Annotated in this window: 54 protein-coding genes, 5 tRNA genes and 1 pseudogene (2 of these 60 running past the window's edge); 24 read left to right on the top strand and 36 right to left on the bottom strand. The window is 60.3% G+C overall.

Annotation, left to right across the window (positions count from 1 at the left end):
* Nucleotides 1–1,883, bottom strand: the 5' portion of a protein-coding gene (gene ptsP, locus ASD70_RS02095) for a phosphoenolpyruvate--protein phosphotransferase (protein ID WP_046070873.1). The gene continues 976 nt to the left of window position 1, outside the view; 1,883 of the gene's 2,859 nt are visible here — the first part of the coding sequence; its start codon is at nucleotides 1,881–1,883; its stop codon lies off the left edge, out of view.
* Nucleotides 1,884–2,176: 293 nt separating this feature from the next.
* Between ptsP and cra the strand changes: the two genes are divergently transcribed.
* Both cra and ASD70_RS02105 read left to right on the top strand, forming a co-directional pair.
* Nucleotides 2,177–3,172, top strand: a complete 996-nt coding sequence (cra, locus tag ASD70_RS02100) for a catabolite repressor/activator (protein ID WP_056845531.1) — start codon at nucleotides 2,177–2,179, stop codon at nucleotides 3,170–3,172.
* 2 nt (nucleotides 3,173–3,174) lie between these two features.
* Nucleotides 3,175–3,951, top strand: coding sequence for a TatD family hydrolase (locus ASD70_RS02105; RefSeq protein ID WP_056845532.1), 777 nt, complete (start codon nucleotides 3,175–3,177; stop codon nucleotides 3,949–3,951).
* Here the strand turns inward: ASD70_RS02105 and ASD70_RS02110 are convergent.
* From ASD70_RS02110 to ASD70_RS02130, 6 genes and pseudogenes are all read right to left on the bottom strand, one after another.
* Complete coding sequence (locus ASD70_RS02110; RefSeq protein ID WP_046070870.1) at nucleotides 3,898–4,326, bottom strand: hypothetical protein; 429 nt, start codon at nucleotides 4,324–4,326, stop codon at nucleotides 3,898–3,900. The two genes, ASD70_RS02105 and ASD70_RS02110, sit on opposite strands and share 54 nt — an antisense overlap.
* A 125-nt stretch (nucleotides 4,327–4,451) precedes the next feature.
* On the bottom strand, nucleotides 4,452–5,381 hold the full coding sequence (locus ASD70_RS29875; RefSeq protein ID WP_419178870.1) for a methyl-accepting chemotaxis protein: 930 nt from the start codon (nucleotides 5,379–5,381) through the stop codon (nucleotides 4,452–4,454).
* Nucleotides 5,358–6,449 (bottom strand): annotated as a pseudogene (locus ASD70_RS29880) (methyl-accepting chemotaxis protein); the annotation flags it as partial. The pseudogene ASD70_RS29880 and the gene ASD70_RS29875, both read right to left, overlap by 24 nt.
* A 394-nt stretch (nucleotides 6,450–6,843) precedes the next feature.
* Nucleotides 6,844–7,680, bottom strand: a complete 837-nt coding sequence (gene ampE / locus ASD70_RS02120; RefSeq protein ID WP_046070868.1) for a regulatory signaling modulator protein AmpE — start codon at nucleotides 7,678–7,680, stop codon at nucleotides 6,844–6,846.
* A complete protein-coding gene (gene ampD / locus ASD70_RS02125; RefSeq protein ID WP_046070867.1) occupies nucleotides 7,677–8,240 on the bottom strand; it encodes a 1,6-anhydro-N-acetylmuramyl-L-alanine amidase AmpD in 564 nt (187 codons plus the stop codon). The genes ampE and ampD overlap by 4 nt, the downstream gene beginning before the upstream one ends.
* A gap of 61 nt (nucleotides 8,241–8,301) precedes the next feature.
* Nucleotides 8,302–10,455: a DUF1631 domain-containing protein gene (locus tag ASD70_RS02130; RefSeq protein ID WP_056845534.1), complete on the bottom strand. Its 2,154-nt coding sequence runs from the start codon at nucleotides 10,453–10,455 to the stop codon at nucleotides 8,302–8,304.
* A gap of 245 nt (nucleotides 10,456–10,700) precedes the next feature.
* Between ASD70_RS02130 and nadC the strand changes: the two genes are divergently transcribed.
* Entirely contained in the window at nucleotides 10,701–11,549 is an 849-nt protein-coding gene (nadC, locus tag ASD70_RS02135) for a carboxylating nicotinate-nucleotide diphosphorylase (RefSeq protein ID WP_046070865.1), read from the top strand.
* Nucleotides 11,550–11,667: 118 nt separating this feature from the next.
* Here the strand turns inward: nadC and ASD70_RS02140 are convergent, their stop codons facing one another.
* From ASD70_RS02140 to ASD70_RS02150, 3 genes are all read right to left on the bottom strand, one after another.
* Nucleotides 11,668–11,973: a DUF6388 family protein gene (locus ASD70_RS02140; protein WP_046070864.1), complete on the bottom strand. Its 306-nt coding sequence runs from the start codon at nucleotides 11,971–11,973 to the stop codon at nucleotides 11,668–11,670.
* A gap of 147 nt (nucleotides 11,974–12,120) precedes the next feature.
* Nucleotides 12,121–12,196: transfer RNA gene (locus tag ASD70_RS02145), tRNA-Thr, on the bottom strand.
* Nucleotides 12,197–12,259: 63 nt separating this feature from the next.
* Nucleotides 12,260–12,673: a pilin gene (locus ASD70_RS02150; protein WP_056845535.1), complete on the bottom strand. Its 414-nt coding sequence runs from the start codon at nucleotides 12,671–12,673 to the stop codon at nucleotides 12,260–12,262.
* A 201-nt stretch (nucleotides 12,674–12,874) separates the two neighbouring features.
* On the opposite strand from ASD70_RS02150, the gene ASD70_RS02155 reads away from it, so the two are divergent.
* From ASD70_RS02155 to yacG, 4 genes are read left to right on the top strand one after another with little or no spacing between them, the layout of a single operon-like run.
* A complete protein-coding gene (locus ASD70_RS02155) occupies nucleotides 12,875–14,083 on the top strand; it encodes a type II secretion system F family protein (RefSeq protein ID WP_056845536.1) in 1,209 nt (402 codons plus the stop codon).
* Nucleotides 14,080–14,946 (top strand): prepilin peptidase, encoded by an 867-nt coding sequence (locus ASD70_RS02160; protein ID WP_056845537.1) that lies wholly within the window; start codon nucleotides 14,080–14,082, stop codon nucleotides 14,944–14,946. The genes ASD70_RS02155 and ASD70_RS02160 overlap by 4 nt, the downstream gene beginning before the upstream one ends.
* On the top strand, nucleotides 14,943–15,566 hold the full coding sequence (coaE, locus tag ASD70_RS02165) for a dephospho-CoA kinase (RefSeq protein ID WP_056845538.1): 624 nt from the start codon (nucleotides 14,943–14,945) through the stop codon (nucleotides 15,564–15,566). Before ASD70_RS02160 ends, coaE begins: the two co-directional genes overlap by 4 nt.
* On the top strand, nucleotides 15,563–15,763 hold the full coding sequence (yacG, locus tag ASD70_RS02170) for a DNA gyrase inhibitor YacG (RefSeq protein ID WP_043049311.1): 201 nt from the start codon (nucleotides 15,563–15,565) through the stop codon (nucleotides 15,761–15,763). Before coaE ends, yacG begins: the two co-directional genes overlap by 4 nt.
* Here the strand turns inward: yacG and ASD70_RS02175 are convergent.
* Entirely contained in the window at nucleotides 15,760–15,975 is a 216-nt protein-coding gene (locus tag ASD70_RS02175) for a hypothetical protein (protein ID WP_003171680.1), read from the bottom strand. The genes yacG and ASD70_RS02175 overlap by 4 nt on opposite strands.
* A gap of 64 nt (nucleotides 15,976–16,039) precedes the next feature.
* Nucleotides 16,040–16,729: an energy-coupling factor ABC transporter permease gene (locus tag ASD70_RS02180; RefSeq protein ID WP_046070859.1), complete on the bottom strand. Its 690-nt coding sequence runs from the start codon at nucleotides 16,727–16,729 to the stop codon at nucleotides 16,040–16,042.
* A 128-nt stretch (nucleotides 16,730–16,857) separates the two neighbouring features.
* Here ASD70_RS02180 and ASD70_RS02185 point away from each other — a divergent pair, with 128 nt between their 5' ends.
* The 3 genes from ASD70_RS02185 (at nucleotide 16,858) to ASD70_RS02195 (ending at nucleotide 19,108) form a co-directional block, all read left to right on the top strand.
* Entirely contained in the window at nucleotides 16,858–17,487 is a 630-nt protein-coding gene (locus tag ASD70_RS02185) for a DUF1780 domain-containing protein (protein WP_043049309.1), read from the top strand.
* Nucleotides 17,488–17,575: 88 nt separating this feature from the next.
* On the top strand, nucleotides 17,576–17,749 hold the full coding sequence (locus ASD70_RS02190) for a DUF3094 family protein (RefSeq protein ID WP_046070858.1): 174 nt from the start codon (nucleotides 17,576–17,578) through the stop codon (nucleotides 17,747–17,749).
* A 60-nt stretch (nucleotides 17,750–17,809) separates the two neighbouring features.
* Nucleotides 17,810–19,108 (top strand): NAD(P)/FAD-dependent oxidoreductase, encoded by a 1,299-nt coding sequence (locus tag ASD70_RS02195; protein WP_046070857.1) that lies wholly within the window; start codon nucleotides 17,810–17,812, stop codon nucleotides 19,106–19,108.
* A 176-nt stretch (nucleotides 19,109–19,284) separates the two neighbouring features.
* On the opposite strand, the gene ASD70_RS02200 is transcribed toward ASD70_RS02195, so the two are convergent.
* The 7 genes from ASD70_RS02200 to rluD form a co-directional block, all read right to left on the bottom strand.
* A tRNA-Pro gene (locus ASD70_RS02200) sits at nucleotides 19,285–19,361 on the bottom strand.
* A 94-nt stretch (nucleotides 19,362–19,455) separates the two neighbouring features.
* Nucleotides 19,456–19,531: transfer RNA gene (locus ASD70_RS02205), tRNA-Lys, on the bottom strand.
* A gap of 5 nt (nucleotides 19,532–19,536) precedes the next feature.
* A tRNA-Pro gene (locus tag ASD70_RS02210) sits at nucleotides 19,537–19,613 on the bottom strand.
* 9 nt (nucleotides 19,614–19,622) lie between these two features.
* A tRNA-Asn gene (locus ASD70_RS02215) sits at nucleotides 19,623–19,698 on the bottom strand.
* 295 nt (nucleotides 19,699–19,993) lie between these two features.
* Nucleotides 19,994–22,558 carry an ATP-dependent chaperone ClpB gene (gene clpB, locus ASD70_RS02220; protein ID WP_043049306.1) on the bottom strand — a complete coding sequence of 855 codons (2,565 nt, stop codon included), beginning with the start codon at nucleotides 22,556–22,558 and terminating at the stop codon, nucleotides 19,994–19,996.
* Between the two features lie 135 nt (nucleotides 22,559–22,693).
* The gene (gene pgeF / locus ASD70_RS02225) at nucleotides 22,694–23,419 is read right to left on the bottom strand and encodes a peptidoglycan editing factor PgeF (RefSeq protein WP_046070856.1); all 726 of its coding nucleotides are present in this window, start codon (nucleotides 23,417–23,419) and stop codon (nucleotides 22,694–22,696) included.
* Complete coding sequence (rluD, locus tag ASD70_RS02230; RefSeq protein WP_043049304.1) at nucleotides 23,416–24,378, bottom strand: 23S rRNA pseudouridine(1911/1915/1917) synthase RluD; 963 nt, start codon at nucleotides 24,376–24,378, stop codon at nucleotides 23,416–23,418. Before rluD ends, pgeF begins: the two co-directional genes overlap by 4 nt.
* Before the next feature lie 149 nt (nucleotides 24,379–24,527).
* Between rluD and ASD70_RS02235 the strand changes: the two genes are divergently transcribed.
* Together ASD70_RS02235 and ASD70_RS02240 are read left to right on the top strand one after the other, a co-directional pair.
* Nucleotides 24,528–25,553 (top strand): outer membrane protein assembly factor BamD, encoded by a 1,026-nt coding sequence (locus tag ASD70_RS02235; protein ID WP_046070855.1) that lies wholly within the window; start codon nucleotides 24,528–24,530, stop codon nucleotides 25,551–25,553.
* A gap of 126 nt (nucleotides 25,554–25,679) precedes the next feature.
* A complete protein-coding gene (locus ASD70_RS02240) occupies nucleotides 25,680–25,913 on the top strand; it encodes a PP0621 family protein (protein WP_056845539.1) in 234 nt (77 codons plus the stop codon).
* Here ASD70_RS02240 and thiO read toward each other — a convergent pair.
* The 5 genes from thiO to pilV form a co-directional block, all read right to left on the bottom strand.
* Nucleotides 25,900–27,009, bottom strand: a complete 1,110-nt coding sequence (gene thiO, locus ASD70_RS02245) for a glycine oxidase ThiO (protein ID WP_056845540.1) — start codon at nucleotides 27,007–27,009, stop codon at nucleotides 25,900–25,902. The genes ASD70_RS02240 and thiO overlap by 14 nt on opposite strands.
* 62 nt (nucleotides 27,010–27,071) lie before the next feature.
* A complete protein-coding gene (locus ASD70_RS02250) occupies nucleotides 27,072–27,473 on the bottom strand; it encodes a type IV pilin protein (protein WP_056845541.1) in 402 nt (133 codons plus the stop codon).
* An 11-nt stretch (nucleotides 27,474–27,484) separates the two neighbouring features.
* A complete protein-coding gene (locus ASD70_RS02255; RefSeq protein WP_056845542.1) occupies nucleotides 27,485–28,015 on the bottom strand; it encodes a pilus assembly PilX family protein in 531 nt (176 codons plus the stop codon).
* Nucleotides 28,016–28,020: 5 nt separating this feature from the next.
* On the bottom strand, nucleotides 28,021–28,728 hold the full coding sequence (locus ASD70_RS02260) for a prepilin-type N-terminal cleavage/methylation domain-containing protein (RefSeq protein WP_046070851.1): 708 nt from the start codon (nucleotides 28,726–28,728) through the stop codon (nucleotides 28,021–28,023).
* Entirely contained in the window at nucleotides 28,725–29,210 is a 486-nt protein-coding gene (gene pilV, locus ASD70_RS02265) for a type IV pilus modification protein PilV (protein WP_056845543.1), read from the bottom strand. Before pilV ends, ASD70_RS02260 begins: the two co-directional genes overlap by 4 nt.
* Before the next feature lie 206 nt (nucleotides 29,211–29,416).
* On the opposite strand from pilV, the gene ASD70_RS02270 reads away from it, so the two are divergent.
* A complete protein-coding gene (locus ASD70_RS02270) occupies nucleotides 29,417–29,998 on the top strand; it encodes a GspH/FimT family pseudopilin (RefSeq protein WP_046070849.1) in 582 nt (193 codons plus the stop codon).
* On the opposite strand, the gene ispH is transcribed toward ASD70_RS02270, so the two are convergent.
* The 6 genes from ispH to murJ form a co-directional block, all read right to left on the bottom strand.
* Complete coding sequence (gene ispH, locus ASD70_RS02275) at nucleotides 29,952–30,899, bottom strand: 4-hydroxy-3-methylbut-2-enyl diphosphate reductase (RefSeq protein ID WP_003188409.1); 948 nt, start codon at nucleotides 30,897–30,899, stop codon at nucleotides 29,952–29,954. The two genes, ASD70_RS02270 and ispH, sit on opposite strands and share 47 nt — an antisense overlap.
* Before the next feature lie 180 nt (nucleotides 30,900–31,079).
* Nucleotides 31,080–31,517 carry an FKBP-type peptidyl-prolyl cis-trans isomerase gene (locus ASD70_RS02280; RefSeq protein ID WP_173664505.1) on the bottom strand — a complete coding sequence of 146 codons (438 nt, stop codon included), beginning with the start codon at nucleotides 31,515–31,517 and terminating at the stop codon, nucleotides 31,080–31,082.
* A 7-nt stretch (nucleotides 31,518–31,524) separates the two neighbouring features.
* Complete coding sequence (gene lspA / locus ASD70_RS02285) at nucleotides 31,525–32,037, bottom strand: signal peptidase II (protein ID WP_046070847.1); 513 nt, start codon at nucleotides 32,035–32,037, stop codon at nucleotides 31,525–31,527.
* Entirely contained in the window at nucleotides 32,030–34,861 is a 2,832-nt protein-coding gene (gene ileS, locus ASD70_RS02290) for an isoleucine--tRNA ligase (protein WP_046070846.1), read from the bottom strand. Before ileS ends, lspA begins: the two co-directional genes overlap by 8 nt.
* Nucleotides 34,862–34,875: 14 nt before the next feature.
* Complete coding sequence (ribF, locus tag ASD70_RS02295) at nucleotides 34,876–35,814, bottom strand: bifunctional riboflavin kinase/FAD synthetase (RefSeq protein WP_046070845.1); 939 nt, start codon at nucleotides 35,812–35,814, stop codon at nucleotides 34,876–34,878.
* A 119-nt stretch (nucleotides 35,815–35,933) separates the two neighbouring features.
* Nucleotides 35,934–37,472 carry a murein biosynthesis integral membrane protein MurJ gene (murJ, locus tag ASD70_RS02300; RefSeq protein ID WP_056845544.1) on the bottom strand — a complete coding sequence of 513 codons (1,539 nt, stop codon included), beginning with the start codon at nucleotides 37,470–37,472 and terminating at the stop codon, nucleotides 35,934–35,936.
* Nucleotides 37,473–37,725: 253 nt separating this feature from the next.
* Between murJ and rpsT the strand changes: the two genes are divergently transcribed.
* Nucleotides 37,726–38,004 (top strand): 30S ribosomal protein S20, encoded by a 279-nt coding sequence (gene rpsT / locus ASD70_RS02305; protein ID WP_003188401.1) that lies wholly within the window; start codon nucleotides 37,726–37,728, stop codon nucleotides 38,002–38,004.
* Nucleotides 38,005–38,267: 263 nt separating this feature from the next.
* Here the strand turns inward: rpsT and ASD70_RS02310 are convergent, their stop codons facing one another.
* A complete protein-coding gene (locus tag ASD70_RS02310) occupies nucleotides 38,268–38,753 on the bottom strand; it encodes an FKBP-type peptidyl-prolyl cis-trans isomerase (RefSeq protein WP_027606858.1) in 486 nt (161 codons plus the stop codon).
* Between ASD70_RS02310 and ASD70_RS28040 the strand changes: the two genes are divergently transcribed.
* The 3 genes from ASD70_RS28040 (at nucleotide 38,722) to ASD70_RS02320 (ending at nucleotide 42,121) form a co-directional block, all read left to right on the top strand.
* The gene (locus ASD70_RS28040; RefSeq protein WP_082561398.1) at nucleotides 38,722–39,042 is read left to right on the top strand and encodes a DUF3565 domain-containing protein; all 321 of its coding nucleotides are present in this window, start codon (nucleotides 38,722–38,724) and stop codon (nucleotides 39,040–39,042) included. The genes ASD70_RS02310 and ASD70_RS28040 overlap by 32 nt on opposite strands.
* Nucleotides 39,043–39,121: 79 nt before the next feature.
* Nucleotides 39,122–41,221, top strand: coding sequence for a phosphate acetyltransferase (pta, locus tag ASD70_RS02315; RefSeq protein WP_046070843.1), 2,100 nt, complete (start codon nucleotides 39,122–39,124; stop codon nucleotides 41,219–41,221).
* The gene (locus ASD70_RS02320) at nucleotides 41,222–42,121 is read left to right on the top strand and encodes an acyltransferase (protein ID WP_046070842.1); all 900 of its coding nucleotides are present in this window, start codon (nucleotides 41,222–41,224) and stop codon (nucleotides 42,119–42,121) included.
* Nucleotides 42,122–42,296: 175 nt separating this feature from the next.
* On the opposite strand, the gene cysN is transcribed toward ASD70_RS02320, so the two are convergent.
* From cysN to ASD70_RS02335, 3 genes are all read right to left on the bottom strand, one after another.
* Entirely contained in the window at nucleotides 42,297–44,195 is a 1,899-nt protein-coding gene (cysN, locus tag ASD70_RS02325) for a sulfate adenylyltransferase subunit CysN (protein ID WP_056845545.1), read from the bottom strand.
* 9 nt (nucleotides 44,196–44,204) lie between these two features.
* Nucleotides 44,205–45,122, bottom strand: a complete 918-nt coding sequence (gene cysD, locus ASD70_RS02330) for a sulfate adenylyltransferase subunit CysD (protein WP_043049276.1) — start codon at nucleotides 45,120–45,122, stop codon at nucleotides 44,205–44,207.
* 180 nt (nucleotides 45,123–45,302) lie between these two features.
* Complete coding sequence (locus tag ASD70_RS02335; RefSeq protein WP_043049274.1) at nucleotides 45,303–46,061, bottom strand: Nif3-like dinuclear metal center hexameric protein; 759 nt, start codon at nucleotides 46,059–46,061, stop codon at nucleotides 45,303–45,305.
* Nucleotides 46,062–46,162: 101 nt separating this feature from the next.
* Here ASD70_RS02335 and algW point away from each other — a divergent pair, with 101 nt between their 5' ends.
* Both algW and ASD70_RS02345 read left to right on the top strand, forming a co-directional pair.
* Entirely contained in the window at nucleotides 46,163–47,323 is a 1,161-nt protein-coding gene (algW, locus tag ASD70_RS02340) for a Do family serine endopeptidase AlgW (protein WP_043049273.1), read from the top strand.
* A 110-nt stretch (nucleotides 47,324–47,433) separates the two neighbouring features.
* On the top strand, nucleotides 47,434–49,527 hold the full coding sequence (locus ASD70_RS02345) for a TonB-dependent siderophore receptor (protein ID WP_056845546.1): 2,094 nt from the start codon (nucleotides 47,434–47,436) through the stop codon (nucleotides 49,525–49,527).
* A 127-nt stretch (nucleotides 49,528–49,654) separates the two neighbouring features.
* Here ASD70_RS02345 and hemH read toward each other — a convergent pair whose 3' ends face one another.
* Nucleotides 49,655–50,680 carry a ferrochelatase gene (gene hemH / locus ASD70_RS02350; RefSeq protein WP_046070838.1) on the bottom strand — a complete coding sequence of 342 codons (1,026 nt, stop codon included), beginning with the start codon at nucleotides 50,678–50,680 and terminating at the stop codon, nucleotides 49,655–49,657.
* A 14-nt stretch (nucleotides 50,681–50,694) separates the two neighbouring features.
* The gene (locus ASD70_RS02355) at nucleotides 50,695–51,594 is read right to left on the bottom strand and encodes a TIGR01777 family oxidoreductase (protein ID WP_056845547.1); all 900 of its coding nucleotides are present in this window, start codon (nucleotides 51,592–51,594) and stop codon (nucleotides 50,695–50,697) included.
* A 213-nt stretch (nucleotides 51,595–51,807) separates the two neighbouring features.
* Between ASD70_RS02355 and ASD70_RS02360 the strand changes: the two genes are divergently transcribed.
* The 5 genes from ASD70_RS02360 to phrB all read left to right on the top strand — a co-directional run.
* Nucleotides 51,808–52,794, top strand: coding sequence for an NAD(P)/FAD-dependent oxidoreductase (locus ASD70_RS02360; RefSeq protein WP_046070836.1), 987 nt, complete (start codon nucleotides 51,808–51,810; stop codon nucleotides 52,792–52,794).
* Complete coding sequence (locus tag ASD70_RS02365) at nucleotides 52,791–53,006, top strand: TIGR02450 family Trp-rich protein (protein WP_046070835.1); 216 nt, start codon at nucleotides 52,791–52,793, stop codon at nucleotides 53,004–53,006. The genes ASD70_RS02360 and ASD70_RS02365 overlap by 4 nt, the downstream gene beginning before the upstream one ends.
* A 111-nt stretch (nucleotides 53,007–53,117) precedes the next feature.
* A complete protein-coding gene (locus tag ASD70_RS02370) occupies nucleotides 53,118–54,077 on the top strand; it encodes a YbgA family protein (protein WP_056845548.1) in 960 nt (319 codons plus the stop codon).
* Nucleotides 54,078–54,080: 3 nt separating this feature from the next.
* Nucleotides 54,081–55,010: a MerR family transcriptional regulator gene (locus ASD70_RS02375; protein ID WP_056845549.1), complete on the top strand. Its 930-nt coding sequence runs from the start codon at nucleotides 54,081–54,083 to the stop codon at nucleotides 55,008–55,010.
* Nucleotides 55,011–55,534 carry the beginning of a deoxyribodipyrimidine photo-lyase gene (phrB, locus tag ASD70_RS02380; protein ID WP_056845550.1) on the top strand. 916 nt of this gene lie beyond the right edge of the window, so 524 of the gene's 1,440 nt are visible here — the first part of the coding sequence; it begins with the start codon at nucleotides 55,011–55,013; its stop codon lies off the right edge, out of view.

The following is a 55,534-nucleotide window of genomic DNA, read 5'->3' on the forward strand; positions in this document are numbered from 1 at the left end:
CGCTGCAGAGTGGCAGCGTCCGGGTCGACATGCAGGCGACCGCGCTGACCGTCGAGCAACAGCGGTGTGCCGGCGTTCAGCAGCAACACTGCAGCGCCTGCGCCGACCAAGGCAGGAATGCCCAAGGCGCGAGCGACGATGGCGCTGTGGGCGGTGGCACCGCCGCGAGCGGTAAGGATACCGGCGACGCGGGCCGGGTCCAGGCGTGCCACGTCTGAAGGGCCGACTTCATCCATCACCAGGATGTAGGGCTCGCTGGGCGCCTGAATGGTTTCGACACCGCACAGTTGCGCCAGCACTCGACGGCCGATATCGCGCAGGTCGGCGGCGCGCTCGGCCAGCAACGCGTCCTGCAACGCTTCCTGCTGCTTGGCGGCGGCCTCGATCACGCTCATCCAGGCGGCTTCGGCGCTTTCGCCCTGCTTGAGGCGGGTGTCGACTTCGTCGGTCAGTTCCGGGTCGTCGAGCATTTCCTGGTGGGTGATGAAAATCTCGCGGATGGCCTTGGCCAGGCTGCGTTCGATCAGGCCCTGGATATCCTGGCGCACCTCGTTCAAGGCCGTGTGCAGGCGCTGGCGCTCAATCGCGGCAGACTCACCGCGCATGGGGTAATCAAACAGCTGTGGAATCTGGATATGGGCCGGGCCGATGGCGATGCCCGGCGCGGCGGCGATGGCCTGGAGCTGGCTACCACTCAGTGGCGCACTGAGTACCGGCTCGACATCGACCTGGGCAGGTTGGGCGCTCACGCTCGGCAATGGCTCGACTTCTTCGCCAAGCCCCTCTTCGATCGCGGCCAACAGCGCGGGCAATGCGTCGCCGGCAATCGTCGGCTCGGCAACGAATTCCAGTACCTGGCCGCGACGCGCACCAAGGCTGAGCAACTTGCTCAGGCTTTTGACCGACACGGCGCCCACCGGGCCATCGATGATACGCACACGGATATCGCCGTCGAAACTCTTCGCCAATTGCGCGAGGATCTTGGCCGGGCGCGCATGCAGGCCATGGGCGTTGGCCAGGGTGATGCGGGCGCTGGGCCAATCCGCAGGCAGTTCGCCGCCCAGCACTTCCAGCACCGCACGGCTGCTGGTGGCACGCCCCAGTTCCTGGCCGCGCCCTTCAATCAACAAGGCACACAGGCGTTCAAGCAGGGCTTGGTGGGCTTCACCGAGGCTCGCCAGGCAGAACAGGCCGTGCAGGGGCTGGCCGAGGTAGCGCATGGGCTTGTCCGGCGTGACAAACGCCAGGCCCGGGCGCTTGACCGTCTGCTCGCTGTGCAACCACCACAAGCCATCGCCCAGGGGCAGCGCGTCAACTTGTTGCAGCACTGCAGCAAAACCATTGCTCACGCAGTCGGCCTGACGCAGCAGGCGTGCGCCGCGCCATACCAGCTCTTCAAAATCATCGGCAGATACGCCCAGGCTGATCATCTGCGCATCCAGCGCCAGCTCCTGGGGGGCGCCTTGCAACAGCTTCAACAAGGCTTCGGCGCTGCCGGCCCGACGCAGTGCCTGGCCCAAGTCGGTTTCACCGAGGGCGCGGGTCAGCAGTTGCAGCAGGCGCAGGTGCTCATCGGATTTAGCCGCGATACCAATCGCCAGGTAGACCACCTGGCCGTCGCCCCAGTCCACCCCTTCGGGGAACTGCAGCAAACGCACACCGGTGGAAAATACCTGGTCGCGGGTTTCTGGCGTGCCGTGGGGAATGGCGATGCCCTGGCCGAGAAAAGTCGAACCCTGGGCCTCACGGGCTTGCAAGCCACTGAGATAACCCTCGGCAACCAGGCCATCGGCCACCAATTTATCAGCGAGCAGGTGCAAGGCAGCAGACTTATCCACAGCCACCTGGCCCATGGATATCTGCTCTACGGTGAGCTCAAGCATGCCGTTCTCCTAGTTAGTGCGATGTGCGCACTAGGTATTGTTTTGAATTGATCAGCGCGAGACGTTCAAAAATAACTGACTGAGTGGTCAATTGGCAGTGGTCACTCAGTGGCGAACATCGTAAAAATACGCCTGCTGAAACGTTTAATCTAGAATTTATGGCAGATTACGCGTTAATTGCGCAAGCTAGAAGGGCCACTCGGCGCTTGCTCTGGGACATTGGTCGTGGGCTGGAATCGGTTACGATTGGACAAAATGTCGGGGCACGCTCTAAAAAACAAGGAAATCCCGGTTTGAAACTCAGTGATATCGCACGTCTGGCCGGTGTGTCCGTGACCACCGCCAGCTATGTCATCAATGGCAAGGCCGAACAGCAACGCATCAGCAATGCAACCGTTGAGCGTGTGCGCGCCGTGGTCCAGGCCCATGGCTTTACGCCCAATCCCCAAGCCGCCGGGCTGCGCAGCCGGCATACGCGCACCTTGGGGTTCATCTTGCCCGACCTGGAAAACCCCAGTTACGCACGCATCGCCAAGCTGCTGGAACAAGGTGCACGGGCGCGGGGCTACCAGTTGTTGATTGCCAGTTCCGATGACGAAGCCGCCAGTGAACGCCAACTGCTGCAACTGTTCCGTGCGCGGCGTTGCGATGCGTTGTTCGTCGCCAGTTGCCTGCCAGCCACGGATGACAGCTATCGCGAGCTGCAAGCCAAGGGGTTGCCGGTGATCGCCATCGACCGGGTCATGGAGCCTGGCCAATTCTGCTCGGTGGTCAGCGATGACCGCCAGGCCTGCCAGCAACTCACCAGCAGCCTGCTGCAACCGCTGCCCAAGCAGATCGCGCTGATCGGCGCACACCCCGAACTGAGCATCAGCCAGGAGCGTACCGCCGGTTTCCGTCAAGCGCTGCAAGGCTTCAACGGCGAAGTGATCATCGAACAGGGCGAAGCTTTCAGCCGTGACTGCGGCCGACAGTTGATGGAACAACTGCTGCAACGCTTGGGGCATTTGCCCGACGCGCTGGTGACCACCTCCTACGTACTGCTGCAAGGCGTGTTCGACGCACTGCATGACTTCCCCCTCAGGTCGCGCCCCCTGCGCCTGGGCACCTTCGGCGATACCCAACTGCTGGATTTCCTGCCACTGCCGGTCAACGCCATGGCCCAGCAACACCAGTTGATCGCCGAGACCGCCCTGCGCCTGGCCCTGGCCGCCATTGAGGAAGAACAGTACCAACCGGGCGTGCACGCCATTGGGCGGACCTTCAAGCAGCGTATTCACGAGGCCTGAGCGTGGAGCTGATCGACACCCACACCCACCTGGACTTCGCGGATTTCGACCACGATCGCCCGCAAGTCCTCGCCTATAGCCGTCAACTCGGCGTACAGCGCATGGTGGTGTTGGGCGTATACAAGAGAAATTGGCAGCGGCTGTGGGATTTGGTGCAGGAGGACGACGGCTTGTTCGCGGCCCTCGGCTTGCACCCGGTGTATCTCGATGAACATCGCCCTGCCGACCTGCTGGAGCTGGGGGACTGGTTGACCCGCCTGCAAGGCCACCGGCAACTATGCGCCGTGGGCGAAATTGGCCTGGATTACTTTCTTGAGCACCTCGACCGCGAGCACCAGCAAAGCCTGTTTGAAGCCCAGTTGAAACTTGCGGCGGATTTCCAACTGCCGGCCTTGCTGCACGTACGCCGCAGCCACGCCGCCGTGATTGCCACCCTCAAGCGCATCCGCCTGCCGCGGGGCGGGATCATCCATGCGTTCGCCGGCAGCGTCGAGGAGGCCCGCGAGTACATCAAGCTCGGTTTCAAGCTTGGTCTGGGCGGCGCCGCCACCTGGCCCCAAGCCCTGCGCATGCACAAGGTACTTGCCCAGTTGCCCCTTGACGCTGTTGTGCTGGAAACCGATTCGCCGGATATGGCCCCGGCCATGTATCCCGACCAGCGCAACAGCCCGCAGCACCTGCCGGACATCTGCGTAGCGCTGGCGCAGCGCATGGCAATCAGCCCTTCATTGCTGGCTGAGACGAGCACACGCAATGCGTGCGAGTTGTTCAACTGGTAGCGGGCTGATGACCTGCAACTTCAAGGTCATCCGCTGTCGATGACGGGCGTAGCGCACCACCAGGAAATGAATCAACACCGTAACCAGCGAAAGGTTGAACTGCGCAATCATGCTGAGCAGCCCCAACCACTCTGCAACCAGGGCCACCACCAAGGTCGCGCACGTCAGCATGATCATGCTCGGGCGCACCAACGCCCACTGGTCGAGAGCGCGAAACCGACGCAACTGTTTGAGGCAACACAGCTGCAAGCCGCAGTGGCAATACGTACAGTCAAAAGGTATATCAACAGCAATGGCATTCAATTGCCAAGGCTTGAGTTCAAACGTCATGTCGCACTGGGCGCAATGCCCCTTGATACCGATTGCAGCGGCCATCGTCGTGTCTCCTCGTGACCGTGACGGATGAAATAAATTCTCACCTAACCACGCCGCGATAAAACACAGTCCGACAAATCAGGATATGCGCCACGCAATCCGAAGCTCAATCCCACAGAAAATTCCTACACTCGAAACGCCCCGATCAATTGCTTCAACTCAATGACCTGCGCCGACAATTGCCTGCTGGCCGCTTCGGTCTGTTGGGCACCTTGCGCCGCATGCTCGCCAGCGCGATTGATTTCGACAATATTCTGGTCGATGTCTTGGGCGACCGCCGTTTGCTGCTCGACGGCAGCGGCAATCTGCTGGTTCTGGTCAACGATCATCCCTACGGCGCCGAGGATATTCTCCAGGGCTTGCTGGACTTTTTCCGACTGCCCCACCGTGCCACTCGCCATTTCATGGCTGCTGCCCATGGCCTTCACCGCCGCGCCGACGCCACTGTGCAAGCGACTGATCATTTGTTCGATTTCTTCGGTGGAGTGCTGGGTGCGTCGGGCCAGGGTGCGCACCTCGTCGGCCACCACGGCAAAACCTCGGCCCTGTTCACCGGCGCGGGCGGCTTCGATGGCCGCGTTGAGCGCCAACAGGTTGGTCTGCTCAGCGATGCTCTTGATCACTTCCAAGACCCTGCTGATGTCCTGGCTGTCGGCGGCCAACTGGTTGATCACCCGCACCGACTCATCAAGCTCCGAAGCCAGGCGTGCGATGCCGCCTTGCTGTGATTGCACCAGCGCCCGCCCACTGACGGTTTCATCATTGACGCTCTGGGCGCTGTTGACTGCCGCCGCCGCGCTACGCGCCACCTCCTGGGCAGTGGCCGACATTTGGTTCATCGCCGTCGCCACTTGTTCGATCTGGCTGCGCTGACCGGATACCGCCTGGTTGCTCTGTGCCGAAACCGCCTGGACCTGGCCGGCCTGCAGCTCGACCTGGCTGACCGTATGCCCGACGCGCTCGATCAAGTCGTGGATCTTGGCCACGGTGCCATTGAACACCTGGCCCAAGTCCCCCAGCTCATCGCGGCTTTGGGCCACGAAGGTGACCGTCATGTCACCTGCCGCCACTTTGTCCATCATTACCCCCAGGCGACGCAAGGTGGTACGGGTGGATACGAAGAAGCCTGCATATAAGTAGAAAATCAGCGCAAATACCGCCGCCAGTGCCGCGATCAGCAGCACCATGTGCAGTCGGTTTTGTGCCAGGCGTTGCTCCAGTTGCTGCCCGATGAACGCCAAGGTGGCTTCATCCAGTTGATATGTCTTGGCCATCAGTTGGCTGACGCTGTCGTAAAACCCCTGCCACGCTGTGTCGAGGGTCTCGGCCATCACCACCCGTTCTTCGAACAATTCGCTGCCTTGCTTGAGGCTGGCCTGGCTGGCTTGCGCCAGGGTGTCGAGGGTCGCATGTGCGGCATGGCTGGCGCCCAGTGCGTCCTGCAGTTTCAAGCCATATTCGCCCTGGAGTTTTTCCAACTGCTGCAGCAATTCGTCAAAGCGTGTGCTGGAAGAAGAGTTGATAAACCCTTGGCCCAGAGAGTACGCGCCCATCGCACGCCCCTCCCCAAGGGCCTGGGTGACTTGCGGGGTGACAGTAGTGACCAGATCGGAGAGCTGGCGAAGATCACTTTGCGCGTCACGGCTCAAGCCGGCTTGGCTGGCAATAATCTGGCTGAGCATCTGGGCCTGGTTAAGTAATTTGCCGATCAGCGCCGTTTTGTTGAGCAACGAACTTTCCTGTTGCTGCGCCTTGAACGCGGCGATCAACTCGTCGCGCTTGCTTTCAAAAACGGTGACGTGCTCGGGCTCGCTCGCCACGGCGCTCAAGCCTTGCAAACGGTCCAGCACACTCTGCTCCAAGGCGCTGATCCTGGCCTCAAGATCAGCGGCCTTGCCGGACTGGCCAAGTGTGGCGTTGATCTGCACCTGGTTGTTGAGGGTTTCCAGGTCGCGACGCAACACCAGGCTGCTGCCAAGCAGGTCAAGGCTCTGGAGTTCGATGCGAGTGCCCTGGAATTCGCGCCAGGAATCACGCACCAGATAGTAGTTGGTTGCCAGCATCGGCAGCAGGAATAGCACACTGATCAGGCTGAACTTCATGCCGAAGCTCAGGCGGTTCATCAGCGCTACGGCGGGATAGAGCAAGCTCTTCACAGGTGACCTCCCCTTCTTTTATTTTTATTGAGGCGCAGGGCGGCGGCAGATAGCCACTATTTGGCGCTCTGTCTGTATAGCTCAATTTGAAAGGGAGTTTTGTAACGTAAGGTTAACGGCGTGTCCGGGGACCCAATGTGGGAGGGGGCTTGCCCCTGATAGCCACGGATATCTACACAACCCTGACATAGCGACCGCCAGTAACCACGATGCGAAGCGAGCCGCTCTTGATCTTGATATGCCTTTGATCTTAGGCGCCCCGTTAAACCACGCTGGCCGGAATTCGACAGGGATTTGGGGGGTAAACCGGCAGGGATGCCGGTTTAGCCGCCATCGGGGGCTAGCCCCCCTCCCACAATGTTTAGGGCAATACAGTCCAGATGGCAAAACCGGCATACCACAGCACCGCCGCACGCAGCAGCAGCTCCCACAGGCGATCCAGGCTGTTGATGCCATCGGCGCCCACCACCGGCGGCGGGATTTCGGCGGCGGCCAGCCCGACTTTTTCCATCAGCTGTGCAGCGCTGATGTCCCAGCTCAGCAGTTCGTGGAGCATCACACGGCTGACCCCGACGAAATTGCCCACCAAGGCAAAACTCGCCGCCAGCAGGCGTACCGGCAACCAGTCAAACGCGTGGCGCAGCTGCGTGGCGCGCTCGGCCACCAAGGGGTTCTGGCTATGTTCGCTGGCTAGGGCTAACAGGCGATAGGCCAAGGCGGCTACCGGACCTAGCAGGAAATACCAGAAGATCACCGCGAAAAAGCTTTGATACGCCTGCCACAGCAAGTAGCCCTGGACGCGCTCCAGCAATTGCTCGCCACTGTCCGCGCCAAGATTCAGATCGCGCTCGGCCACGTGTTCGGCAGCTTGCAGGTCACCGCGTCGCCAGGCGTCACGAAACGGTCCCAGCCCTGCCAACAGATCACCACGGCCCAGGCTATAGATCACCACCAGCAAGTGCACCGGCAATGCCAGCAGGCCATAGGCCACCGGCTCCAGCACCAGCAGCAACAGCGCCAGCAACGCCACGGGCAGCAGCACCATGATCAGCAGGATCAGCCAGGGGCGCTTGCCCATGCGCGGGCTCGCCTCCAGCCTGGCCAGCTCACGCAGCCATCCGCCGTCGCGCTGCAGCCGCAGGCGCAAGGCCGAGAACTTCTCAATCCAGACCGCCAGCACCAACACCAGGAAACTCATTCTTCGTGTCCTCCATCCTGCAGGGCGCTACGAAAGCGCGTCCAATCAAAAGCGGGGCCCGGGTCGGTCTTGCGCCCCGGGGCGATGTCGCTGTGACCACAAATACGTTGTTGGGTAATTTTCGGGTAGGCCGCCAGCAGCTGGCGTGTCAGGTCGATCAGCGACCTGTACTGGGCCTCGGTATACGGCAGTTCGTCCGTACCTTCCAGCTCGATCCCAAGGGCAAAATCGTTGCACACTTCGCGGCCCTCGAAGCTGGAAACACCTGCATGCCAGGCTCGGTCCCGACAGGAAACAAATTGCGTCACAATGCCGTCACGCTCAATCAGAAAATGCGCAGACACACGTAGGTGCGCGATACCCTCAAAGTAGGGATGTTCCGAGACGTCCAGATGATTCTGGAAAAACTCCTGCACCTTGCCAGTCGCGAACTGCGCTGGGGGCAAGCTGATGTTGTGCACCACCAACAGCGAGATTTCGCCTTCAGGGCGCTCGTTGAAGTTGGGCGAAGGGCAGTGGCGGATGCCCTGGCACCAGCCGCTGGCGGGGTCCAACTGCATACAGGCTCCTTGAATGAGACTAAGTGTTACCAGTATGCCGCGTTCCGCCCCGCGGTTGCGATCACTTGCCGCGATTGAGTTGACGCAGGTTACCCACCACCGCAGCCAGCGCACGTTCGAACAGCAAGCCATTATCCAACGTGCGCAGCGCGCCACGCTTGAAGGCCAGGGCTAATTGCCCGGCGGTTTGCTCCAGAACCTTGAGCCCTGCGCGACTAACAAAAACATAGGTATTGGCAGGCGGCATGATCGCCGTCAACTTGCAGCGCAGGATGGGGGCGTCGTTTTGCTGCAGCTCAATCCAGGTGTCTATACGCAACTGCTGGACCTTGAGCAAATCGGAATCATCATCGGGCAGAGGCTCTTGGGGTGGCGGCAAACTCGAGCTGAAGACGAAAGGTTCGCGGACTTCGACCAGCACATCGACGCCCTCGCCCTCTGACGACTGTACATGCATGGCCTGCAACTGCTGGAAAAATTCACGGGTGCTGAACGAATCGAACGCCGCACTGGCCAGGCCGTCACGCAGCGCCTTGAGCAACCCAGGTAATTGCTCGAGCAAACGCCGACCTGCTTCGGTGTCTCCCTGCAGGCCAACGCTCCAGATCAGCTCATCCATGGTGCGCAGCGCCGTTTGCCATGGCAGGGGTTGTTCGCCGTGCTTGAGCGTGGTCAACAACAGCACCTGGCTCCAGGCCTGCTGCAGGAACCGCAGCAAAAACTGCGGCAAGGTTTTACCCATAATCCGTCGATTGATCGCTTGCGCCACACGCCGGCGAGCAGCCTCGGTACGCAGGCGCTCTTGCTCGGCTTCATGGGTGTGCCGCTCCAGCAACTCACTACGCCTGCGCTCATCGGCGGTAAACGCGCTGAACTGCGCCAGCAGCTGGGAAAAAATTGCCGTGTCTTCGACAAATTCATTCAGTAACCGCTGTACGACCTGCTCGATACGCAGGTAGAGGTAATCGTGCGGGTTGTTCCCCGGCGGGCTCCATCCTATGACGGCGCTCGCGATTTCATTGAGCAAGCGGCGCACCGGATGGTTCGCACAGCTGAACAGGCTTTTGTCCAGCACCGCGACTTTCAGCATCGGAATCTGCAAGCGGGCAATCAAACCCTTGAAAGCATCCGGCACGCTGCGGTCATCGAGAATGAACTCAAACAGCAAGGCAACCAGGTTGATTACATCTTCGTCAGCCTCTTCCAGCACCCGCGACCTGCCACTCTTGACGCTGACCCGAGTCAGTAGCTGCTCAAGCTGATTGCGCAGGTCAAAATCGTCCTCGGCGTCGGGCTCCGGGACGTACTGTTGCAAATGCGACAGCAGGCGCAGCAGGTCGCGGGTGGCGATGGGTTGCGGCTCGGTACTGGCCTCGAGGGTCGGCGCTACGCTGCCACGCACGGCCACGAGCCACTTTTGCAAGGCACTGAAGGCCTCTTGTCCGCTTGGCTCGAACGGCGGCTCGGCGATCGACTGGCTGGGGTGGTGCTGTTCACGGGTCGCAGGCCCACCGGGACGACGGGACGGAACGGCCTTGAGTTCGGGCAGTACCCCAGTGGCGACCAGTAGCTGATTGGCTTCGGCGTACAGCAGGTCAGCGTCGCTGAGCACGTATTTTTCAAACAGCTTGAGTATGATCAGCTTAACCCGGATCTCCACCCCCAGGCTGCGTCCGGCCTGCAGGAAGAACTCGCAAAGCAAGGCCGGCCCCAGTGGGTTCTCATGGTCATCCAGGCGCCTGCCAAGCAATTCACTGAATCGCGCACTCAACTGCCCCAGTGCCACCCCATCGCGATGCCGTACTCGACTGAGCATCGCTTCAAGGGCCACGGCTTTTTCCGCCTCATCAGCGCTTGTACCGGACACGCCTTCGTAAGACACCACCGGCACCAGGTGCATGTCGCCGCGCCCGGCCAAGCCCAGGTCGCCAAAGGCGGCAAACAGCTGCTCCATGAATACGCGCTCGAAGTTCTTGCGCTTGAGGCGCAGGTCACGCATGGCCTCGAAGAAAATATGATGGTCGACGGTGCTGCGGGCCTTGTCAGCCATTTCGAACAGGGTGTCGTCGGCGTTATCGAACAACTCCTGCAAACCCTGTTGCAACTGTTGCGCCGCCTTGTCACGCACCTGCAACACCACCACCGGCAGGCGCGCGAGCGGCGATGTCGTGGCCTGCGCCCTGTTGAAAGGCACCACCTTTCCGTCATTGTGCATCCTGGCCTCCTGAAACGGCGGTGTTGAGAGGTGGGAAGAACGGGGGCAGGCCCAGGAGGCACTGCAAACACCCGGCTACCACCAGGACGTCAAAGCTATGACGCCAATCGCAAGGCGCGAGATTATCTTGCAAATGAGGGTAGTTGCGCCAGCAAACTATGCCTTTGCGCTGTAATTGAGTGGCGAGCCTGGGTTCAAACGCATGCAGCCCCTATAATCGAGGCACTTTGTTTGTGGAGCCTGTTATGCCGAATCTCCGTCTCGCCGACCTCACCGCCGAAATTGAAGCCAACGTGCGCCGCGCACTCCTGGAAGACATCGGCAGTGGTGACATCACCGCGCAGTTGATCCCGGTCGAACGGCTGGCCAAGGCGACGATCATTACCCGCGAGGCGGCCGTTATCGCTGGTACGGCGTGGGTGGATGCAGTGTTCCGCCAACTGGACCCACGGGTAGCCGTACATTGGCAGGTGGCCGACGGTGAACGGGTCAACTCCAACCAGGTGCTGTTCCACCTTGAAGGCCCGGCACGCTCGCTGCTCAGCGGTGAACGCTGTGCGCTGAACTTCCTGCAGATGCTGTCAGGCGTCGCCACCCGTGCGCAGTTCCTGGCGGACTTTGTTGCCAGTACCCAAGTCAAGCTGCTGGACACCCGCAAGACATTGCCGGGCCTGCGCCTGGCGCAGAAGTACGCAGTCACCTGCGGCGGTTGCCATAATCACCGCATCGGGCTGTATGACGCGTTCCTGATCAAGGAAAACCACATTGCCGCCTGTGGAGGTATTGCCCAGGCCATCGCGGCTGCCCACAAGATCGCCCCGGGTAAGCCGGTAGAAATCGAAGTGGAAAGCCTGGAAGAATTGCGCGAAGCCCTGGCGGCGGGTGCCGACATCATCATGCTGGATGAACTGAGCCTGGACGACATGCGCGAAGCCGTGCGCCTGAACGCCGGCAAGGCCAAGCTGGAAGCCAGCGGCGGGATCAACGAAACCACGCTGCTGCCTGTCGCTGAAACCGGAGTGGACTACATTTCCATCGGCGCGATGACCAAGGATCTGAAGGCGGTGGATCTGTCGATGCGTCTGAGTATCTAAAGTGCCTTGACTGTAGGAGCGAGCTTGCTCGCGAAAACCTCAAGGGCACCGCGTGCAATCAAAGTTCACGCGTTATCGTTAACGTTTTTCGCGATCAAGCTCGCGCCTACAGGCTGCTTTAAACTACAAGGTTATTCATCTCGCAGTACTCGTCCCACTCGACACCCAGCACTTCGGCCGCCTCTTTGTGCAAGGCCAGCCGTGCAGTTTCAAACTCTTCAGGCGTCGAGGTGTACTTGAGGGTCAGTTCCCAAGGCTGGTAGCCCTGGCTCTCGGCCTCGTCCTCAAATGCCCACTGGATCTGGTCACGCTGGTCGTCAGCGCTCAGTTCCTTGATCTCTTCTTTAAGCTGCGGCGACTCCTCGAGATATTTTTCGAGAGCTGCTTGGTGCCGAACTTCCTGGGTCATCTCAGTCGTGGTCATGTCGTTCTCTTAGATCGAGGAATGGGGATGCATCTGGGTCATCAAGGTTGCGCAGATACAAAAGAGCGGGCACGAATGCCAGCTCGTCTGGCCTTCAGAACCATTCTGGGATCATCTGAAAACATTGCCTTTGAAGCGGTGGTGCCTTGGTGCCCGAGACAGGAATCGAACCTGCGACCTTCGCGTTACGAGTGCGCTGCTCTACCGGCTGAGCTACACGGGCAGTGGGCTAAAGCTAGCACTGCATCGGACATGCAGCAACTGACTCGCTCACCGCCCGGCGGCGTCACGCGCCGTTGATGCCACAGCCTTTGGCAGCGTACTGCGCCTCAACCGTGGTGGCGCAGGTCCAGCCGGTGGTGGCGCTGCGGGTCAGGGTAATGGTCTTGCCCAGCACGGGAGCCGGCGCATCGAGAATTTCACAACGGATGGAACCTGCACCCGAGGCCACATCGCCTGTCACCTCGATCTTGCAGTTGGCCGTCGGGCTGGTGCCACCGATCAACTCCAGAGTGGGCACAGTGCCCTGGTTGATCGTATCTTCGTAGCCAGCCTTCAACGCGCTGATTTCCGCCAGCCCCGCCGTAAACTTGGCCTTGGCCTGGTGCTTGGTGTACATGGGCAAACCGATGGTGGCCAAAATGCCGATGATTGCCACGACGATCAACAACTCGATCAAAGTAAAGCCTTTTTGACGCATCTCTTTCACTCTCCAGAATAGAACCATGACAAGGCGCGTCCTGCGCCCCGTAGTGTGCAACGGCGCCAGTGTACTCATGCCCAAGCGGCCAATCGCGTACAGGACGCACATTCTGACATTTTATTCCTGAACGCCAGCCTGCCCGAACACGCTCCCTGACTAAGCTGTAAATTCTTCACTACCTGCGTGCACGAACCCGACATGAATGACACATCAACGATCTACGCCTGGGAAGGCATCAACCGCAAGGGACGCAGGGTGTCCGGGCAAATTGCAGGCAATGACCTTGCGCTGATCAAGGCACAATTGCGCCAGCAAGGGATCTGTCCCGAGCGTGTGCGTAAAAAGCCTGCGCCTCGGCCGACGTTCGCCCCACGTATATTGCCTGCGGATATCGCCCTGTTCACCCGCCAGTTGGCCACATTGCTCAAGGCCGGTATCCCGCTGCTACATGCCTTCGACATCATCAGAGAGGGCGTCGAGAACCGGCAGGTGCGTGACCTGGTCGAAGCCTTGAAACAGCAGATCGCCAGTGGCAACAGCTTGGCCGATGCGCTGCGCCTACATCCCCGTTATTTCGATGACCTGTACTGCAACTTGGTGTCCACCGGGGAACAGGCCGGCGCCCTGGAATTGCTGCTGGAGCGAATAGCGACTCACCTGGAGAAAAGCCAACGGCTCAAAGCCAGGATCAAAAAGGCCATGACCTACCCTGTTGCGGTACTGGTGGTTGCCACGCTGGTCAGCGCGGTGCTGTTGATACACGTAGTGCCGCAATTCCAGAACCTGTTCGCCGGGGTCAACGGCCAATTGCCCGGGTTTACCTTGGCGGTCATTGCCCTGTCCGAATTCCTGCAACAGGCGTGGTGGGTGCTGGCGCTGGGCTTGGGTGCGTCGCTGGCAGGGCTTCGCCAGGCTTACCGTGCTTACCCAGGCTTTCGCCATCGGCTGGAAGCGGGTTTGTTGAAAATGCCCCTGGCAGGCAAACTGCTGCACAACTCTGCCGTCGCTCGTTACGCCCGCACGCTTTCAACCACGTTCGCAGCGGGCGTGCCCCTCGTGCAGGCATTGGGCTCGGTGGCCGGCGCCGTCGGCAATGGACCATTCAAACAGGCAATTGATCGTATGCGCCACGATGTATCCACAGGCATGCAATTGAACCAGTCCATGGCCAGCAGTGGCCTGTTTCCAGGCATGGCGATCCAGATGACGGCCATCGGTGAAGAATCCGGCACGCTGGACCGAATGTTGGAAAAAGTCGCGAACCACTACGAGGCGGACGTGGACACCTTGGTCGATAACCTCACCAGCCTGATGGAACCGCTGATCATGGTGGTACTGGGGGGCATTGTCGGGGCGTTGGTGATCGCCCTGTACCTGCCGGTCTTTCAACTGGGTACGGCATTTTGATCCTGCTGCTGACCGAACGGCCCTGGTTTTTTGTTGCCATGGCACTGGTGCTAGGCCTGATCGTCGGCAGTTTCCTCAATGTGCTGGTGTGGCGACTGCCAAAAATGCTCGAGCGCGAATGGCGTGCCCAAGCCCGTGAGATCCTCGGCTTGCCTGCCGCACCCGGCGGGCCGCCCTATAACCTGATGTGCCCGAATTCCTGCTGCACCCGTTGCGAACAGCCGATTCGGCCCTGGGAAAATATCCCACTGCTCAGCTACCTGTTGCTCAGGGGGCGTTGTGCCCATTGCCGTGAGCGCATCAGCCTTCGTTATCCCTTAACCGAGCTGGCCTGCGCGTTGGTCTCGGCCACCGTTGCCTGGCACTTCGGCCTTGGCTGGCAGGCCGGCGCGGTGCTGCTGCTGAGCTGGGGCTTACTGGGCCTGAGCCTGATTGACCTCGACCATCAATTGTTGCCGGATGCGCTGGTGCTGCCGCTGCTATGGCTGGGACTCATCCTCAACAGCGCCGACCTGCTGGCGACCTTGCCCGATGCGCTGTGGGGCGCGGTCATTGGCTACATGAGCCTGTGGAGCGTGTTCTGGCTGTTCAAGCTGCTCACCGGTAAAGATGGCATGGGCCATGGCGACTTCAAGTTATTGGCATTGCTGGGAGCCTGGGGTGGGTGGCAGATACTGCCGATGACATTACTGATGGCCTCATTGCTGGGCCTGATCGTCGGGTTGATCCTGCTGCGTTTGCGCAAGACCCAAGCGTCAGCACCGCTGCCCTTTGGTCCCTGCCTGGCAATTGCCGGCTGGATTGCATTGCTCTGGGGTGGTCAAATAACCGACTTCTATTTGCAGTCTGTCGGTTTCAGATGACCACTTCTGTCGCAACACCCTGGATTCTTGGCCTCACGGGCGGCATTGGCAGCGGCAAAAGCGCTGCGGCCGAACACTTTATCCACCTGGGCATCGACCTGGTGGATGCCGATCATGCTGCTCGCTGGGTCGTGGAGCCTGGCCGACCGGCACTGGCACGCATCGCCGAGCATTTCGGCAGCGGCGTGCTGCACCCCGACGGCCAGCTGGACCGCGCCGCGCTGCGTAAACTGATCTTTGAGGTCCCTGAAGAACGCCTGTGGCTGGAAGCACTGCTGCACCCGTTGATTGCCGAGGAAATTCGCAGTCACCTGGCACGCGCCCGTTCGCCTTACGCGATCCTGGTGTCACCGCTGCTGATCGAGTCAGGCCAATACAGCATGACCCAGCGCATCCTGGTGATCGACGTGCCGCAATCGCTGCAGATTCAGCGTACCCTGCAGCGCGATGGCATCAGCGAACAACAGGTGCAGGCGATTCTCAAGGCCCAGTCCAGCCGCGAAGACCGCCTGAACCATGCCGATGATGTACTGGTCAATGACCAGGACCTTGCCTGGCTGCATGGCGAGGTCGAGCGACTGCACCACTTTTACCTTACTTTGCGTGGAGGCCGACCATGAGCCAACCCTTGACCGTCGATTGCCCAACCTGCGGTGCCCCCGTGGAATGGAAAACGGAAAACCTCAACCGGCCGTTCTGCTCGGACCGTTGCAAACTCATCGACCTGGGCGCCTGGGCCGCCGAGGAACACAAGATCCCCGTGGCCCCGGATGCCGAAGACGAGCTGTTTTCCGAAGACCTGCCACCGCGCCACTAAGGCCGCATAAAGGCATATTCCTGCTGGTCGTCGAGGTTTTCTGCGAGGTATTGCAGCTCGTCGGCCAGGTCTTCAAAACTGCGTACGCCCTTGCTTTGCTGCACTACCGCACTGAGCATGGCGCGCAAGGTCAAGCCTGGGTCAAAACCGATCTCCTGCGCCGCATCCTGGCTTCTGCGCAACTCCTGTCGTGCCCACTCATACACACTCATGATCCGTGCTCCTGAAAATTTTGCAGAGCATGGACCTGCGCCGTTGCCCGGCATTTGACCTGGATCAACGCCGTGAATCGTCGTCCTTCCAAGGCGCCGAGAGGTAGCGGGTACGGTTGAAGGTCTCCAGCCATTCCGGGCAGAACACCACCAATGCGCTGATGACCATGCCGTTGATAAAGGCTTCGGGAAAGATGATCAGCCACAGGTAGCCCACAAAGTCTTCCAGCCATTGCGGCATCGCAAAGCGGCCGTCAAACCACAATAAACCCAGCCCGGCCAACAGGCATAGCAAGGCCGACAGCGCTGCGGCAAAAAAACCGGAACAGAAGATATACACAAAGGGGTTTCGCGGTTGCGCCCGCTCGACCAGCAGCGCACAGCCTTCGGTGACCAGCACCGGCAACCCGATCAGGAGCAGGCCATTGACGCCGAGCGCGGCCAGGTCCTGGCGCCCCAGCAGCATGAGGCCGATCTGAGCGGCAAACCCACCGACGATTGCCAGCGGCCAATCCAGCAGCAAGGTGACGGCGGTCATGCCGATAAAGTGGTAAGAGACCCCGGTATCGAAATCCCGTCGCACCAGCCACAGCGTGAACAGCGCGAACACCGTGCCGAACAGCAAATGCTGGCGCCGTCGGTCGGCGAACAATTCGACCCACGGCGAGCGCAACATCGCCCACATCAGCACAGGCGCATACAACAGCCAGCCGATGCCGAGGGTCGATGGCGCCAGAACAGCTGCACTGATCACGGATGCGCTACCTTTATAATAAGCCTCACCACACACCTCATCCTTGGGCCTGCTGCCAGGTGACCAGTCTACACCTGCGTTTAAAGCAAGACTTCCTGTGGTCATCATTTGAACGCTAAGCTGCGAATATGGATGACTCAGATTATTTGCGCCTGCTCACCGTGGCAGCCGAACAAGCCAATGCGTTCCTGTCCAATGCCCGCAAGTGGGAGCGTGAGCGTTGGGTCTGCCAGCGTCTGCTGCAAGGCCTGAATGTGCCCTACCGCGTCGAAGAATTTCACGCTGCCGGCCAGGAGCCACCGGATGTATTGTTTCGCGACGCCAGCTTCGAGGTGTTTTTCGTGCTGGACGAAGGCCGGCGCCTGAACGACGAATGGCGCGACGAGTTGCTGCGCAGGCGCAGCGCTTTCTCCTTGAGCCAGCTGGTGCGGCGCGAAGCCAAGCCACGGCGCATCCCGGCCCATGAGTTCCTGCTGCGCCTGGCGCCGACACTGCGTAAAAAAGCCCACAACTACAAAGAGCGCGGCATGGACCTGGGAGAGTTGGATCTCATCGCCTTTGCCAGCCTCAAACGCGAAGTGCTGGACCTCAACAGCCACTTCCCGCCCCCCACCGAGTATTTGCGCCAAGGCTGGCGCTCGCTGTCGTTGGTGGGCCCAACCTTCGCCCGGGTGCTGTTCGCCCACCCGGATGCACCGGATTTCTTGCGCAACAACCTGGGGCGCAGCATAGTATTCGACGTTGGCATCAGCCTGTGACACAGGCACCGGCTACGCTTATGGCGATAGCGCCAACCCCTGGCTGTAACGTGGCGCCCTTTTGCAACGTCTACCTGACGAGGCCTTTATGACCAGCCGCCTGAACCCCGATGACCAACAGCATGTCGAAGAGTACCTGCAACTCTCCCAGAATAGAGTCGAGCGCAAGCCTTTCCGGCCGTGGCTGCTCCTCTGCGTGGTGCTGGTAGTGGTGATCGGGCTCGGTGTGCTGAGCCGCCTATTGAGTTACCTGACGCTATGAGCTGCCTGGCGCTCGCGAGGGTAACTGCTCCGATTTCTTTTAGCCTTGCGAGATATCCCCATGACCCATCGTATTATTATCGTCGGCGGCGGCGCCGGCGGCCTGGAGTTGGCTACCCGCCTGGGTAAGACCCTGGGCAAGCGCGGCAAGGCCAGCATCACGCTGGTGGACGCCAACCTGACCCACATCTGGAAGCCCCTGCTGCACGAAGTAGCTGCCGGCTCGCTGAACTCTTCTGAAGATGAACTCAACTATGTTGCCCAAGCGAAATGGAACCACTTCGAGTTCCAGCTGGGGCGCATGAGCGGGCTTGACCGCGAACAGAAGAAAATCCAGCTGGCTGCCACTCTCGACGAAGAAGGTCGCGAACTGGTGCCTGCACGCGTACTGGGCTATGACAGCCTGGTGATTGCCGTGGGCAGCACCACCAACGACTTCGGCACCGAGGGTGCGGCGCAACATTGCCTGTTCCTCGACACCCGCAAGCAGGCCGAGCGTTTTCACCAGCAATTGCTCAACCACTACCTGCGCGCCCATGCCGGGCAGACCGATGCCATTGAACAAATCAGCGTTGCCATCGTTGGCGCTGGCGCCACCGGCGTCGAGCTGGCCGCCGAGCTGCATAACGCCGCCCATGAGCTGGCCGCCTATGGCCTGGACCGTATCAAGCCAGAGAACATGCACATCACCCTGATCGAAGCCGGCCCGCGGGTATTGCCTGCGCTGCCGGAACGCATCGGCGGGCCGGTGCATAAAACCCTGGAGAAACTCGGGGTGACCGTGCTGACCAACTCGGCGGTCAGTGAAGTGACTGCCGACGCCCTGATCACCAGCAGCGGCCAAGTGATTCCCGCCAGCCTCAAGGTATGGGCGGCCGGGATTCGCGCACCGGGTTTCCTCAAAGACATCGATGGCCTGGAAACCAACCGCATCAATCAGCTGCAAGTGCTGCAAACCCTGCAAACCACCCGTGACGAAAACATCTTCGCCTTTGGTGATTGCGCTGCCTGCCCACAACCCGGCACCGACCGCAATGTGCCGCCACGGGCCCAGGCTGCACATCAGCAAGCTTCGCTGTTGGCTAAATCGCTGAAATTGCGCATCGAAGGCAAGGATCTGCCGACCTATAAGTACACCGACTACGGTTCGCTGATTTCGCTGTCGCGCTTCTCAGCGGTGGGCAACCTGATGGGCAACCTGACCGGCAGTGTGATGCTGGAGGGCTGGCTGGCGCGGATGTTCTATGTGTCGCTGTACCGCATGCACCAGATGGCGCTGTACGGGTTCTTCCGTACGGCGATGCTGATGTTGGGGAGCAAGATTGGCCGAGGCACCGAACCGCGCCTCAAACTCCACTAACAACGCATAATACCTGTGGGAGGGGGCTTGCTCCCGATAGCGGTGGATCAGCTAAGTATTCATTAACTGACACACCGCTATCGGGAGCAAGCCCCCTCCCACATTTGCTTTGCGGTGAGCTCAGGATTCGCGCGCAAAAAAAATCCCCGTATCTTTCGATACGAGGATTTTTAATATGGTCGGGGTAAGGGGATTCGAACTCCTGACATCCTGCTCCCAAAGCAGGCGCGCTACCGGACTGCGCTATACCCCGGTAAAAAAAAGGCGACCTTTCAGTCGCCTTCTTCGATCAGTGCTTTTGGCCTCTGATCTTAAGATTCGATTCCAGCCTGGACTGGTCTCAAAAATGGTGGGTCGTGTGGGATTCGAACCTACGACCAATTGGTTAAAAGCCAACTGCTCTACCAACTGAGCTAACGACCCAAATATGGTCGGGGTAGGGGGATTCGAACTCCCGACATCCTGCTCCCAAAGCAGGCGCGCTACCGGACTGCGCTATACCCCGGTTTGAAATTGGCTCCGTGACCAGGACTCGAACCTGGGACCCAATGATTAACAGTCATTTGCTCTACCGACTGAGCTATCACGGAACTACATATTTCAAATTTACTGCTGTGTAACCTTCTCTTCGACCCTGTCCGTATCGCTACGTTAGCGTCTCTGAGGCGCGCTATTCTACAATCTTAAAAACCCCTGTCAACCCCTTAAATTGCTTTTAAGACAATGATTTGCGCTTCTTTCTGATTTCTTCTTGGGGAGAAGAAACCCGTGGGCTGACGTTGCTGCGGGGCGCACTTTACAAGCCTTTGCCTTACAGTTCAACGCCCTAGCGAAAAAAAAGGCCCCGCAATGCGGGGCCTCTTCTTATTACGCCAGATGCAGGCCTTAATGGAAGACGATTTCGTCGTCCTTCACCGTGGCCGTGACGCGGGTTCCCGGCATAAAGCTGCCCGACAGGATCAGTTGCGCCAGCGGGTTCTCGATCCAGCGCTGGATCGCACGTTTCAGAGGCCGTGCGCCATACACCGGGTCGTACCCGACCGCGATCAGCTTGTCCAACGCCTCGCTGCTCAGCTCCAGGTCCAGCTCGCGTTCAGCCAGGCGGCTGCGCAGGCGACCCAGTTGGATCTCGGTGATACCCGCGATCTGATCCCGCGCCAAAGGCTCGAAGATCACCACCTCATCCACCCGGTTGATAAACTCCGGACGGAAGTGCGAGGTCAGCGCATCCATGACCGCAGCACGCTGGGCTTCACGGTCCCCCACCAGCTCCTGGATCTGGGTCGAGCCCAGGTTGGAGGTCATCACGATCACCGTATTACGGAAGTCCACGGTACGCCCGTGACTGTCGGTCAGACGACCATCTTCCAGTACCTGCAGCAAGATGTTGAACACATCCGGGTGGGCCTTCTCGACCTCGTCCAGCAGGATCACCGAGTAAGGCTTACGCCGCACGGCTTCGGTCAGGTAACCGCCCTCCTCGTAGCCCACGTAGCCTGGCGGTGCGCCGATCAGGCGGGCCACCGAGTGCTTCTCCATGAATTCGGACATATCGATCCGTACCATGGCCTCTTCAGTATCAAAGAGGAACTCGGCCAGGGCCTTGCACAACTCGGTCTTACCCACACCGGTCGGGCCGAGGAACATGAACGAGCCGCTCGGGCGGTTCGGGTCGGACAAACCAGCCCGGGAACGTCGTACAGCATTGGACACCGCGACCACGGCCTCTTCCTGGCCGATGACGCGCTGATGCAACAGGCTTTCCATCTTCAGCAGCTTGTCGCGCTCGCCTTCGAGCATTTTCGACACCGGAATACCGGTCCACTTGGAGACCACTTCGGCAATTTCTTCCTCGGTCACTTTGCTGCGCAGCAACTGGTTCTCAGGCTTGCCATGCTGGTCGACCATTTGCAGGCTGCGCTCCAGGTCCGGGATCACCCCGTACTGCAACTCGGCCATGCGGTTCAGGTCGCCTTTGCGGCGCGCCGCTTCCAGCTCCTGGCGGGACTGCTCGATCTTTTGCTGGATCTGCGCCGAGCCCTGTACTTCGGCTTTTTCCGAGGTCCAGATTTCTTCGAGGTCCGAATACTCACGCTCCAGGCGGACGATTTCTTCCTGGAGTTTTTCCAGGCGCTTCTTAGCCGCCTCGTCCTCTTCTTTCTTCAACGCCTGGGATTCGACCTTCAGTTGAATCAGGCGCCGATCCAGGCGGTCGAGTACTTCCGGCTTGGAGTCGATCTCCATGCGGATACGGCTGGCGGCCTCGTCGATCAGGTCGATAGCCTTGTCCGGCAACTGACGATCAGTGATATAGCGATGGCTCAACTTGGCCGCCGCAATGATAGCGCCGTCGGTGATCGCCACCTTATGGTGGACCTCATAGCGCTCTTTCAGGCCACGCAGGATGGCAATGGTGTCCTCTTCGCTTGGCTCTTCCACCAGGACTTTCTGGAAGCGACGCTCCAGCGCTGCGTCCTTTTCGATGTACTGGCGGTATTCGTTGAGCGTGGTCGCACCGACGCAGTGCAGTTCGCCCCGCGCCAAGGCTGGTTTGAGCATGTTGCCGGCGTCCATGGAACCTTCGCCTTTACCGGCGCCGACCATGGTGTGCAATTCGTCGATAAACAGAATGATCTGCCCTTCCTGCTTCGACAATTCATTAAGCAACGATTTCAGGCGCTCTTCGAACTCACCACGGAACTTGGCGCCGGCGATCAGCGAGCCCATGTCCAGGGACAACAGGCGCTTGCCTTTCAGGCCGTCCGGCACTTCACCATTAATGATGCGCTGGGCCAGGCCCTCGGCAATCGCAGTTTTACCCACGCCAGGCTCACCGATCAGCACCGGGTTGTTCTTGGTGCGGCGTTGCAGAACCTGGATAGTGCGGCGGATTTCGTCGTCACGACCGATCACCGGATCGAGCTTGCCTTCTTCGGCGCGCTTGGTCAGGTCGACGGTGTATTTGTCCAGGGCCTGGCGCGACTCCTCATGGTTGGGGTCGTTCACCGCCTCGCCCCCACGCAGGTTGTTGATGGCGTTTTCCAGGGCTTTCTTGCTCACGCCCTGGCCCAGCAACAATTTGCCGAGCTTACTGTTGTCGTCCATGGCGGCGAGCAGCACCAGTTCGCTGGAGATGAACTGGTCACCTTTCTGCTGGGCCAGGCGGTCGGCCTGGTTGAGCAGGCGCGCCAGATCCTGGGACATGTTCACGTCGCCGGTAGGGTTCTGGATTTTCGGCAGTTGGTCGAGCTCTTTGCTCAACTCCTTGCGCAGGCTGTTGACGTCAAAGCCCACCTGCATCAGCAAGGGCTTGATGGAACCACCTTGCTGTTCCAGGAGCGCCTGCATCAGGTGCGCAGGCTCAATCGCCGGATGGTCGAGGCCGACCGCCAGGGATTGGGAATCCGATAAGGCCAACTGCAATTTGCTGGTTAAACGATCAATACGCATTAGTCACCTTCCTTTTGAGCAGGCCGGAGCTATGAACAAACACATCCTGAATGAAGAAACCTGCCAGATACCCTTATAGATGGGGTGGATTCTGGGGGTTTCAAGCGGCGGATGGTTGATACAGGTCAGGACAGTCTAGCGTTCAAGCCAGATAAGGGAGGCGAATCGGCCCGTACGCGGGCTGCGGCGATAAGAAAAGAAGCGCGGGTCGGTCACGGTGCATAAACCGCCACCATACACGGCGGTGACACCGCGTACTGCCAGACGCAGGCGCGCCAGCTGGTAGATGTCAGCCATGAACTTGCCGGGGTTGTGGCTGGGAACAAAGGCTTCAGCGGTGGCCGGCAGTTGCTGCATGAACGCCTCACGCACTTCCAGGCCGACCTCAAAGGCTTGCGGGCCAATGGCAGGACCGAGCCAGACCAAGACGTCTTCGGGAGCGGTATCCAGGCTTTCGAACGCGGCCTCAAGCACGCCAGCCGCTAAGCCACGCCAACCGGCATGGGCTGCGGCAACCCGGGTGCCCGCCCGATTACAGAACAGCGCAGGCAGGCAATCGGCGGTCATGGATGTGCAGGCGATGCCAGGGGTGCTGGTCCAACTGCCATCTGCCTCGACAGTACGGCCCGGATCAGCCTCAACCACGTTGGTACCGTGGACCTGGCGCAACCAGGCAGGCTGAATATTGAACGCGTCGGTCAGACGGCGGCGATTTTCAAGGACGGCCTCCAGGCTGTCCTCAACGTGATCACCCAGGTTAAGGCTGTCGAACGGCGCCAGACTGACGCCGCCCGCTCGGGTGGTGACGCAGGCTTTCACCCCGGCCGGCGCGGGCCAGTCAGGAATCAGCCAGTCATTCATCCGACAAACGCCTCGCGATCCTGCTTGAGCAGCGACAGCAACCAGACCAGATCGTCTGGCAGCGGCGATTCCCAGCTCATTCGCTTACCGCTCGTCGGATGATCCAGCTCCAGGAAACGGGCATGCAGTGCCTGACGCGGGAAGGATTTCAGCGATTCAACCATGGTTTGGCTCGCCGCCGGCGGAATTCGGAAACGACCGCCGTAGGCAGGATCTCCGACCAACGGGAAGTTGATATGCGCCATGTGCACGCGAATCTGGTGGGTACGCCCGGTTTCCAGCTTGACCCGCACATGGGTGTGGGAACGGAAACGCTCCAGCACACGGTAGTGGCTGACGGCCTGCTTGCCGCCTTCCATCACCGCCATACGCTGGCGCTGCTGGCCGTGGCGACCAATGGGGGCGTTGATCTTGCCACCGGCCACCACCACGCCGATCACGATGCACTCGTAGATACGACTGACGCTGCGGCTCTGCAATTGAGTAACAAGCTGCGTCTGCGCCTGGATGGTCTTGGCCACCACCATCAGACCGGTGGTGTCCTTGTCCAGGCGGTGCACGATGCCGCAGCGCGGGACATTGATAATGTCCGGCACGTGGTGCAACAGAGCATTGAGCAAGGTGCCATCAGCGTGCCCGGCGGCCGGGTGAACCACCAGGCCCGCGGGTTTGTTGATGACCAGGATGTCGTCGTCTTCATAGACGATATCCAGCTCGATGTCCTGGGCGACCCATTCTCCCTGGGCTTCCTGCTCGGCAGTCAGCTCAAGAATCGCACCGCCATGGACTATGTCTCGCGGGCGGATAACCGCTCCATCCACAGTCAGGCGGCCGTCTTTGATCCAGGCGGATAGGCGCGAGCGCGAGTGCTCAGCGAATAATTGTGCGGCGACTTGATCGAGGCGTTGGCCGCCCAATTCGGACGGCACCTCTGCGCGAAGTTCAATTTTATCGGACATGCTCAGACTAGGCGTGGCACAGCCTTTGGTTTCGGCTGCGCGCTTGTGGTTAAATACGGCGTCTTTTGCCCCGAGGCTTTCAACGGGGCGCTCATCATAACAGGACGGCCCCGCCCAAGACAGCGGCCGTCATAGGGACGCAAGCCGCCATGCAAGTGAAACACCTGCTGCTGATCGCCATCCTCGCCATGACTGCTGCTTGCTCGTCAACAAAGGACGTCGTCGACGAAAACCTGAGCGAAGTCGAGCTGTACCAGCAAGCTCAGACAGACCTGGACAATAATAGCTTCACCAGCGCCACAGCAAAGCTGAAGGCCTTGGAGTCGCGTTACCCGTTCGGTCGCTATGCCGACCAGGCACAGTTGGAGCTGATCTACGCCAACTACAAGAACGCCGAGCCGGAAGCTGCCAAGTCCGCTGCCGAGCGTTTTATCCGCCTGCACCCGCAGCACCCGAACGTCGACTACGCCTACTACATGAAGGGCCTGACCTCGTTCGACCAGGACGTTGGCCTGCTGGCGCGTTTCCTGCCGCTGGACATGACCAAGCGCGACCCGGGTGCTGCCCGCGACTCCTACAATGAGTTCGCCCAGCTGACCAGCCGCTACCCGAACAGCCGCTACGCGCCGGACGCCAAGCAGCGCATGATCTACCTGCGCAACCTGCTGGCGTCCTACGAGATCCACGTAGCCCACTACTACCTGACCCGCCAGGCGTACGTCGCAGCCGCCAACCGTGGCCGCTATGTAGTGGAGAACTTCCAGGAAACCCCCTCCGTGGGTGACGGCCTGGCAGTCATGACCGAGGCTTACCAGCGTCTGCATCTCGATACACTGGCGACCACCAGCCTGGAAACCTTGAAACTCAACTACCCTGACCACCCAAGCCTGAAAGACGGCCAGTTCGTGCCTCAGGTGGCCGAAGCGGACAACCGTTCCTGGCTGAGCAAATACACCCTGGGCCTGATCGAATCCCGCCCACCGTTGCCGCCGGGCGAAACCCGCGCCAATCAGGACGTGATCAAGCAGTACCAGGATGCCAAGGATGCCATTCCTTCGGACCTCAAGCCTCACGACGAGAACGGCGACGTCATCGAAGAAGAGGAGCCGCAGGCCCTTGGCAACAACGAAGACCGTTCGTGGTTCAGCTACATGACCTTCGGTGTGTTCGACTGATTGTTCGACGCAACGCAAAAGGGAGCTCTGAGGAGCTCCCTTTTTTATGAGCGAGTATTTATTGCGCTGTGCGCCCGTGGCCACCTTGGCTAAACTGGCGCATTCCTTGCCGAGAAACTGCCCATTATGCTTCGTCTACTGTTCTGGATTGCCGTCATTGCTGCCGCGGTATGGTTCTGGCGCAAATTCAAAAACCCTACAGCGCGCCAGCAACGGCCTGCTGAGCCGAATGCAGCGCTGATGGTGCGTTGCGCCCACTGCGGCGTGCATCTGCCGCAGGATCGCGCACTGAGTTCAAGCCAGGCGTGGTATTGCACCCAGGCACACCTGGAACAAGGGCCGAAATCTATCGAGCGTTAAGGCGACCGGCGGGCGAATAAGGCGCGGGATCGATGATCGGGGCCCGCGCCAACAGCAAGTCGGCGAATAACTGGCAGGAGGCCGGCGCTAGCACCAGGCCATTGCGGTAATGCCCGCAATTGAGCCACAACCCCTTGAACCCAGGAACCTCACCGATATACGGGATACCCTCCGGCGAGCCAGGCCGCAACCCTGCCCAATGCCCGACCACCTCGGCAGCCGCCAGGGCAGGAATCAGCTCTACCGCAGACGCCTTGAGGCTTTCCAACGCGGTTTCGGTCGGCGTCTTGTTGAACCCCTCATGCTCCAATGTGCTTCCGATCAGGATGTGCCCATCACGTCGTGGGATCGCATACCGCCCCTTGGCCAGGACCATGCTGGATAAAAAGTCAGACGCACATTTGTACAGAATCATCTGACCTTTGACCGGCTCTACGGGTAATGCCAAGCCCAACGTGCCCAGCAATTGCCCACTCCAGGCCCCGGCAGCGAGCACCACCTGATCACCTGGAACCTGCCCTGCAGCGGTGTTAACGCCCACCACGCTGTCACCCTCGCGGACAAATCCTTGTACTTCGCAATGCTCTTGTATTGTCACACCCGGCAATGCCAGCAGCGCAGCCCTCAGGGATTTGACCAGGCGCGGGTTGCGTACATTGGCCACGTCGGCCATGTAGATCGCCCGGGAATAGCCGCCTCCCAATACCGGCACTGCATCATGGGCCGCCGACACATCCACCTTGCTTAATGGCCGTTCTTCACGCGCAGCCCAGGCCAATGCTTGGCCTTCATCATCCAGGTCAAGCCAGTACAGGCCCGTGGTATGCACCTCGGGATCCACGCCGGTAGCGGCAAACAAGCGCTGCGCCAATTGCGGGTAAAAATCCTGGGACCAATGGGCCAAGGCGGTGACCGCCGGGCTATAGCGCCATGGATACAATGGCGAAACAATCCCGCCACCCGCCCACGAAGACTCCTGCCCAAGCCCCGCCCGCTCCAGCAGTATGACCGTCTGCCCCTCCCTGGCGAGGTTGTACGCCGTCAACAGACCGATGACTCCGCCGCCGACAATCACCACTTGCTGTTGCTTAGCCATTATTTGATCCAGCCGATAAACAGGGAAGGACGCGCCCGGCGCCCACTCTTCAAGCACGCTCATCATTGCCCCCAGCAGAGCTTGCGCGACATATCAGGCGCCGCTCCCGGATTACTTCGCATACCGGTGCTGGTCAAGCCGAAAGCTGCACACGCGTCACCCGCCATCACCGAATCCACAACAGGCGTAGCGAGCAGGTCAAAATCCTGGGGGTTTAACACGACACTGATTCTATAATGATCATTGCCCGCACTGACGCTGCTTGCGTCAATAAAAGTGCCGTTCTTCGTATAAAAACGCTCCAAGTGCTGGGCCTGCTCGCTCAACAACGCGACGATTTGCGCTCGATATACTTTTTTTATCTGGCCGATATATCCGGGATAGGTGACCCCAGCCAGCAACGCGATGATCGCCACCACGATCAGTAACTCGATCAGGCTAAAGCCCCGGCTCTCCATGCCCATTCTATTACTCCCTATTGAAGTTGCCGCCATAAGACCCGTCGAAACCTGACGTTGCCGCCCTCCTCCACACGTGCGTAGACCGTCTCCAGCACCGTGCGTGATTGGCCTGCGAGCCCGACCGCGGTTACCCGGAACAGTGCCGCTGGGGCATAAGCTGGTAGATGGACCACATCGGCCCCCATACCCAGCGCTTGAACGCCATAGAATCCACCCTTCAGCGCAACCCAGAAGACCGCGGATACAGGGTTGGGGCCGGCGCGCACCAACGAAAAAGCTTCAACGGGCGGCGCACAGGTGATGACCGAGTGGCAGATGGGCAATGCCCCGCCAGCCCTCTGTACCGCCCACTCGCCCAACCTCAGGCCGCTTTCGGCATGTTGAAATGATTGATTGCGATGCCACAGGCTACTTGCGACTTTTTGCTGGGATACCGCCCCCTGCATGGATGACAACCCCACCAGCGATAACAGCAGCAGGAATACCAGACAGATCAGCAACACCATCCCGGCCTGCCGCACATGAAGCCCGCCAAGCATGATCATCACGCCTAACCCAGCCGATTTCGCAGCGCGGCCACGACGCTGTAGCTCTGATCCTTCACCCGTCCAGACGGGTCTTGCAGTGTCATATGGATGCGCACGCTGCGTATCAACGACGCGGCAACCGGGTGGCTGTCGTAACGCACCACAACCGTTGATGCCGGCTGGGCCGCCATGCCAAAGCTGATGTCGAATGCCCGCACGTTATCCATCAGTACGGCTTTCGCAGGTGTTGCCGGCGTACTGATCTTCAACTGGCCTGTTTCGTAGGTATAGGTAAGCTGGCGTATGCCAAAGCGGATCTGGCCAGGTGCGGCGGCAGGCGGTGCCCCGGCATAAGCCTGGGCCACCTCCTTGCAGTCGGACAGCACCGTCCAATCGGGCTTGCCAGCACCCTCACCGACGCTCGCCGTAACCAATGTCAGTGACTTTGTACTCGCCGACGCCTCCCAGCTTATCGGCCGATCAAAGGCGGCAGGCGCGTTGTCGATGACGGCCGTGGCCAGGCACCCCAGCATGCCTGCCTGGCGTATGTCCTGGGTAATCTTGCTCAGGACAAACCGCGCATCATCCTGCAGCACCATTGCGGCCTGCTGGCTGGCATGGGTCAGTCGCGAGCTGATTAACACCTGGCTCGCACCCAGCACCAGCACTAGCCCTACGGCGAGTGCCAGCAACAATTCCACCAGGCTGAAACCTCGAGCAAGACGATTCATTGCAACGCTCCCTGATCATTAGCGATACGACTGGTCAGGGTGAAGGTTTCCCGCGCTCCAGGCCTGTTTGCCGCCCGAGCGTCCTGCCAGCTGATGCTGATGGTGACCTCATGCCCACTTAAAGCCACCGCCCCTTTAGCGCCTTCGCCAGCGAAACCAATGATATTGGCCTCGAAATCGTGCAGGTCCAAGTCACGCACACTGGCAGTCGAAGTGCTGCGCGGCGCGGGCTCGGCGCTGCCCCACGAGTAATCTGCACCGGCGTTGGCGCGAATGCGATCAAGCATGTCGTAGGCGATAAAACTGGCTTGGCTGGTCATCCTGGCGCTGTCGGTGTACTTGAGCGCATTGAGCTGGAGCATTGCAGTGCCCATCAGACCAATGGCCAGGATCAGCAGCGCTACCAGCACCTCGATCAAGGTCATGCCGGATTGGCGCCGCTGGAAAGCGCGCAGGAAAAAACGTTTCGGGCGGGCGGGCATTACCGTCGTCATCCATGTCGAAGGCCGGAAAAAAGCAGGCGAAACCTGCTGTACGACCCAAGACTAGCGTCGGTTTTCAAGCGGCGCTGCTCCAGGAACAAAGGGAAATACTTTGGACATAAAGGCCATCATTCATCGCCAGGAGCCCAGGGCTATACCTATGTCTGCAACTTGAAGACCCACTCGCGTCCACGGAGGGAACGCACATGACACAACGAGGGTTCACCCTGATTGAAATGCTGCTTGGGCTGATCGTGACCAGCTTTCTTGCACAACTGGCCGTGCCAGGCTTCAAAGGGTTGCTTGAATCACAGCAGCGACAAAGCGTGGCCCAATCACTCGCTGCTGGCCTGCGTTACGCACGCACCGAGGCCATCGCACGCAATCAGGCGGTGGTCATTCACGCGCGGGACGAGGACTGGAGCCTGGGGTGGCGGGTGATACTGGACATCAGTGGGCGTGGTCACCTGGACGAAGATAACCCGGTATTGCTGGAACGACAGGACAGCGGGCATGTGCTAATCGCGGGCAATGGCCCGGTCACGAACCAGGTGCGTTTCAGCGGTTTGGGGGAGCCGGTCTTTGCCGGCGGGGGCTTCCGTGCCGGCACCGTGCATGTGTGCGACACAAGCCAGGCACAGAGCCTGTACCAGGTAGTGCTGGCGCCCAGCGGGCGCATCAGCCTGCGCAGTGTGAAAACCGAGCAGGCATTATGCCGAGGCTATACCAGTACGTCGGGCGTCAGAGCAGCGAGCGGACCCGCAGTTCCTTGGGCATGGAGAACGTGATGTTCTCTTCACGACCAGCCAGCTCATCAGCACCGGTGGCGCCCCAGGCCTGCAACTGCTGGATCACGCCGCGCACCAGGACTTCCGGGGCCGAGGCGCCCGCGGTGATGCCAATCCGCTCGACACCATCGAACCAACTGCGCTGCATGTCTTCGGCGCCATCGATCAGGTATGCCGGTGTGGCCATGCGTTCGGCCAGCTCACGCAAGCGATTGGAGTTGGAGCTGTTCGGGCTGCCGACCACCAGCACCACATCGCACTCATCCGCCAGTTGCTTGACCGCATCCTGGCGGTTTTGCGTGGCGTAGCAGATGTCGTCCTTGCGGGGGCCACCAATCGCGGGGAATCGTGTGCGCAGGGCATCGATTACACGGCTGGTATCGTCCATGGACAAGGTAGTCTGAGTCACGAACGCCAGGCGATCCGGGTTGTGCACCTGCAAGTTGGCAACATCTTTTTCGTCTTCCACCAGGTAGATGGCGCCGCCGTTGCTGGCGTCGTACTGACCCATGGTGCCTTCGACCTCCGGGTGACCGGCATGGCCGATCAGGATGCATTCGCGGCCGTCACGGCTGTAGCGCGCCACTTCGATGTGCACCTTGGTCACCAACGGGCAAGTGGCATCGAACACTTTCAGGCCACGGCCTGCCGCTTCGGTACGCACCGCCTGGGACACACCGTGGGCACTGAAGATGACGATAACGTCGTCGGGCACCTGGTCGAGCTCTTCGACAAAGATCGCGCCGCGTGCACGCAGGTCTTCGACCACGAACTTGTTATGGACGACTTCATGACGCACATAAATCGGCGGCCCGAAGACTTCCAGGGCGCGGTTGACGATTTCGATCGCCCGGTCCACGCCGGCGCAGAAGCCACGGGGGTTGGCGAGTTTGATTTGCATGCTGTGCCTCGTGTCTTGCAGCCACATTGAGTCGAATTTAACGCCGACTCAACCGACAATGGAGATCAAAGGTGGGAGGGGGCTTGCTCCCGATAACGGTATATCAATCTGCAAATACTTAGCTGATACATCGCTATCGGGAGCACGCCCCCTCCCACATTTTAGACCGTGTACGGTCAGTTACAGCGCTTTGACGTTGATGATTTCGACGTCAAAGGTCAGTGTCTTGCCGGCCAACGGGTGGTTGAAGTCGATGGTCACTTGCGCGTCATCGAAAGCTTTCACCACGCCAGGCAGTTCGGTATTCGCCGCATCATTGAAAATCACCAGCAAGCCTTCCGACAGATCCATGCCTTCGAACTGCGAACGCGGGATGATCTGTATGTTTTGCGGGTTGGGCTGGCCAAATGCGTTTTCCGGCAGGATCTGCAGCTTACGCTTGTCGCCAGCCTTGAAGCCGAACAGGGCGGCTTCAAAACCCGGCAACAGGTTACCGTCGCCCACCTTGAAAGTCGCCGGCGCTTTGTCGAAGGTGCTATCGACCGTGTCGCCATTCTCCAGGCGCAATGCGAAATGCAAAGTGACTTCCGTGTTCTGGCCGATGCGTTGCTCAGCCAATACCTGATCAGTCATTGACGGTCTCTCCGGTTTTCTTGCTCTTGAACATATCCAGCGCCAGCATGATTGCACCGACGGTAATAGCGCTATCGGCAAAGTTGAACGCCGGGAAATAATGGCGGTTCTGCCAATGCACCAGGATGAAGTCGATCACATGGCCCAAGGCGATGCGGTCATACAGGTTGCCCAGCGCACCGCCCAGCACCAGGGCCAAGGCGATAGCCAGCCAGGTGTCGTCGCGACCCAGGCGCTTGAGCCAGACCACCAGCACTGAACTCACCACCACGGCAATCAGGGCAAACAACCAGCGCTGCCAGCCACCGCCGTCAGCCAGGAAGCTGAAGGCGGCGCCGGTGTTGTAGGCCAGGGTCCAGCTGAAGTAATCCGGGATCACCACGATTTGCTGGAACATTTCCAGGGAGCCCTCGAAATGAGCCTTGCTGACCTGGTCAATGACCAGGACCAGCAGGCTCAGTACGAGCCAGCCCAGACGTCCAAAACGACTGGCTGAGTTAGGCATAGTGGCGAACCTCGCCAGCACCGCTGATGTTGTCTACGCAACGACCACAGATTTCCGGATGCTCAGGGTTCACACCGACATCTTCACGGCAGTGCCAGCAACGGGCGCACTTGGGGAAGGCCGACTTGACCACTTTGAGCTTGAGGCCCGGCACTTCAGTAGCTACGGCATCCGCCGGGGCCTGGGCGAAAGGTGCCAGGCTCGCGGTGGAGGTGATCAGCACGAAGCGCAGTTCGTTGCTCAGCTTGGCGAGGTCGGCGGTCAGGCCTTCCTCGGCAAACAAGGTGACTTCGGCTTGCAGGTTGCCGCCCACGGCCTTGGCCGCACGCTGGACTTCCAGCTCCTTGTTCACCGCAACCTTGACCGCCATGACGCCTTCCCAGTACTCACGGCCCAGTTCGAAGTCGGCCGGCAGTTCGGTCAGGCCTTCGTACCAGGTATTGAGCATGACGGACTCGTTACGCTCGCCCGGCAGGTATTCCCATAGCTCGTCGGCGGTGAACGCCAGGATCGGTGCGATCCAGCGCACCAGCGCTTCGCTGATGTGGTACAGCGCGGTCTGCGCCGAGCGGCGCGCCTTGCTGTTAGCGCCGGTGGTGTACTGGCGATCCTTGATGATGTCGAGGTAGAAACCGCCCAGCTCCTGCACGCAGAAGTTGTGGATCTTCGAGTAAACATTCCAGAAGCGGTACTCGCCGTAGTGCTCCTGCAGCTCACGCTGCAGCAACAAGGTGCGGTCCACGGCCCAACGGTCCAGGGCGAGCATGTCCTCGGCCGGCAGGAGGTCGGTAGCCGGGTTGAAACCGGTCAGGTTCGACAGCATGAAGCGTGCGGTATTACGAATGCGACGGTAGGCATCGGCGCTGCGCTGCAGGATCTGCTCCGAGACGGCCATCTCGCCCGAATAGTCGGTCGAGGCCACCCACAGACGCATGATATCGGCGCCCAGGGTGTCGTTGACCTTTTGCGGCGCGATCACGTTGCCCAGGGACTTGGACATCTTGCGGCCGTTTTCGTCAACGGTGAAACCGTGGGTCAGCAGCTCGCGGTACGGAGCGTGGTCGTCGATGGCACATCCAGTCAGCAACGAAGAATGGAACCAGCCACGGTGTTGGTCCGAGCCTTCCAGGTACAGGTCAGCACGCGGGCCGGTCTCGTGGCCCATAGGGTGCGAGCCGCGCAGCACGTGCCAGTGGGTGGTACCCGAATCGAACCACACGTCGAGGGTGTCGCTGATCTTGTCATACAGCGGCGCTTCGTCGCCCAACAGTTCGGCGGCGTCCAGCTTGAACCAGGCTTCGATGCCTTCCTGTTCGACACGCTGGGCCACGACCTCCATCAGTTCGACGGTACGCGGGTGCAACTCGCCGCTTTCCTTGTTCAGGAAGAACGGGATCGGCACGCCCCAGTTGCGCTGGCGGGAGATGCACCAGTCCGGACGGTTGGCGATCATCGAGTGCAGGCGCGCCTGGCCCCAGGCCGGGACGAACCGGGTGTCTTCGATCGCCTTGATCGCACGATTGCGCAGGGTCTGGCCCTGGACCGGCTCTTTATCCATGCCGATAAACCACTGCGCGGTGGCGCGGTAGATCAGCGGGGTCTTGTGGCGCCAGCAGTGCATGTAGCTGTGCTTGATGGTTTCGGTGTGCAGCAGCGCGCCAACTTCCGACAGCTTGTCGATGATCGGCTGGTTGGCCTTGAAGATGAACTGGCCGCCGAAGAATTCCAGGGACGGCACGTACACACCATTGCTCTGCACCGGGTTCAAGATGTCGTCGTTGACCATGCCATAGGCTTTGCAGGTCACGAAGTCGTCTACGCCATAGGCTGGCGCGGAGTGAACAATGCCGGTGCCGGCGCCCAGTTCTACGTAGTCCGCCAGGTACACCGGCGACAGACGGTCATAGAACGGATGACGGAAGTTGATCAGTTCCAGCGCGGAACCGGTGGTGGTGGCGATCACCGAGCCTTGCAGCTCGTAGCGCGCCAGGCACGATTCGACCATTTCCTCGGCCAGCACCAGCAGGCGATCACCGACGTCCACCAGGGCGTAGATGAATTCCGGGTGCACGTTCAGCGCCTGGTTGGCCGGGATGGTCCACGGGGTGGTGGTCCAGATCACGATGGCAGCCGGTTTGCTCAGGCTCGCCAGGCCAAAGGCCTCGGCCAGCTTGGCGTCGTCGGCAATCGGGAACGCCACGTCGATGGTCGAGGACTTCTTGTCTTCGTACTCGACTTCCGCTTCGGCCAGGGCCGAACCGCAATCGAAGCACCAGTTCACGGGCTTGAGGCCCTTGAACACGAAACCGCCCTTGACGATTTCGGCCAAGGCACGGATTTCACCGGCCTCGTTCTTGAAATTCATGGTCTTGTACGGGTTGTCCCACTCGCCCAGCACGCCCAGGCGGATGAATTCGGACTTCTGCCCTTCGATCTGCTCGGTGGCGTAGGCACGGCACAGCTCGCGGGTTTTATCCGCGCCCAGGTTCTTGCCGTAGGTCACTTCGACTTTGTGTTCGATCGGCAGGCCGTGGCAGTCCCAGCCCGGGACATACGGCGCGTCGAAGCCCGAAAGGGTCTTCGAGCGGATGATCATGTCCTTGAGAATCTTGTTCAGCGCATGACCGATGTGAATCGTGCCGTTGGCGTAAGGAGGGCCGTCGTGCAGGACGAATTTCGGACGATCCTTGCCAATTTCGCGCAACTTTCCGTACAGGCCAATACTGTCCCAGCGCTGCAGGATCTGCGGTTCGCGCTGTGGCAGGCCGGCCTTCATTGGGAAGGCGGTGTCCGGAAGGTTTAACGTGGCTTTATAGTCGGTCATTTAAGGCTCTTCGGTTAGCGATGGGCGCTAGGTGCGGCTAGTGCACGGGCGGCGGCGACATCCGCATTGATCGCCGTTTTCAACGCCTCCAGGGAGGCGAAACGCTGCTCTTCACGCAGCTTCTGGTGGAAAACCACCGTCAAACGCCGGTCGTATAAATCACCGGCAAAATCCAAAAGGTGAACTTCCAGGTGGGCCTTGCCATCACCTGCAACCGTGGGCCTGACGCCTATATTGGCGACTCCCGGCCACGATTGGCCGTCGATATCGACGCTCACCAGGTAAACCCCGGTCAAGGGTACACGACGGCGCTTTAGTTGCACGTTGGCAGTTGGCGTGCCCAATTGGCGCGCCAGCTTCTGGCCGTGCAATACCCGCCCGGCAATGCGGAACGGGCGACCGAGCAAACGCTCGGCCAGGCCGAAGTCGGCAGCAGCCAGGGCGTTACGCACCTGGGTGCTGCTCACACGCAGGCCGTCCAGTTCGACGGTTTGCGCGGCTTCGACGGTAAACCCCTGATTGACGCCGGCATGTTGCAGGAAATCGAAATCCCCGACCCGGTCACACCCGAAACGGAAGTCGTCGCCGACTTCCAGGTGTTGCACCCCCAGGCCGTCCACCAGGATACGGTCAACGAACTCGGTGGCGCTGAGGCTACGCAAGCGCTGGTTGAAAGCCAGGCAAAGGACGCGGTCCACACCCTCTTCGGCCAGCAGTTGCAGCTTGTCGCGCAGGCGCGTCAGACGGGCCGGCGCCGTTTCCGGGGTAAAGAACTCCCGCGGTTGTGGCTCGAAAATCACCACGCAGCTGGGCACGCCCAACTCGACCGCACGCTCGCGTAGCCGGGCCAGGATAGCCTGGTGACCACGGTGAACACCGTCAAAGTTGCCAATAGTGGCGACGCAGCCCCGATGCTCGGGGCGCAGGTTGTGAAGACCTCGAACCAGCTGCATAACGCGCTTCTTGCTCATAAAGTGGTCGATTATAACCACACCCAGCCCCGGACGACAGGCAACAGCGCAGGCCAAATGGGTCGATTCGATAAAACACCCGTTTTATCGCGGCAAACTCTCTATCCCAGCGACTTGCGATTGAAATGCCGCAGGCGGAAACCTTGCAACAGCAACATGCCGAAGTACACCGCCGCCCCTGCAACCACCAATATCCCCAGGCGCATGAAGCGCTCCAGCATATCGCCATGGCCCCAGGCCGGCATTAAGTGCATCAGACCAATGAGCACGGCGGACATCGCGGCGACTGCCACGAGCAACTTGAGGGAGAACACTCCCCAACCCGGCTGTGGCTGGTACATCTGCTGTTTGCGCAGTTGGTAAAACAGCAGGCCGGCATTGATGCAGGCGCCGGCACTGATCGCCAACGCCAGCCCGGCATGGGCCAAAGGCCCGATAAAGACCAGGTTGAGCAGCTGCGTGACGATCAGCGTGAAAATTGCGATTTTCACCGGGGTGCGGATGTTTTGCTGCGCGTAAAAACCAGGTGCCAGCACCTTGATCACAATAATGCCGAGCAGGCCGACGGAGTAGGCAACCAGCGCGTGCTGGGTCATCAAGGCGTCATGCGCATCGAATTCTCCGTATTGAAACAGCGAGACCGTGAGCGGTTCGGCGAGGATCCCCAGGGCCAGGGCGCATGGCAATACCAGCAGGAAGCACAGGCGCAGGCCCCAATCGAGGATTCGCGAATACTCCTGGCGGTCCTTGCTGGCGTAGGTGCGCGCCAGGGTCGGCAGCAGGATCGTGCCCAACGCCACGCCAAGCACGCCGGACGGCAACTCCATCAGGCGATCAGCGTAATACATCCACGACACCGAGCCCGAGACCAGCAGCGAAGCGAACGCGGTGTTGATGATCAGCGAAATCTGGCTCACCGACACCCCGAGGATCGCCGGCAGCATATTGCGCATCACGCGCCAGACACCGGTGTCCTTGAGATTCAGGCGCGGCAACACGAGCATGCCGATTTTCTTCAAGTGCGGCAGCTGGTACAGCAGCTGCGCCAGGCCTCCGGCCAGGACCGCCCAGCCCAGGGCCATGACCGGCGGATCAAAATACGGCGTCAGGAACAGCGCAAAAATAATCATGCTGACGTTAAGCAGGGTCGGCACGAAGGCGGGCACCGAGAAACGGTTCCACGTATTGAGGATCGCCCCGGCCAGGGATGACAGTGAGATCAGCAATATATAAGGAAAGGTCACTCGCAACAGATCAGTGGTCAGTGCGAATTTTTCCGGAGTATTGGCAAATCCCGGGGCTGTGGCCCAGATCACCCAGGGTGCGGCGAGCATGCCGATCAACGTCACCAGCATCAGCACCAGGGTCAGCAGGCCCGAGACGTAGGCAATAAAGGTACGGGTCGCCTCCTCGCCCTGCTGGGTCTTGTATTCGGCCAGGATCGGCACGAAGGCCTGGGAAAACGCACCCTCGGCGAAGATCCGCCGCAACAGGTTGGGGAGTTTAAAGGCAATAAAGAAAGCATCCGTGGCCATGCTGGCGCCAAAGATGCGCGCCAGCAGGGTGTCACGCACAAACCCTAAAACCCGGGAGATCATGGTGATAGAGCTGACGGCAGCCAACGATTTGAGCAGATTCATTGAAAGAGTTTGCGCCTATAGATAAAGAGCAGGCGAACAAAGCGCCCACTTATGCGATACTGCGCGCCTGCAACAGCACAGAGCCAAAGCTCGCGAGTTTACAGGTCAAGCGCCGGAAATAAATCACCCGCCTCTTCAGATCGACCACTCAGCAGTTCGCATCAGCCGCCCTTGACAACCCATCAAGTCATCGGCATGATTCGCGGCCTATTTTGTTTGCTATTTCCTAAAAAGTCTTTCGAGGAGCTCGACGGTGGCCAACACACCTTCCGCCAAAAAACGTGCAAAACAGGCTGAGAAGCGTCGCAGCCACAACGCCAGCCTGCGTTCCATGGTTCGTACCTACATCAAGAATGTAGTTAAAGCCATCGACACCAAAGACGCTGAAAAAGCCCAAGCTGCTTACGTTCTGGCCGTGCCAGTTATCGACCGTATGGCCGATAAAGGCATCATCCACAAGAACAAGGCCGCTCGTCATAAGAGCCGCCTGAATGGCCACATCAAGGCTCTGAGCGTTCCTGCTGCTGCCTAAGTGGTAACAACTGCCACGCAGCCCTGGTTGCGAAACAGTTAAGAAATGCCCCGTACCGAAAGGTCCGGGGCATTTTTGTTTGCCCAAAGATTCATCACAACTTCCCTTGTGGGAGGGGGCTTGCTCCCGATAGCGGTGTGTCAGTCAGAATATCTGGTACTGATACACCGCTATCGGGAGCAAGCCCCCTCCCACATTAAAACGCAAAAAAAAACGCCCCGAACCAGTCGGGGCGTTTTTGCTACCTATTGATCAAACCACAATCAATGGTGATGACCGCCTTCACCGTGGACGTGGCCGTGAGCTACTTCTTCCTGGGAAGCGTCGCGAATGGCAACGATCTTCACTTGAAAGTTCAGGCGCTGGCCTGCCAGAGGGTGGTTACCGTCGACAGTCACGTCGTCGCCGTCCAGGTCACGGATGGTGACGATCTGCATTTGGCCGTCCGGCGCGGAAGCGTGGAACTGCATGCCCACTTCCAGCTCATCAACGCCTTCGAACATGCTGCGGCTCAGGGTGCTGACCAGCTCGGCGGAGTATTCGCCGTAGGCATCTTCAGGTTCTACGGCGACAGTCAGCTCGTCACCGACGCTCTTGCCTTCCAGGGCCTTTTCCAGGCCGGGGATGATGTTACCTGCGCCTTGCAGGTAGACCAGCGGCGCGCCGCCGGCTGAGCTGTCGATGACCTCACCAGCGTCGTTGGTCAGGGTATAGTCGATGGAGACAGCCTTGTTAGCGGCGATCGTCATGGGGCGAGACCTTTTGCATAAGAATGAAGAACGGACAAGTCTAAACAAGGATTTGCCTGAAAGCGAACAGAACCCGGACGGACGGGGCCGATCAACGGCATCCCTCATCACCGGTTTCCATCAGGACGACGATCGGCATTGGGTCGCCGAACTGTCCTGCGGCCACACCCAGCACTTGCGCCACCAGCCGCCATGGCAGTCATGCGCCTGGGTACTTGACCCTGCGCAACGCCTTGAAAAAATAGGCCAACCCTTTGCGTGCGGCTGGTGTGCGCAAGCGCGCGAATAACGCTAACCTTGGCGCCTGATCCGCGGTAGGCACTCAAACATAGAGCGCCACCCAAGCCATGCACCTCCAGAGAATCCGCATGCAGACTTTTTTTATCGCGCCCACCGATTTTGGTGTGGGCCTGACCTCCATCAGCCTTGGGCTGGTGCGCACCCTGGAACGGGCCGGCCTTAAAGTCGGCTTTTTCAAACCGATTGCCCAGCCACACCCGGGCGATACCGGCCCGGAGCGCTCCACTGAACTGGTGGCACGCACCCACGGGCTCAAACCGCCCCAACCCTTGGGCCTTGCCCACGTAGAACGCATGCTCGGTGACGGCCAGCTCGATGAGCTGCTCGAAGAAATCATCACCCTCTACCAGCAGGCCGCCGTGGGAAAGGACGTGCTGATCGTCGAAGGTATGGTGCCGACCCGCAGCGCCAGCTACGCCGCACGGGTCAACCTGCACCTGGCCAAGAGCCTGGATGCCGAAGTGATCCTGGTCTCGGCACCAGAAAACGAGGTACTCACCGAACTTTCTGGCCGGGTGGAATTGCAGGCGCAATTGTTCGGCGGCCCGAAAGACCCGAAAGTGCTGGGCGTGATCCTCAACAAGGTACGCACCGACGAAAGCATGGAGGCTTTCTCGGCGCGCCTGAAAGAGCACTCGCCGCTGTTGCGCAGCGGTGACTTTCGCCTGCTCGGCTGCATCCCCTACCAGCCCGAGCTCAACGCCCCGCGCACCCGTGACGTGGCCGACCTGATGGGCGCGCAGATCCTCAACGCCGGCGACTACGAAAGCCGGCGCATGACCAAGATCATCATCTGCGCGCGCACCATGCGCAACACCGTGGAGTTGCTCAAGCCCGGCGTGCTGGTGGTAACCCCGGGGGATCGCGACGACATCATCCTCGCCGTCAGCTTGGCCGCGATCAACGGCGTGCCGCTGGCCGGCCTGCTGCTGACCAGCGACACGCTGCCCGACCCACGCATCATGGACCTGTGCCGCGGCGCCTTCCAGGCCGGGCTGCCAGTGCTGTCGGTGAGCACCGGCTCCTATGACACTGCCAACCAGCTCAATAGCCTCAACAAGGAAATCCCCATCGATGACCGCGAGCGTGCGGAGATCATCACTGACTTCGTCGCCAGCCACCTCGATGCGCGCTGGCTGCACCAGCGTTGCGGTACGCCACGGGAGATGCGCCTGTCGCCGGCCGTGTTCCGCTACCAGTTGATCCAACGCGCCCAGGCCGCCAACAAGCGCATCGTGTTGCCCGAAGGCAGCGAGCCGCTGACCGTGCAAGCCGCCGCCATCTGTCAGGCCCGGGGCATTGCCCGTTGCGTCCTGCTGGCCAAGCCGGAGGATGTAGAAGCAGTCGCCCGCGCCCAGGGTATCGAGCTGCCTGAGGGCCTGGAGATTCTCGACCCGGACCTGATTCGTCAGCGCTATGTCGAGCCGATGGTTGCCTTGCGCAAAACCAAGAGCCTCAACGCGCCCATGGCCGAGCAACAGCTGGAAGATACCGTGGTGATCGCCACCATGATGCTCGCCCTGGACGAAGTGGACGGCCTGGTCTCCGGGGTTGTTCACTCCACCGCCAATACCATTCGCCCTGCCCTGCAACTGATCAAGACCGCGCCCGGATGCACCCTGGTATCGTCGGTGTTCTTCATGCTGTTCCCCGAGCAGGTGCTGGTGTACGGCGACTGTGTGATGAACCCACACCCAAGCGCCGTGGAACTGGCGGAAATCGCCTTGCAAAGCGCCGATTCCGCCGCCGCGTTCGGCATCACGCCACGAGTGGCAATGATCAGCTATTCCAGTGGTGATTCGGCCAGTGGCGAAGAAGTGGAAAAAGTCCGTGAAGCCACCCTGCTCGCCCACGAGCAGCAAAGTTCGCTGCTGATCGATGGCCCGTTGCAATACGACGCCGCCGCCAACGAAAACGTCGCCCGGCAACTGGCCCCCAACAGCCAGGTCGCGGGCAAGGCCACGGTATTTGTGTTCCCGGACCTCAACACCGGCAACACCACCTACAAAGCCGTACAACGCAGCGCCGATTGCGTAAGCCTGGGGCCAATGCTCCAGGGCCTGCGCAAGCCGGTGAACGATCTGCCGCGTGGCGCCCAGGTTGATGACATCGTGTACACCATCGCCCTGACGGCGATCCAAGCCGCTAACCGACCTATGGATATCTAAATGCTGGATTTTCTACCTGCCGCCGTGCGCGGGGTGATCGCTTCGCTGTTGCTGGCACTGAACACGATCCTGCTGTGCTCGTTCCTGTTTATCGTCGCGCTGTTCAAGGCGTTGCCGTTCGCCAAGCGCTTCAGCGAGTGGCTGATGAACCATACCCATGAAGCCTGGGTGACCAACAACAAGGGCTGGATGAACCTGGTAAGGCGCACGCGCTGGCACCTGACTGGTCTCGAGGGGTTGGACTATCAGCACTCCTATCTGGTGACCAGCAACCACCAGAGCTGGGTCGACATCATGGTGCTGCAATACGTGCTCAATCGACGTATTCGCCCGTTGAAATTCTTCCTCAAGCAGGAATTGATCTGGGTGCCGGTGATCGGCCTGGCGTGGTGGGCACTGGGCTTTCCCTTTATGAAGCGCTACAGCAAGGCTTACTTGGAGAAGCACCCGGAAAAGAAAGGCAAGGACTTGGCGACCACCCGCAAAACCTGTGCGAAGTTTCGCGACAACCCGGTGGGCATTTTCAACTTCGCCGAGGGCACGCGGTTTACGCCGGGCAAGCATGCGCAACAAAACTCCCCATTTCGCTATTTGCTCAAGCCCAAGGCCGGCGGCATTGCGTTTGTGCTGGATGCCATGGGGGAGCAGTTGAAGTCACTGGTGAATGTGACCATTCACTACCCTGGCGGACGCCCAGGGTATTGGGATTTGCTGTGCGGAAATGTGAAGGACGTAGTGGTGCAGTTTGAAGAGGTGCAGATTCCGGCCGAATTCATTGGCAAGAATTATGAGCAGGATGGAGAGTATCGGTTGGCGTTCCAGGGCTGGATCAACCAACTGTGGGAAGACAAGGATGCGTTGCTGGATCAGCTTCACACCGAATTCCCAAGCAAGCGATGATCAACCTGTGGGAGGGGGCTTGCCCCCGATGAGGGAGTATCAGTTGATGCAGCCGTAGCTGACCCGCCGCTATCGGGGGCAAGCCCCCTCCCACATTTGACCGCGCTCGATCTTGAAGATGTAAAAAAGCCCGCCACCGAGTCATCGGTGGCGGGCTTTTTTGTAGCGCCAACCCTTAGATCGCGCCGCGCTGGCGCAACAACTCCAGCACTTGCTTGACACTGTCTTCCAGCGACAAGGCCTGGGTATCGAGCACCAGGTCGGCGTTCAACGGCACGTCGTACGGGAAAGACTCACCCGGGATGTTATCCCCACCCGCCGCGTACAAACCTTGCGGATCACGCTCGGCGCACACCAGCGGCGAGGCCTGCACATAGACCGTCAGCAGACGGTCAGCGCCGATCAGCGCCTTCGCCTGCTCACGGCCTTCGGCATCCGGCGCGACGAATGCGGCCAGGGTCAGCAAGCCAGCCTCGTTGAACTGGCGTGCTACGTGAGCTGCACGGCGCCAGTTCTCGGTACGCCCGGCACGGTCCTGAGGCAAGCCCTTGTTCAGGTCGTGACGCAGGTTCTGGCCGTCCAGTACAAACACTGCACGCCCCATATCGAACAGCTTGCGCTCAACCGCGTAGGCCAAGGTGCTTTTGCCAGCGCCGGACAGCCCGCTGAACAACACCGTGGCCGGCTGCTGGCCGAAACGCAGGGTGCGTTCTTCGGTGGCGACGTGCGCGAGACTGCCGTGCTGCGCAGAACCGCCATGATTGACCGGCGGCGCGATGATCATGCCCGCAGCCACGGTGCCGTTGGTCAAACGGTCGATGACGATAAAGGCGCCGGTGGTGCGATTGCTGTCATAGCCATCCAACGCGATGGCGGCGTCGAGGCTGACCTTGACCCGACCGATTTCGTTGAGTTGCAGCGAACTCGCCGGGCCCTCGGCCAGGGTGTTCACATCCACGCGGTGCACGATGCTGGTGATGGAGCCCGGCACGTAGCTGGTGGCGCGCTTGATATCGTATTTCTTGCCCGGCAGCATCGGTTCTTCGGCCATCCACACCAGCATAGCGTCGAAGGCGTCGGTCACTTGCGGCACGTTATCGGCATGCACCAGCAGGTCGCCACGGGAGATGTCGATCTCGTCTTCCATGGTCAAGGTCACGGCCTGGCCTGGGCCAGCGTTTTCCAGCTCACCTTCGAAGGTGACAATGGATTTGACCCGGCTGCTCTTGCCCGACGGCAGCACTACCACTTCGTCGCCCTTGTGCACGATGCCGCTGGCCAGGGTGCCGGCGAAACCACGGAAATTCAGGTTCGGGCGGTTGACGTACTGCACCGGGAAACGCAAGTCGGTGTAGTTGCGGTCGTTGGCGATCTCGACGGTCTCGAGGATCTCCATCAGCGACTGGCCGGTGTACCAGGGCGAACGCTCGCTCTTGTTCACCACGTTGTCGCCCTTGAGCGCCGACATCGGTACAAAGGCCAAGGTGCTCGGCTTGAACGCAATACCTTCGGCGAACTTCAGGTAATCGGCCTTGATCGACTCGAAGACGCTTTGATCAAAGCCATTGATGTCCATCTTGTTGACGGCCACCACGATGTGTTTGATCCCCAGCAACGAGGCGATGAAGCTGTGGCGACGGGTCTGGGTCTGCACGCCGTAACGGGCGTCGATCAGGATGATCGCCAGGTCGCAGGTAGACGCGCCAGTGGCCATGTTGCGGGTGTACTGCTCATGGCCGGGGGTGTCGGCGATGATGAACTTGCGCTTGGCGGTAGAGAAGTAGCGATAGGCAACATCGATGGTGATGCCCTGCTCACGCTCGGCCTGCAGGCCGTCGACCAGCAAGGCCAGGTCGATATCGTCGCCCGTGGTGCCGGATTTCTTCGAATCGCGGGTGATGGCTTCCAGGTGATCTTCGTAGATCATCTTGGAGTCGTGCAGCAGGCGCCCGATCAGGGTGCTCTTGCCGTCATCGACGTTGCCGCAGGTCAGGAAGCGCAACATTTCCTTGCGCTCGTGCTGGGCCAGGTAGGCGAGGATGTCCTCGCTGATCAAATCAGATACGTGCGACATGACAACCCCTTAGAAATAACCCTGACGTTTTTTGTCTTCCATGGAGCCGGCGCCATCGTGATCGATGACCCGGCCCTGGCGTTCGGAAGTTCGCGTCAGGAGCATTTCCTGAATGATGTCCGTCAGCGTTTCGGCTTCGGACTCCACCGCACCCGTCAACGGGTAGCAGCCAAGGGTGCGGAAACGGACTTTCTTTTTGACGATGCGGGCTTTGTCTTCGTCGGACAGGTGCTCGAGGATGCGGTCGTCGTCGATCATGATCAACGTGCCGTTCTTTTCGATCACGTCGCGCTCGGCGGCGAAGTACAGCGGCACGATCGGGATGCCTTCCAGGTAGATGTACTGCCAGATGTCCAGCTCGGTCCAGTTGGACAGCGGGAACACGCGGATCGACTCGCCCTTGTTGACGTTGCCGTTGTAGACGTTCCACAGCTCCGGACGCTGGTTCTTCGGGTCCCAGCGGTGCTTGCTGTCGCGGAACGAGTACACGCGCTCTTTGGCACGGGATTTCTCTTCATCGCGACGGGCGCCGCCGAACGCTGCGTCGAAACCATGCTTGTCCAGGGCCTGCTTGAGGCCCTCGGTCTTCATGATATCGGTGTGCTTGGCGCTGCCGTGGGTGAACGGGTTGATGCCCTGCGCCACGCCATCGGGGTTGACGTGGGTGATCAGGTCCAGGCCCAGCTCTTCAACCATGCGGTCGCGGAACTTGTACATCTCCTGGAATTTCCAGCGGGTGTCGACGTGCATCACCGGGAACGGCAGCTTGCCTGGGAAGAAGGCCTTGCGTGCCAGATGCAGCATCACGGCGGAGTCTTTACCGATCGAGTAGAGCATCACCGGGTTGTCGAACTCGGCGGCGACCTCGCGGATGATGTGGATGCTTTCCGCCTCCAGCTGTTTCAGATGCGTCAGTTTGTCGACCATGGTTACTCACGGAAAAACGATCTTATGGACGGCCAGCGGGCCGTGTTCGAGCGAGGCATGCTAGCACAGCACCTGCTTCTATTCAGGGCGCCAACTAGATCGAAACGGTATATGAATATGCCGCCGAGTTTGGCCTGAAATGGGGGGCTAGTGTGGGAGGGGACAAGCCCCCTCCCACATTCAGATCGGGTTCGGACAATCGATGAACAGATGCTCCAGGGCAAAGCGTCGCGCCAGGTAGTCGCCCAACGCCTGGACGCCGTAGCGCTCAGTGGCGTGATGGCCGGCGGCGATGAAGCTGATGTCGTTTTCCCGTGCGCTGTGGAAGGTCTGTTCGGACGCCTCACCGCTCAGGTAGAGGTCGACACCCGCGGCAATTGCCTGGTCGATATAGCCCTGGCCACCCCCGGTGCACCAACCGACGCGACGGATCATCTGGCTGCCTTCGATCAGCAGTGGCTCGCGGCCCATCACGTCCTGCACGCGGCGAGCGAAGTCCCGGGGCGATAGAGGCTCAGCCAGGGAGCCAACCAGGCCGACGATCTTGGGGTTACTCGGGTCCAGCGGGCCTTCGACGGTGATGTCCAAGTGACGCGCCAGTTGCACGTTGTTGCCGACATCGGCGTGCAGGTCCAAAGGCAAGTGGTAGGCCAACAGGCTGATGTCATGCTTGAGCAGGGTCTTCAGGCGGCGCTGCTTCATGCCGGTGATGCACGGGTTCTCGCCCTTCCAGAAATAGCCATGGTGCACCAGCACCAGATCGGCCTTGGCTTCGACGGCTGCGTCCAGCAATGCTTGGCTGGCGGTCACGCCGCTGACGATGCGCATCACCTGCGGGCGCCCCTCGACCTGCAGGCCGTTAGGGCAGTAATCAGCAATTTTTGCACTGCCGAGGTAGCGGTCCGCTTCCTCGACGAGGGTGGTAAGGGGGACGGCCATAAAAGACTCCTAAATATCCCGTTCGCAGGCCTCGCAGCCTCGTATAATGCGCGACATTATGGGCGCTCTTGCGCCCCCTGCAACCTGTCAGGACTTACTTGATGCTCAAGGCACTGCGTTTTTTTGGATGGCCATTGTTGGCTGGCGTGCTGATCGCGATGCTGATTATCCAGCGTTATCCCCAATGGGTGGGCCTGCCTACCCTGGATGTGAACCTGCAACAGGCCCCGCAGACCAGCACGGTGGTCCAAGGCCCGGTGACCTATGCCGACGCGGTCACCATTGCAGCACCTGCGGTGGTTAACCTTTACACCACCAAGGTCATCAACAAACCCGCGCATCCGTTGTTCGAAGACCCGCAGTTCCGCCGCTATTTCGGTGACAACGGCCCCAAGCAACGCCGCATGGAGTCCAGCCTGGGTTCCGGGGTGATCATGAGCCCCGAAGGCTACATCCTCACCAATAACCACGTGACCAGCGGCGCCGACCAGATCGTGGTGGCCCTGCGTGACGGTCGCGAGACCTTGGCCCGCGTGGTGGGCAGTGACCCGGAAACCGACCTTGCGGTACTGAAGATCGATTTGAAGAACCTGCCGTCCATTACCCTCGGTCGCTCCGACGGTTTGCGCGTGGGTGATGTGGCACTGGCCATTGGCAACCCGTTCGGCGTTGGCCAGACGGTCACCATGGGCATCATCAGCGCCACTGGGCGTAACCAGTTGGGCCTTAACAGCTACGAAGACTTCATCCAGACCGACGCGGCCATCAACCCGGGCAACTCCGGCGGAGCGCTGGTAGATGCCAATGGCAACCTGACGGGCATCAATACCGCGATTTTTTCCAAGTCCGGCGGCTCACAGGGCATTGGTTTCGCGATCCCGGTGAAGCTGGCGATGGAAGTGATGAAGTCGATCATCGAACACGGCCAGGTGATTCGTGGCTGGCTGGGCATTGAAGTGCAGCCACTGACCAAGGAACTGGCCGAGTCGTTCGGCTTGACCGGGCGCCCGGGCATCGTGGTTGCCGGGATCTTCCGCGACGGCCCGGCGCAGAAGGCCGGCCTGCAACTGGGCGATGTGATTCTAAGTATCGACGGGGCCCCGGCCGGTGATGGCCGCAAGTCAATGAACCAGGTGGCACGGATCAAGCCGACCGACAAGGTGGCGATCCAGGTCATGCGCAACGGCAAGGAGATCAAGCTCTCGGCGGAAATCGGCCTGCGCCCACCGCCGGCAACGGCACCGGTGAAAGAAGAACAATAGCCTACGCACATCAGGCGCCCGTTCGAGGGCGCTTGATGGGCAGGTTTCATAGCATTCACTCTCATTAGTCATGTTATATTGTTTCAATATCGTCATTGGAACGTTCTATCATGCCGCCTCGCAAGTTTGTGCCCTCGGCCGGCCTGGCCCTGGGTTTGCTGCTCGACCCCGCCTACGCCGAAGAAAATACCCTGGAACTGGACACCATCAGCGTGACCTCCGAGGCCTATGAATCCGCCATCGGGCCGGTCACAGGTTACCGCGCCACTCGCACAGCCAGTGCCACCAAGACCGACACCGCCCTGCGCGATATCCCGCAATCGATCAGCGTGATTCCCGCCACAGTGCTCAAGGACCTGGGCAGCACCAGTGTGGAACGCGCACTGGAATTTGCCGGCGGCGTGTCCAAGCAGAACAACTTCGGCGGCCTGACCCTCTACGAATACAGCGTGCGCGGCTTCACCACGTCCGAGTTCTACCAGGATGGTTTCAGCGCCAACCGCGGTTACCCGAGCACACCCGATACCGCCAATATCGAACGCATTGAAGTGCTCAAGGGCCCCGCCGCCAGCCTGTATGGGCGTGGCGACCCTGGCGGCACGGTGAATATCGTCACCAAGAAACCCCAGCCCGAGGCCTTCACCACCCTGCAGACCAGCGCCGGTAGTTGGGACCGCTACCGCACCGCTTTGGATGTGAATACACCGCTGGACAGCGAAGGGCGCGTATTGTCCCGGGTCAACCTGGCGGTGGAAGACAACCACAGCTTTCGCGATCACGTCGACAGCAAACGGGTGTTCGTCGCGCCTTCATTCAGTTGGCAACTCAACCCCGACACCCACCTGCTCGTAGAAAGCGAATTTGTGCGCCACAGCTCCACCTTCGACCGCGGCATCGTCGCCAACACGGGTATGTCCCATTCAACCTTCCTCGGCGAGCCCAACGACGGCAACATCGATAACCACAACAACCGCATCCAGATGGCGTTGGAACACCACCTCAACGACGCCTGGAAGCTGCGCCTGGCCAGCCACTACAAGCAAGGTAGCCTGTGGGGTGACGCGTCGGAAAGCCGTGCGCTTAACGCGGATGGCCACACCGTCAACCGCCGCTACCGTGAACGCTCCACGGGCTGGCACGACAGCATCACCCAGTTGGAACTGCGCGGCCTGTTCGATATCGGCAGTTGGCAGCATGAACTGCTGATCGGCACCGAATACGAGGACTACCGCAAGAAGGAGCGCGTGACAGCGATCGGCGGCGACTACCCTATCGATATTTATAAACCGGTCTATGGCCAGCCCAAACCCAATGGCAAACGTTCTGGTACCGACTTCTTCGAACAGACCCAAAGCCACGCGCTGAATCTACAAGACCAGATCATCTTCACTGATCGCCTGCGTGGCATGATCGGGGCGCGCTTCGAACATTTCGAACAAAGCACCGACGACTTCGCCCGCAACCACGTCAAGAGTCGCCAGACCCACGACGCCTTTACCCAGCGCGCCGGCCTGCTCTACCAACTCACGCCACAAGTCGGGGTATTTGCCAACGCGTCCACCTCGTTCAAGCCAAACAGCGGCCTGGATGCCGGTGGCAAATCCTTCAAGCCAGAAGAAGGCGTGGGCTATGAGGTGGGGATCAAGAGCGAACTGTTTGACGAGCGACTCAGCGCCACCCTGGCCGCCTTTCATATCGAAAAGGAAAACGTTTTGGCCCTGGACCCGGCGACCGACACCAATCGCGCCATGGGCAAGGCCCGCAGCCAGGGCTTTGACCTGCAAGTGACCGGGCAAGTAACCGACGCCATACGTGTGATCGGCGCCTTCGCGTATATCGACGCCGAAGTGACCAAGGGCGACAAAGAAATCCCCACCGGCAGCCGCATTCTCGGCGTGGCCAAGCGCAGTGGCAGTCTGTTGGGGGTGTATGAATTCCAGGATGGCGCGTTGCGCGGTTCGGACCTGGGTGCGGCGTTAACCTACGTGGGTGATCGTTCTGGTGAAGCGGGTACAGGTTTTGAGCTGCCGGCTTACCACACCGTGGATTTGCTGGCCCATTACAAGGCGACGGAGAATGTCACCGTGGGGTTGAACCTGAATAACCTCTTCGATGAGAAGTATTACGAGCGCTCCTACAGCAGGTACTGGGCCAACCCCGGCGAGCCGCGCAACCTCACAGTCAGCTTGACCCTCAATCTCTGACGAACATTGGACTAGATGTGGGAGGGGGCTTGCCCCCGATCGCAGTGTGTCAGTCAGTATATCTGTCACTGATCCACCGCTATCGGGAGCAAGCCCCCTCCCACATTTGAGTCACCGCAAGGCTTGACTACAAGGCAACGGGCGCTCGTTCGCACAGGGTATTAAGCGCCGCCGCCCACTGCGGGTCATCATTCAGGCACGGCACCAGCACCAACTCCTCGCCCCCTGCCGCGCGAAACTGCTCGCGACCGCGATCACCAATTTCTTCCAGGGTCTCGATGCAGTCGGCGACAAATGCCGGGCACATGACCAGCAACTTTTTCACGCCTTGCTGGGCCAACGCCTCCAGGCGTGCCTCGGTGTAGGGCTCGATCCACTTCGCCCGACCCAGGCGCGATTGAAACGCGACCGACCATTTGCCATCGGGCAAACCGGCGCGCTCGGCAAAATCCCGGGCAACGCTGAAGCATTGCGCGCGATAGCACGTGGCGAGCACTTGAGGTGACGCATTCTTGCAGCAGTCGGCATCCTTGAAGCAATGCCCGCCAGTAGGGTCGAGCTTTTTCAGATGCCGCTCGGGCAAGCCATGGAAACTCAGCAACAAATGATCGTAATCCTGCTCCAGGTGAGCGCGGGCGCTGGTCACCAGAGCATCCAGATATTCCGGCTGATCGTAGAAGGGTTGCAGGATCGAAAACTGGATATTCAGTTTCTTGTCGCGCACCACACGCTTGGCCTCCTCCACCACCGTGGTCACGGTGCTGTCGGCAAACTGCGGATACAACGGCGCCAGCGTGACATTCTGGATGCCCTGGGCGGCCAAGCGCGTCAGGGTGGTTTCCAGGGACGGCTCGCCATATCGCATCGCCAGCTCCACCGGGCCATGGGTCCACTGCGCGGTCATCTGCTGTTGCAGGCGACGGCTCAGCACCACCAGCGGCGAACCCTCGTCCCACCAGATCGATGCGTAGGCATGGGCCGATTGCTCGGGACGCTTGATCAGGATCAGCGACACCAGCAAGCGCCTTACCGGCCAAGGCAAGTCGATCACGTAGGGATCCATCAGGAATTGATTGAGGTAGCTGCGCACATCGGCCACCGAAGTGGACTTTGGCGAGCCCAGGTTGACCAGTAACAACGCGTGATCCGTCATGCAACATCCTATCTCTAGAGGCGGCTGGACAAGTCGTCCAGAGCCGCACGCAATTCAGTGAACTGGAAAGTGAAACCCGCCGCCAACAGCCGCTCGGGCAGTGCCTTTTGCCCGCCCAGCAACAGGCCGGACAACTCTCCCAGACCAACCTTCAACGCGAAGGCCGGCATCGGCATGAATGCCGGGCGGTGCAACACCTGGCCCAGGGTCTTGGCAAACTCGCGGTTACGCACCGGGTGAGGCGCGCAGGCATTATAAGGACCGCTGGCGTCCTCCTTGTGCAGAAGAAAATCAATCAGGGCGATTTGATCCTTGATATGCACCCAGGGCATCCACTGCCGACCCTTGCCGATCGGCCCGCCCAGCGCCAGTTTGAACGGTAGCAACAGGCGCGACAAAAAGCCGCCCTCGGCCGCCAGCACCAGGCCGGTGCGCACCAACACCACACGTATGCCCAGGGCTTCGGCACGCTGGGCGGTTTCTTCCCAGGCAATACACAGCTGGCTGGGGAAATCATCCAATACCGGGCCGCTGGCCTCAGTCAATTCGCGCTCGCCGCCGTCGCCATACCAACCCACGGCGGAACCGGAGATCAGTACCGCAGGTTTTTGCTCCAGGCTTTCCATCCACGCCAGCAGGGTTTCGGTGAGATTGATGCGACTGCTCCACAGCAACGCCTTGCGCTTGTGGGTCCAAGGCCGATCGGCAATGGGGGCACCCGCCAGGTTGACCACCGCGTCCACCGTGCCGATCACCTCCTGCAGGTGAGCAACCCCAAGCACCTGCGCACCGCACACCCGGGCAACCGTTTCTGGTTGTCGGCTCCACACCGTCAGTCGATGGCCCTGGGCAAGCCAGTGCTTGCAGAGTTGACGGCCAATCAGGCCGGTACCGCCGGTCAGCAAAATATGCATGGGACTCTCCTCATGTAACCTTCGCCGCCGCTCACTGGTCTATTTTATAAGCAGGGATCAATTTGATAATCGAGCGTGACGGATGTTTAAGCCTTAACTTTAACCATAGGTCACGCCACACATTCAGGCACGCCAAAACTTATACCAAAAAACAATATTGTACAGCTATTGGTGTCGGCGTAGTCTGTACCCAACGGTAAAACGAGGCCTCCCATGACTGTTCCCATCGCGATCATTGGTACCGGCATCGCCGGTCTCTCCGCCGCCCGAGCGTTACAAGACGCGGGGCACGCTGTACAACTCTTCGATAAAAGCCGCGGCAGCGGTGGCCGCATGTCCAGCAAGCGCAGTGACGCCGGTGCGCTGGACATGGGCGCGCAATACTTCACCGCCCGTGACCGGCGCTTCGTCAACGAAGTGCAGCGCTGGCAAAGCAACGGCTGGGCTGAGCAGTGGAAGCCCCAACTGTACAACTTCAAGTCCGGCCAGCTGACGCCCTCTCCCGATGAACAGATCCGCTGGGTCGGCACACCGCGCATGAGCGCCATTACGCGCGCGTTGCTTGATGACTTGCCGGTGGAATTCGGTTGCCGTATCACTGAGGTGTTCCAGGGCACGCATCACTGGAACCTGCTCGACGCCGATGGTGACAGCTACGGCCCCTTCAGCCACGTGATCATCGCCACACCGGCGCCCCAGGCCACTGCCCTGCTGGCCGCCGCGCCCAAGCTGGCGAGTGCTGCGGCCGGGGTGAAGATGGACCCGACCTGGGCCATTGCCCTGGCCTTCGATCACCCCCTGGATACGCCGATGGAAGGCTGTTTCGTGCAAGACAGCCCCCTCGACTGGCTGGCGCGCAACCGCAGCAAACCCGGGCGTGACACCACCCTCGACACCTGGGTGCTGCACGCCACCAGCGCCTGGAGCAAGGCCCATCTGGACCTGCCCAAGGAAGCGGTGATCGAACACTTGCACGGTGCGTTCGCTGAGTTACTGCACTGCGCCATGCCCGCGCCGTCATTCAGCCTGGCACACCGATGGCTCTACGCCCGGCCGTCCAGCAGCCATGAATTCGGGGTGCTGGCCGACGCCGATCTGGGCTTGTTCGTCTGCGGTGACTGGTGCCTCTCCGGCCGCGTGGAGGGTGCCTGGCTCAGCGGTCAGGAAGCGGCGCGGCGCTTGATCGAACACTCGCAATGAATCGTATCAACCCCGCCAAACTGCTGCTGTCGAAATGGACGGCAGCACAGCCCCGCCACAAGGAAAAACACTTTCTGGTCACTGAAATATTTCGTGATGAAGAAGGCACTGTGCTGGAGATCGAACTGCAAGCCATCCTGACCCGACGCGCTGAGCGCTTGCCTTGGCAAACGTTGAAGGACCCTGAGGCCTGGCATATGGGCTGGAAATAGCTCGCCTGTAAAAACCTATACAAATTAATTGACTTGTACAACATCGAATCTATGATGAGATTAGTTGTACGGATTATTCGACTTGTACAGGATTCTTGCAGAGGTTTGCTTATGTCCAGCAATGCAAAACCGAAGATCGCCATCAGTGCCTGCCTCTTGGGTGAAAACGTGCGCTTCAACGGTGGGCATAAGCAATCCCTGCTGTGCACCCAGACCCTCAGCGACTATTTCGATTTTGTGCCGCTTTGCCCGGAAGTCGCCATCGGCCTGGGCATCCCTCGGGAGCCGATCCGCCTGGTGGGCGATCCTGCCGCGCCGCAGGCCGTTGGCACAGTAAACCGTGAACTCAACGTCACGCAGCCTCTGGACGACTACGGCCAGCGAATGGCCCGCGAACACACCGACCTGTGCGGCTACATCTTCATGCAGAAGTCGCCGTCCTGCGGCCTTGAACGGGTCAAGGTGTACCGCGACAACGGCACGCCTGTCGACGGTGGCGGGCGCGGTATCTACGCCCGGGCATTCTGCGCACGCCACCCCAACCTGCCGGTGGAAGAAGACGGCCGCCTGAATGATCCGGTACTGCGCGAAAACTTCCTGAGCCGCGTTTTCGTGTACGCCAGTTGGCAGCAATTGCTGGCCGAGGGCCTCACCCGCCACCGCCTGCTGACGTTCCACTCGCGCTATAAATACCTGCTGATGGCCCACAGCCCCGCGCATTACAAAAGCCTGGGGCATTTGCTCGGCAGCATGGGCAAGGAAGTCGATCTGCAGGCACTGGCCCACGGCTACTTCAGCGAGCTGATGGCAGGCCTGAAAAAGTGCGCCACCCGCGGCACTCATACCAACGTACTGCAACACATCAGCGGCTACCTCAAGCAGGCCATCAGCGACGATGACAAACAGGAAATGCAGACCGTCATCGGCCAATACCGCCACGGCATTGTGCCGCTGGTGGTACCGCTGACCCTGCTCAAGCATCACTTTCGCCAACATCCGGACCGTTACATCGCGCAACAGGCCTACCTGCAACCGCACCCGGAAAACCTCAGCCTGCGTAATGCGATCTAACCCATGAACCCTGCCTTGCTCGACGAACCCGGCGAAGACATTGCCCTGGCCCTGGAAAACGGCTGGTTGCCGATCCGCGAAGTGGCACGCCAGACCGGCGTCAACGCCGTGACCCTGCGCGCCTGGGAACGCCGCTACGGCCTGATCGTGCCCCAGCGCACGCCCAAGGGGCATCGGCTGTTCAGCGCCGGACACGTGCAACGCATCCATACCATCCTCACATGGCTCAATCGCGGCGTGCCGGTCAGCCAGGTCAAGGATTTGATCGATTCGGCCCAACCCAATGCCGAGCCGATGGAAAACGAATGGCACAGCCTGCGCCAGCATCTGCTCAGTGCCATCAGCGAGCTGGCGGAACGCCGGGTCGACGATGCTTTCAACCAAGCCATGGCGCTCTACCCGCCGCGTACCTTGTGCGAACAATTGATGTTGCCGCTGCTCAGGGAGCTGGAGCAGCGTTGGCAGGGCCAGTTCGGCGCGCAGATGGAGCGGGTGTTTTTCCTGTCCTGGCTGCGCAGCAAGTTCGGCGCGCGGATTTATCACAACAATCGCCAGCTTCACGGCGCACCGCTGCTGCTGATCAACCATTCCGACTTGCCACTGGAACCGCACTTGTGGCTCAGCGCCTGGCTGGCCAGCAGTGCCGATTGCCCAGTGGAAGTATTTGACTGGCCGCTGCTGGCCGGCGAATTGGCACTGGCGGTCGAGCATCTGCAACCGCGTGCCGTGCTGCTGTACTCAAGCAAGGCCCTCCATTTGTCGGCACTCACAAAACTATTGGGCGGCGTCAGTTGCCCAATATTGATTGCCGGCTCAACGGTGTGCATCCACCACGCCGAGTTGGCCGCATTAACCCTTGAGATCCCTGAATTGTCCGTGGCCGAAGATCCGTTGTCGGCCCACCAGTTACTGATCCAGCGTGGAATTGTCTAAATGCATTTGATCTGGCTGCGCACCGACCTGCGCCTGCACGACAATACAGCCCTGGCTGCCGCGAGCCAGCGCGGCCCGGTCGCGGCCATTTACCTGGTCACGCCCGAGCAGTGGCTGGCCCATGATGACGCGCCGTGCAAAGTTGACTTCTGGCTGCGCAACCTGCGGCAGTTGGGCCAGGCGCTGGACAAACTGAACATCCCGCTGCTGATCCGCCACGCGGCGACCTGGGACCAGGCACCGAAAGTGCTGAGCGAAGTATGCCGGCAACTGTCGGTTGAATCGGTGCACTTCAACGAGGAATACGGCATCCACGAAAGCCAGCGCGATGCTGCCGTGGCCAAGGCCCTGGAAGCGAGCGGGGTGACCTTTCACAGCTATCTGGACCAGCTGTTGTTCCAGCCGGGCAGCGTACTGACCAAGACCGGAACCTACTTCCAGGTGTTCAGCCAGTTCCGCAAAGTCTGCTACAACCGCCTGCACACTGCCCTGCCCCGCCTGGTGGCAACGCCCAAGGCACAGGC

It is taken from the genome of Pseudomonas sp. Root569 (genome assembly GCF_001427465.1).
Taxonomy (GTDB): Bacteria; Pseudomonadota; Gammaproteobacteria; order Pseudomonadales; family Pseudomonadaceae; genus Aquipseudomonas; species Aquipseudomonas synxantha.

What these genes read in the sequence shown, in the direction of transcription:
- ispH (WP_003188409.1), bottom strand. Translation starts at nt 30,899, where the DNA reads ATGCAAATCAAACTCGCCAACCCCCGTGGCTTCTGCGCCGGCGTGGAC.
- ASD70_RS02175 (WP_003171680.1), bottom strand. Translation starts at nt 15,975, where the DNA reads ATGAGTGTGTATGAGTGGGCACGACAGGAGTTGCGCAGAAGCCAGGAT.
- ASD70_RS02140 (WP_046070864.1), bottom strand. Translation starts at nt 11,973, where the DNA reads ATGACCACGACTGAGATGACCCAGGAAGTTCGGCACCAAGCAGCTCTC.
- ASD70_RS02130 (WP_056845534.1), bottom strand. Translation starts at nt 10,455, where the DNA reads ATGCACAATGACGGAAAGGTGGTGCCTTTCAACAGGGCGCAGGCCACG.
- ASD70_RS02150 (WP_056845535.1), bottom strand. Translation starts at nt 12,673, where the DNA reads ATGCGTCAAAAAGGCTTTACTTTGATCGAGTTGTTGATCGTCGTGGCA.
- ASD70_RS02155 (WP_056845536.1), top strand. Translation starts at nt 12,875, where the DNA reads ATGAATGACACATCAACGATCTACGCCTGGGAAGGCATCAACCGCAAG.
- ASD70_RS02260 (WP_046070851.1), bottom strand. Translation starts at nt 28,728, where the DNA reads ATGAATCGTCTTGCTCGAGGTTTCAGCCTGGTGGAATTGTTGCTGGCA.
- ASD70_RS02240 (WP_056845539.1), top strand. Translation starts at nt 25,680, where the DNA reads ATGCTTCGTCTACTGTTCTGGATTGCCGTCATTGCTGCCGCGGTATGG.
- ASD70_RS02235 (WP_046070855.1), top strand. Translation starts at nt 24,528, where the DNA reads ATGCAAGTGAAACACCTGCTGCTGATCGCCATCCTCGCCATGACTGCT.
- ASD70_RS02185 (WP_043049309.1), top strand. Translation starts at nt 16,858, where the DNA reads ATGGATGACTCAGATTATTTGCGCCTGCTCACCGTGGCAGCCGAACAA.
- ASD70_RS29875 (WP_419178870.1), bottom strand. Translation starts at nt 5,381, where the DNA reads ATGACGGTCACCTTCGTGGCCCAAAGCCGCGATGAGCTGGGGGACTTG.
- ASD70_RS02335 (WP_043049274.1), bottom strand. Translation starts at nt 46,061, where the DNA reads ATGGCCGTCCCCCTTACCACCCTCGTCGAGGAAGCGGACCGCTACCTC.
- ASD70_RS02110 (WP_046070870.1), bottom strand. Translation starts at nt 4,326, where the DNA reads ATGGCCGCTGCAATCGGTATCAAGGGGCATTGCGCCCAGTGCGACATG.
- ASD70_RS02365 (WP_046070835.1), top strand. Translation starts at nt 52,791, where the DNA reads ATGAATCGTATCAACCCCGCCAAACTGCTGCTGTCGAAATGGACGGCA.
- ASD70_RS02360 (WP_046070836.1), top strand. Translation starts at nt 51,808, where the DNA reads ATGACTGTTCCCATCGCGATCATTGGTACCGGCATCGCCGGTCTCTCC.
- ASD70_RS28040 (WP_082561398.1), top strand. Translation starts at nt 38,722, where the DNA reads ATGGAGACAGCCTTGTTAGCGGCGATCGTCATGGGGCGAGACCTTTTG.
- yacG (WP_043049311.1), top strand. Translation starts at nt 15,563, where the DNA reads ATGAGCCAACCCTTGACCGTCGATTGCCCAACCTGCGGTGCCCCCGTG.
- ASD70_RS02250 (WP_056845541.1), bottom strand. Translation starts at nt 27,473, where the DNA reads ATGGGCATGGAGAGCCGGGGCTTTAGCCTGATCGAGTTACTGATCGTG.
- ASD70_RS02370 (WP_056845548.1), top strand. Translation starts at nt 53,118, where the DNA reads ATGTCCAGCAATGCAAAACCGAAGATCGCCATCAGTGCCTGCCTCTTG.
- cysN (WP_056845545.1), bottom strand. Translation starts at nt 44,195, where the DNA reads ATGTCGCACGTATCTGATTTGATCAGCGAGGACATCCTCGCCTACCTG.
- hemH (WP_046070838.1), bottom strand. Translation starts at nt 50,680, where the DNA reads ATGACGGATCACGCGTTGTTACTGGTCAACCTGGGCTCGCCAAAGTCC.
- rluD (WP_043049304.1), bottom strand. Translation starts at nt 24,378, where the DNA reads ATGTCCGATAAAATTGAACTTCGCGCAGAGGTGCCGTCCGAATTGGGC.
- pilV (WP_056845543.1), bottom strand. Translation starts at nt 29,210, where the DNA reads ATGCCCGCCCGCCCGAAACGTTTTTTCCTGCGCGCTTTCCAGCGGCGC.
- ribF (WP_046070845.1), bottom strand. Translation starts at nt 35,814, where the DNA reads ATGCAGCTGGTTCGAGGTCTTCACAACCTGCGCCCCGAGCATCGGGGC.
- cysD (WP_043049276.1), bottom strand. Translation starts at nt 45,122, where the DNA reads ATGGTCGACAAACTGACGCATCTGAAACAGCTGGAGGCGGAAAGCATC.
- ampE (WP_046070868.1), bottom strand. Translation starts at nt 7,680, where the DNA reads ATGAGTTTCCTGGTGTTGGTGCTGGCGGTCTGGATTGAGAAGTTCTCG.
- pgeF (WP_046070856.1), bottom strand. Translation starts at nt 23,419, where the DNA reads ATGAATGACTGGCTGATTCCTGACTGGCCCGCGCCGGCCGGGGTGAAA.
- coaE (WP_056845538.1), top strand. Translation starts at nt 14,943, where the DNA reads ATGACCACTTCTGTCGCAACACCCTGGATTCTTGGCCTCACGGGCGGC.
- ASD70_RS02190 (WP_046070858.1), top strand. Translation starts at nt 17,576, where the DNA reads ATGACCAGCCGCCTGAACCCCGATGACCAACAGCATGTCGAAGAGTAC.
- thiO (WP_056845540.1), bottom strand. Translation starts at nt 27,009, where the DNA reads ATGGCTAAGCAACAGCAAGTGGTGATTGTCGGCGGCGGAGTCATCGGT.
- ileS (WP_046070846.1), bottom strand. Translation starts at nt 34,861, where the DNA reads ATGACCGACTATAAAGCCACGTTAAACCTTCCGGACACCGCCTTCCCA.
- ASD70_RS02255 (WP_056845542.1), bottom strand. Translation starts at nt 28,015, where the DNA reads ATGATCATGCTTGGCGGGCTTCATGTGCGGCAGGCCGGGATGGTGTTG.
- ASD70_RS02355 (WP_056845547.1), bottom strand. Translation starts at nt 51,594, where the DNA reads ATGCATATTTTGCTGACCGGCGGTACCGGCCTGATTGGCCGTCAACTC.
- nadC (WP_046070865.1), top strand. Translation starts at nt 10,701, where the DNA reads ATGCCGAATCTCCGTCTCGCCGACCTCACCGCCGAAATTGAAGCCAAC.
- ASD70_RS02270 (WP_046070849.1), top strand. Translation starts at nt 29,417, where the DNA reads ATGACACAACGAGGGTTCACCCTGATTGAAATGCTGCTTGGGCTGATC.
- ampD (WP_046070867.1), bottom strand. Translation starts at nt 8,240, where the DNA reads ATGCAGTTGGACCCCGCCAGCGGCTGGTGCCAGGGCATCCGCCACTGC.
- murJ (WP_056845544.1), bottom strand. Translation starts at nt 37,472, where the DNA reads ATGAATCTGCTCAAATCGTTGGCTGCCGTCAGCTCTATCACCATGATC.
- lspA (WP_046070847.1), bottom strand. Translation starts at nt 32,037, where the DNA reads ATGCCTAACTCAGCCAGTCGTTTTGGACGTCTGGGCTGGCTCGTACTG.
- ASD70_RS02345 (WP_056845546.1), top strand. Translation starts at nt 47,434, where the DNA reads ATGCCGCCTCGCAAGTTTGTGCCCTCGGCCGGCCTGGCCCTGGGTTTG.
- ASD70_RS02310 (WP_027606858.1), bottom strand. Translation starts at nt 38,753, where the DNA reads ATGACGATCGCCGCTAACAAGGCTGTCTCCATCGACTATACCCTGACC.
- clpB (WP_043049306.1), bottom strand. Translation starts at nt 22,558, where the DNA reads ATGCGTATTGATCGTTTAACCAGCAAATTGCAGTTGGCCTTATCGGAT.
- algW (WP_043049273.1), top strand. Translation starts at nt 46,163, where the DNA reads ATGCTCAAGGCACTGCGTTTTTTTGGATGGCCATTGTTGGCTGGCGTG.
- ASD70_RS02375 (WP_056845549.1), top strand. Translation starts at nt 54,081, where the DNA reads ATGAACCCTGCCTTGCTCGACGAACCCGGCGAAGACATTGCCCTGGCC.
- ASD70_RS02320 (WP_046070842.1), top strand. Translation starts at nt 41,222, where the DNA reads ATGCTGGATTTTCTACCTGCCGCCGTGCGCGGGGTGATCGCTTCGCTG.
- pta (WP_046070843.1), top strand. Translation starts at nt 39,122, where the DNA reads ATGCAGACTTTTTTTATCGCGCCCACCGATTTTGGTGTGGGCCTGACC.
- ASD70_RS02195 (WP_046070857.1), top strand. Translation starts at nt 17,810, where the DNA reads ATGACCCATCGTATTATTATCGTCGGCGGCGGCGCCGGCGGCCTGGAG.